The organism is Zeimonas arvi (genome assembly GCF_008039575.1).
Classification (GTDB): Bacteria; Pseudomonadota; Gammaproteobacteria; order Burkholderiales; family Burkholderiaceae_E; genus Zeimonas; species Zeimonas arvi.
Genome location: NZ_VDUY01000006.1, coordinates 108,383 through 162,019, shown reverse-complemented (window position 1 = coordinate 162,019; position 53,637 = coordinate 108,383). Strand labels below are relative to the sequence as shown.

61 protein-coding genes and 4 tRNA genes (2 of these 65 only partly in view) are annotated in these 53,637 nt (G+C 68.8%); 17 read left to right on the top strand and 48 right to left on the bottom strand.

Annotation, left to right across the window (positions count from 1 at the left end; genetic code table 11):
• The 40 genes from secY to FHP08_RS14975 form a co-directional block, all read right to left on the bottom strand.
• Positions 1-324, bottom strand: partial view of a preprotein translocase subunit SecY gene (gene secY, locus FHP08_RS15170; RefSeq protein WP_147705333.1) — the beginning only. It extends 1,005 nt beyond the left edge of the window; the window shows 324 of its 1,329 coding nt (coding positions 1-324); it begins with the start codon at positions 322-324; the stop codon falls past the left edge of the window.
• Positions 325-337: 13 nt separating this feature from the next.
• Positions 338-769 (bottom strand): 50S ribosomal protein L15, encoded by a 432-nt coding sequence (gene rplO / locus FHP08_RS15165; protein ID WP_147705332.1) that lies wholly within the window; start codon positions 767-769, stop codon positions 338-340.
• 29 nt (positions 770-798) lie between these two features.
• Positions 799-978, bottom strand: a complete 180-nt coding sequence (gene rpmD, locus FHP08_RS15160; protein ID WP_147705331.1) for a 50S ribosomal protein L30 — start codon at positions 976-978, stop codon at positions 799-801.
• A 44-nt stretch (positions 979-1,022) separates the two neighbouring features.
• Positions 1,023-1,541, bottom strand: a complete 519-nt coding sequence (rpsE, locus tag FHP08_RS15155; RefSeq protein ID WP_147705330.1) for a 30S ribosomal protein S5 — start codon at positions 1,539-1,541, stop codon at positions 1,023-1,025.
• 13 nt (positions 1,542-1,554) lie between these two features.
• Positions 1,555-1,920 carry a 50S ribosomal protein L18 gene (gene rplR, locus FHP08_RS15150; RefSeq protein ID WP_147705329.1) on the bottom strand — a complete coding sequence of 122 codons (366 nt, stop codon included), beginning with the start codon at positions 1,918-1,920 and terminating at the stop codon, positions 1,555-1,557.
• A 30-nt stretch (positions 1,921-1,950) separates the two neighbouring features.
• A complete protein-coding gene (gene rplF / locus FHP08_RS15145) occupies positions 1,951-2,484 on the bottom strand; it encodes a 50S ribosomal protein L6 (RefSeq protein WP_147705328.1) in 534 nt (177 codons plus the stop codon).
• Between the two features lie 16 nt (positions 2,485-2,500).
• Positions 2,501-2,896: a 30S ribosomal protein S8 gene (gene rpsH, locus FHP08_RS15140; protein WP_147705327.1), complete on the bottom strand. Its 396-nt coding sequence runs from the start codon at positions 2,894-2,896 to the stop codon at positions 2,501-2,503.
• Positions 2,897-2,939: 43 nt separating this feature from the next.
• Positions 2,940-3,245: a 30S ribosomal protein S14 gene (rpsN, locus tag FHP08_RS15135; RefSeq protein ID WP_147705326.1), complete on the bottom strand. Its 306-nt coding sequence runs from the start codon at positions 3,243-3,245 to the stop codon at positions 2,940-2,942.
• Between the two features lie 30 nt (positions 3,246-3,275).
• Positions 3,276-3,815 carry a 50S ribosomal protein L5 gene (gene rplE, locus FHP08_RS15130; RefSeq protein WP_147705325.1) on the bottom strand — a complete coding sequence of 180 codons (540 nt, stop codon included), beginning with the start codon at positions 3,813-3,815 and terminating at the stop codon, positions 3,276-3,278.
• Between the two features lie 146 nt (positions 3,816-3,961).
• Positions 3,962-4,282 carry a 50S ribosomal protein L24 gene (gene rplX / locus FHP08_RS15125; protein ID WP_147705324.1) on the bottom strand — a complete coding sequence of 107 codons (321 nt, stop codon included), beginning with the start codon at positions 4,280-4,282 and terminating at the stop codon, positions 3,962-3,964.
• Positions 4,282-4,650 carry a 50S ribosomal protein L14 gene (gene rplN, locus FHP08_RS15120; protein ID WP_147705323.1) on the bottom strand — a complete coding sequence of 123 codons (369 nt, stop codon included), beginning with the start codon at positions 4,648-4,650 and terminating at the stop codon, positions 4,282-4,284. Before rplN ends, rplX begins: the two co-directional genes overlap by 1 nt.
• 294 nt (positions 4,651-4,944) lie before the next feature.
• Positions 4,945-5,238 carry a 30S ribosomal protein S17 gene (gene rpsQ / locus FHP08_RS15115; protein WP_147705322.1) on the bottom strand — a complete coding sequence of 98 codons (294 nt, stop codon included), beginning with the start codon at positions 5,236-5,238 and terminating at the stop codon, positions 4,945-4,947.
• Positions 5,235-5,429, bottom strand: coding sequence for a 50S ribosomal protein L29 (gene rpmC, locus FHP08_RS15110; RefSeq protein WP_147705321.1), 195 nt, complete (start codon positions 5,427-5,429; stop codon positions 5,235-5,237). Before rpmC ends, rpsQ begins: the two co-directional genes overlap by 4 nt.
• Before the next feature lie 28 nt (positions 5,430-5,457).
• The gene (rplP, locus tag FHP08_RS15105; RefSeq protein WP_147705320.1) at positions 5,458-5,874 is read right to left on the bottom strand and encodes a 50S ribosomal protein L16; all 417 of its coding nucleotides are present in this window, start codon (positions 5,872-5,874) and stop codon (positions 5,458-5,460) included.
• A 33-nt stretch (positions 5,875-5,907) separates the two neighbouring features.
• Entirely contained in the window at positions 5,908-6,813 is a 906-nt protein-coding gene (gene rpsC, locus FHP08_RS15100; protein ID WP_147705319.1) for a 30S ribosomal protein S3, read from the bottom strand.
• 19 nt (positions 6,814-6,832) lie between these two features.
• A complete protein-coding gene (gene rplV, locus FHP08_RS15095; protein ID WP_147705318.1) occupies positions 6,833-7,165 on the bottom strand; it encodes a 50S ribosomal protein L22 in 333 nt (110 codons plus the stop codon).
• 12 nt (positions 7,166-7,177) lie between these two features.
• Positions 7,178-7,456: a 30S ribosomal protein S19 gene (gene rpsS, locus FHP08_RS15090; RefSeq protein ID WP_147705317.1), complete on the bottom strand. Its 279-nt coding sequence runs from the start codon at positions 7,454-7,456 to the stop codon at positions 7,178-7,180.
• Positions 7,457-7,477: 21 nt separating this feature from the next.
• The gene (rplB, locus tag FHP08_RS15085) at positions 7,478-8,296 is read right to left on the bottom strand and encodes a 50S ribosomal protein L2 (protein WP_147705316.1); all 819 of its coding nucleotides are present in this window, start codon (positions 8,294-8,296) and stop codon (positions 7,478-7,480) included.
• Positions 8,297-8,593, bottom strand: coding sequence for a 50S ribosomal protein L23 (gene rplW, locus FHP08_RS15080; RefSeq protein WP_147705315.1), 297 nt, complete (start codon positions 8,591-8,593; stop codon positions 8,297-8,299).
• The gene (gene rplD / locus FHP08_RS15075; protein WP_147705314.1) at positions 8,590-9,222 is read right to left on the bottom strand and encodes a 50S ribosomal protein L4; all 633 of its coding nucleotides are present in this window, start codon (positions 9,220-9,222) and stop codon (positions 8,590-8,592) included. Before rplD ends, rplW begins: the two co-directional genes overlap by 4 nt.
• 12 nt (positions 9,223-9,234) lie before the next feature.
• Positions 9,235-9,906 carry a 50S ribosomal protein L3 gene (rplC, locus tag FHP08_RS15070; RefSeq protein ID WP_147705313.1) on the bottom strand — a complete coding sequence of 224 codons (672 nt, stop codon included), beginning with the start codon at positions 9,904-9,906 and terminating at the stop codon, positions 9,235-9,237.
• A 176-nt stretch (positions 9,907-10,082) separates the two neighbouring features.
• Positions 10,083-10,415: a 30S ribosomal protein S10 gene (gene rpsJ / locus FHP08_RS15065; protein WP_147705312.1), complete on the bottom strand. Its 333-nt coding sequence runs from the start codon at positions 10,413-10,415 to the stop codon at positions 10,083-10,085.
• 89 nt (positions 10,416-10,504) lie between these two features.
• Positions 10,505-11,695, bottom strand: a complete 1,191-nt coding sequence (gene tuf, locus FHP08_RS15060) for an elongation factor Tu (RefSeq protein ID WP_147705300.1) — start codon at positions 11,693-11,695, stop codon at positions 10,505-10,507.
• A gap of 56 nt (positions 11,696-11,751) precedes the next feature.
• The gene (gene fusA / locus FHP08_RS15055; RefSeq protein ID WP_147705311.1) at positions 11,752-13,857 is read right to left on the bottom strand and encodes an elongation factor G; all 2,106 of its coding nucleotides are present in this window, start codon (positions 13,855-13,857) and stop codon (positions 11,752-11,754) included.
• Between the two features lie 26 nt (positions 13,858-13,883).
• Positions 13,884-14,354: a 30S ribosomal protein S7 gene (gene rpsG / locus FHP08_RS15050; protein WP_147705310.1), complete on the bottom strand. Its 471-nt coding sequence runs from the start codon at positions 14,352-14,354 to the stop codon at positions 13,884-13,886.
• Positions 14,355-14,567: 213 nt separating this feature from the next.
• Entirely contained in the window at positions 14,568-14,945 is a 378-nt protein-coding gene (gene rpsL, locus FHP08_RS15045; RefSeq protein WP_147705309.1) for a 30S ribosomal protein S12, read from the bottom strand.
• A gap of 276 nt (positions 14,946-15,221) precedes the next feature.
• Positions 15,222-19,451, bottom strand: a complete 4,230-nt coding sequence (gene rpoC / locus FHP08_RS15040; RefSeq protein ID WP_147705308.1) for a DNA-directed RNA polymerase subunit beta' — start codon at positions 19,449-19,451, stop codon at positions 15,222-15,224.
• A 34-nt stretch (positions 19,452-19,485) separates the two neighbouring features.
• Positions 19,486-23,607 (bottom strand): DNA-directed RNA polymerase subunit beta, encoded by a 4,122-nt coding sequence (rpoB, locus tag FHP08_RS15035; protein ID WP_147705307.1) that lies wholly within the window; start codon positions 23,605-23,607, stop codon positions 19,486-19,488.
• Between the two features lie 194 nt (positions 23,608-23,801).
• A complete protein-coding gene (rplL, locus tag FHP08_RS15030) occupies positions 23,802-24,185 on the bottom strand; it encodes a 50S ribosomal protein L7/L12 (RefSeq protein ID WP_147705306.1) in 384 nt (127 codons plus the stop codon).
• Positions 24,186-24,254: 69 nt separating this feature from the next.
• Positions 24,255-24,785 carry a 50S ribosomal protein L10 gene (rplJ, locus tag FHP08_RS15025; protein ID WP_147705305.1) on the bottom strand — a complete coding sequence of 177 codons (531 nt, stop codon included), beginning with the start codon at positions 24,783-24,785 and terminating at the stop codon, positions 24,255-24,257.
• A gap of 361 nt (positions 24,786-25,146) precedes the next feature.
• On the bottom strand, positions 25,147-25,857 hold the full coding sequence (rplA, locus tag FHP08_RS15020) for a 50S ribosomal protein L1 (RefSeq protein WP_147705304.1): 711 nt from the start codon (positions 25,855-25,857) through the stop codon (positions 25,147-25,149).
• The gene (gene rplK, locus FHP08_RS15015) at positions 25,858-26,289 is read right to left on the bottom strand and encodes a 50S ribosomal protein L11 (protein ID WP_147705303.1); all 432 of its coding nucleotides are present in this window, start codon (positions 26,287-26,289) and stop codon (positions 25,858-25,860) included.
• A gap of 146 nt (positions 26,290-26,435) precedes the next feature.
• Positions 26,436-26,969: a transcription termination/antitermination protein NusG gene (gene nusG / locus FHP08_RS15010; protein ID WP_147705302.1), complete on the bottom strand. Its 534-nt coding sequence runs from the start codon at positions 26,967-26,969 to the stop codon at positions 26,436-26,438.
• Positions 26,970-27,353, bottom strand: coding sequence for a preprotein translocase subunit SecE (gene secE / locus FHP08_RS15005; protein ID WP_147705301.1), 384 nt, complete (start codon positions 27,351-27,353; stop codon positions 26,970-26,972).
• A gap of 15 nt (positions 27,354-27,368) precedes the next feature.
• A tRNA-Trp gene (locus tag FHP08_RS15000) sits at positions 27,369-27,444 on the bottom strand.
• 16 nt (positions 27,445-27,460) lie between these two features.
• Positions 27,461-28,651, bottom strand: coding sequence for an elongation factor Tu (gene tuf, locus FHP08_RS14995; protein WP_147705300.1), 1,191 nt, complete (start codon positions 28,649-28,651; stop codon positions 27,461-27,463).
• Between the two features lie 85 nt (positions 28,652-28,736).
• Positions 28,737-28,811 (bottom strand) — tRNA-Thr (locus tag FHP08_RS14990).
• 45 nt (positions 28,812-28,856) lie between these two features.
• Positions 28,857-28,930, bottom strand: a tRNA-Gly gene (locus tag FHP08_RS14985).
• 118 nt (positions 28,931-29,048) lie between these two features.
• A tRNA-Tyr gene (locus tag FHP08_RS14980) sits at positions 29,049-29,134 on the bottom strand.
• Between the two features lie 80 nt (positions 29,135-29,214).
• Positions 29,215-30,363, bottom strand: coding sequence for a mandelate racemase/muconate lactonizing enzyme family protein (locus tag FHP08_RS14975; RefSeq protein WP_147705299.1), 1,149 nt, complete (start codon positions 30,361-30,363; stop codon positions 29,215-29,217).
• A 125-nt stretch (positions 30,364-30,488) separates the two neighbouring features.
• Between FHP08_RS14975 and paaA the strand changes: the two genes are divergently transcribed.
• The 7 genes from paaA to FHP08_RS14940 are packed head-to-tail and all read left to right on the top strand — an operon-like array spanning position 30,489 to position 35,923.
• On the top strand, positions 30,489-31,505 hold the full coding sequence (paaA, locus tag FHP08_RS14970; protein WP_147705298.1) for a 1,2-phenylacetyl-CoA epoxidase subunit PaaA: 1,017 nt from the start codon (positions 30,489-30,491) through the stop codon (positions 31,503-31,505).
• A 32-nt stretch (positions 31,506-31,537) separates the two neighbouring features.
• Positions 31,538-31,831, top strand: coding sequence for a 1,2-phenylacetyl-CoA epoxidase subunit PaaB (paaB, locus tag FHP08_RS14965; RefSeq protein ID WP_147705297.1), 294 nt, complete (start codon positions 31,538-31,540; stop codon positions 31,829-31,831).
• 14 nt (positions 31,832-31,845) lie between these two features.
• A complete protein-coding gene (paaC, locus tag FHP08_RS14960; protein WP_147705296.1) occupies positions 31,846-32,634 on the top strand; it encodes a 1,2-phenylacetyl-CoA epoxidase subunit PaaC in 789 nt (262 codons plus the stop codon).
• A 5-nt stretch (positions 32,635-32,639) separates the two neighbouring features.
• On the top strand, positions 32,640-33,128 hold the full coding sequence (paaD, locus tag FHP08_RS14955; protein WP_147705408.1) for a 1,2-phenylacetyl-CoA epoxidase subunit PaaD: 489 nt from the start codon (positions 32,640-32,642) through the stop codon (positions 33,126-33,128).
• A gap of 58 nt (positions 33,129-33,186) precedes the next feature.
• Complete coding sequence (gene paaE, locus FHP08_RS14950; protein WP_147705295.1) at positions 33,187-34,272, top strand: 1,2-phenylacetyl-CoA epoxidase subunit PaaE; 1,086 nt, start codon at positions 33,187-33,189, stop codon at positions 34,270-34,272.
• 26 nt (positions 34,273-34,298) lie between these two features.
• Positions 34,299-34,967 carry a TetR/AcrR family transcriptional regulator gene (locus FHP08_RS14945; RefSeq protein ID WP_147705294.1) on the top strand — a complete coding sequence of 223 codons (669 nt, stop codon included), beginning with the start codon at positions 34,299-34,301 and terminating at the stop codon, positions 34,965-34,967.
• A complete protein-coding gene (locus tag FHP08_RS14940; protein WP_147705293.1) occupies positions 34,964-35,923 on the top strand; it encodes an MBL fold metallo-hydrolase in 960 nt (319 codons plus the stop codon). Before FHP08_RS14945 ends, FHP08_RS14940 begins: the two co-directional genes overlap by 4 nt.
• Positions 35,924-35,929: 6 nt before the next feature.
• Here FHP08_RS14940 and FHP08_RS14935 read toward each other — a convergent pair whose 3' ends face one another.
• The gene (locus FHP08_RS14935; RefSeq protein ID WP_147705292.1) at positions 35,930-36,886 is read right to left on the bottom strand and encodes a LysR substrate-binding domain-containing protein; all 957 of its coding nucleotides are present in this window, start codon (positions 36,884-36,886) and stop codon (positions 35,930-35,932) included.
• Positions 36,887-37,029: 143 nt separating this feature from the next.
• Here FHP08_RS14935 and FHP08_RS14930 point away from each other — a divergent pair, with 143 nt between their 5' ends.
• Positions 37,030-38,541, top strand: coding sequence for an NADP-dependent isocitrate dehydrogenase (locus FHP08_RS14930; RefSeq protein ID WP_147705291.1), 1,512 nt, complete (start codon positions 37,030-37,032; stop codon positions 38,539-38,541).
• Positions 38,542-38,616: 75 nt separating this feature from the next.
• Here the strand turns inward: FHP08_RS14930 and FHP08_RS14925 are convergent, their stop codons facing one another.
• The gene (locus FHP08_RS14925) at positions 38,617-39,552 is read right to left on the bottom strand and encodes a LysR family transcriptional regulator (RefSeq protein ID WP_147705290.1); all 936 of its coding nucleotides are present in this window, start codon (positions 39,550-39,552) and stop codon (positions 38,617-38,619) included.
• Positions 39,553-39,720: 168 nt separating this feature from the next.
• Between FHP08_RS14925 and FHP08_RS14920 the strand changes: the two genes are divergently transcribed.
• Together FHP08_RS14920 and FHP08_RS14915 are read left to right on the top strand one after the other, a co-directional pair.
• Entirely contained in the window at positions 39,721-40,098 is a 378-nt protein-coding gene (locus FHP08_RS14920; RefSeq protein WP_147705289.1) for a cupin domain-containing protein, read from the top strand.
• 67 nt (positions 40,099-40,165) lie between these two features.
• Positions 40,166-40,507 (top strand): DHCW motif cupin fold protein, encoded by a 342-nt coding sequence (locus tag FHP08_RS14915; RefSeq protein WP_147705288.1) that lies wholly within the window; start codon positions 40,166-40,168, stop codon positions 40,505-40,507.
• Positions 40,508-40,547: 40 nt separating this feature from the next.
• Here the strand turns inward: FHP08_RS14915 and FHP08_RS14910 are convergent, their stop codons facing one another.
• Positions 40,548-41,066 carry an Lrp/AsnC family transcriptional regulator gene (locus FHP08_RS14910; RefSeq protein WP_147705287.1) on the bottom strand — a complete coding sequence of 173 codons (519 nt, stop codon included), beginning with the start codon at positions 41,064-41,066 and terminating at the stop codon, positions 40,548-40,550.
• Between the two features lie 199 nt (positions 41,067-41,265).
• On the opposite strand from FHP08_RS14910, the gene hppD reads away from it, so the two are divergent.
• Positions 41,266-42,363 (top strand): 4-hydroxyphenylpyruvate dioxygenase, encoded by a 1,098-nt coding sequence (gene hppD / locus FHP08_RS14905; protein ID WP_147705286.1) that lies wholly within the window; start codon positions 41,266-41,268, stop codon positions 42,361-42,363.
• Between the two features lie 112 nt (positions 42,364-42,475).
• On the opposite strand, the gene FHP08_RS14900 is transcribed toward hppD, so the two are convergent.
• Positions 42,476-42,730 (bottom strand): glycine zipper 2TM domain-containing protein, encoded by a 255-nt coding sequence (locus FHP08_RS14900; protein ID WP_147705285.1) that lies wholly within the window; start codon positions 42,728-42,730, stop codon positions 42,476-42,478.
• Positions 42,731-42,732: 2 nt separating this feature from the next.
• Positions 42,733-42,897 (bottom strand): DUF1328 domain-containing protein, encoded by a 165-nt coding sequence (locus tag FHP08_RS14895; protein ID WP_147705284.1) that lies wholly within the window; start codon positions 42,895-42,897, stop codon positions 42,733-42,735.
• A gap of 262 nt (positions 42,898-43,159) precedes the next feature.
• Between FHP08_RS14895 and FHP08_RS14890 the strand changes: the two genes are divergently transcribed.
• Positions 43,160-43,471, top strand: coding sequence for a BON domain-containing protein (locus FHP08_RS14890; protein WP_147705283.1), 312 nt, complete (start codon positions 43,160-43,162; stop codon positions 43,469-43,471).
• Positions 43,472-43,515: 44 nt separating this feature from the next.
• On the opposite strand, the gene FHP08_RS14885 is transcribed toward FHP08_RS14890, so the two are convergent.
• Positions 43,516-46,293, bottom strand: coding sequence for a hybrid sensor histidine kinase/response regulator (locus FHP08_RS14885; RefSeq protein WP_147705282.1), 2,778 nt, complete (start codon positions 46,291-46,293; stop codon positions 43,516-43,518).
• A gap of 159 nt (positions 46,294-46,452) precedes the next feature.
• Between FHP08_RS14885 and FHP08_RS14880 the strand changes: the two genes are divergently transcribed.
• The 3 genes from FHP08_RS14880 to FHP08_RS14870 are packed head-to-tail and all read left to right on the top strand — an operon-like array spanning position 46,453 to position 49,516.
• Positions 46,453-46,884: a response regulator gene (locus FHP08_RS14880; RefSeq protein ID WP_187272321.1), complete on the top strand. Its 432-nt coding sequence runs from the start codon at positions 46,453-46,455 to the stop codon at positions 46,882-46,884.
• Between the two features lie 16 nt (positions 46,885-46,900).
• A complete protein-coding gene (locus FHP08_RS14875; protein WP_187272320.1) occupies positions 46,901-47,950 on the top strand; it encodes a response regulator in 1,050 nt (349 codons plus the stop codon).
• Positions 47,951-47,992: 42 nt separating this feature from the next.
• On the top strand, positions 47,993-49,516 hold the full coding sequence (locus FHP08_RS14870; RefSeq protein ID WP_147705279.1) for a sigma-54-dependent transcriptional regulator: 1,524 nt from the start codon (positions 47,993-47,995) through the stop codon (positions 49,514-49,516).
• Positions 49,517-49,552: 36 nt separating this feature from the next.
• Here the strand turns inward: FHP08_RS14870 and rpoN are convergent, their stop codons facing one another.
• The gene (rpoN, locus tag FHP08_RS14865) at positions 49,553-50,866 is read right to left on the bottom strand and encodes an RNA polymerase factor sigma-54 (protein WP_407704041.1); all 1,314 of its coding nucleotides are present in this window, start codon (positions 50,864-50,866) and stop codon (positions 49,553-49,555) included.
• A 373-nt stretch (positions 50,867-51,239) separates the two neighbouring features.
• On the opposite strand from rpoN, the gene FHP08_RS14860 reads away from it, so the two are divergent.
• Together FHP08_RS14860 and FHP08_RS14855 are read left to right on the top strand one after the other, a co-directional pair.
• Entirely contained in the window at positions 51,240-51,977 is a 738-nt protein-coding gene (locus tag FHP08_RS14860) for a sulfite exporter TauE/SafE family protein (protein WP_187272319.1), read from the top strand.
• Between the two features lie 76 nt (positions 51,978-52,053).
• Entirely contained in the window at positions 52,054-52,650 is a 597-nt protein-coding gene (locus tag FHP08_RS14855; protein ID WP_147705276.1) for a Uma2 family endonuclease, read from the top strand.
• A gap of 43 nt (positions 52,651-52,693) precedes the next feature.
• Here FHP08_RS14855 and FHP08_RS14850 read toward each other — a convergent pair whose 3' ends face one another.
• Positions 52,694-53,637: the 3' portion of an O-acetylhomoserine aminocarboxypropyltransferase/cysteine synthase family protein gene (locus FHP08_RS14850; protein WP_147705275.1), read on the bottom strand. Its footprint extends 382 nt past the window's final position; the window shows 944 of its 1,326 coding nt (coding positions 383-1,326); its start codon lies off the right edge, out of view — the gene reads right to left on this strand; it ends in the stop codon at positions 52,694-52,696.

The following is a 53,637-nucleotide window of genomic DNA, read 5'->3' as shown; positions in this document are numbered from 1 at the left end:
CTCGCCTTCCTTCTTCTTGGCTTCCAGGAAGGGCACGACCACCGTCAGCAGCTGCATGATGATCGACGCCGAGATGTACGGCATGATCCCCAGCGCGAAGACGGTGAAGCGCGACAAGGCGCCGCCCGAGAACAGGTTGAACATCCCGAGGATGCCGCCCTGTTGCCCGCGGAACAGCTCCGCCAGCTGGTCCGGGTCGATGCCCGGCACGGGGACGTGCGCGCCCAGCCGGTACACGACCAGAGCGAGCAGCAGGAACACCAGGCGACGCTTCAGGTCGCCGTACTTGCCGCCCTTGACCAGCGCTGCAGAAGAAGTGGCCACTTCCTGACCGTCCTCAGGCGACCGAGCCGCCCGCGGCTTCGATCGCGGCCTTCGCGCCCTTCGTCGCGCCAACGCCCTTCAGCGACACCTTGCGCGACAGCTCGCCCGACAGGAAGACCTTCGCGCCGCGCGCGAGCTGCGGCACCACGCCGGCGGCCTTCAGGGTCAGCAGGTCGATCTCCTCGCCCTCGAGACGCTGCAGGTCGGACAGGCGAACCTGGGCCGTGTCGTCGGCGGTCATCGACTTGAAGCCGCGCTTGGGCAGCCGGCGCTGGAGCGGCATCTGGCCGCCCTCGAAACCGACCTTGTGGAAACCGCCCGAGCGGGACTTCTGGCCCTTGTGACCACGGCCGGCCGTCTTGCCCAGGCCGGAACCGATGCCGCGGCCGACGCGCTTGGCGGCGTGCTTGCTGCCCTCGGCGGGCTTCAATTCGTTCAGCTTCATGGAACCTCCGGTGTCCCGATTCGCGCGGCTCAGCCGACGCGCACCAGGTACGACACCTTGTTGATCATTCCGCGCACCGCCGGCGTGTCTTCCAGCTCGCGGGTCTGGTTCAGCTTCTTCAGGCCCAGGCCCAGCACGGTCGCCTTGTGCGTACCGCGGGTGCCGATGGGACTGCGAACCAGCGTGACCTTGATCGTCTTGTTGCTCATCGTTCTCTCCGTGCGCCTGCCGGAGGCAGGCGCCTCGCGGCCGTTCAACCGAGGATTTCCTCGATCGACTTGCCGCGCTTGGCGGCGATCTCGGCCGGCGTGTTCAGGTTCTGCAGCGCGTCGAGCGTGGCCCGGACCATGTTGTACGGGTTCGACGAACCATGGCTCTTGGCCACGACGTTGCTCACGCCCATGACCTCGAAGATCGCGCGCATCGGGCCGCCGGCGATGATGCCGGTGCCTTCCGGGGCAGGCTTGAGCATGACCGTCGAGGCGCCGTGACGGCCCATGACCTGGTGATGCAGCGTGCTGCCGCGCAGCGAGATCTTCACCATCTTGCGGCGAGCTTCGTCCATCGCCTTCTGCACCGCCACCGGCACCTCGCGCGACTTCCCCTTGCCCATCCCGATGCGGCCGTCGCCGTCGCCGACGACGGTGAGCGCGGCGAAACCGAGGATCCGGCCGCCCTTGACGACCTTGGTGACCCGGTTGACCGCGATCATCTTCTCGCGCAGACCGTCGTCGCGCTCCTCGCCGCCAACCTTAGCTTGAACTTTAGCCATGTCGTAGCCCTTGTCAGAACTTCAGGCCGGCTTCACGCGCGGCCTCGGCCAGCGCCTTGACGCGGCCGTGATAGCGGTAGCCCGAGCGATCGAACGCAACGCTGTCGATACCCGCCGCGAGCGCCTTCTCGGCAATCCGCTTGCCGATCACGGCCGCGGCCGAGGCGTTGCCGCCCTTGCCTTGTTGCCCGGCCAGCTGCGAGCGGATCTCCTGCTCCACCGTGGAGGCGGAGACGAGCACCTTGTCGCCCGCCGCATCGGTGATGCTGGCGTAGATGTGCGTATTCGTGCGATGCACCGTCAGCCGGTTGACCCGCAGTTCGCGGATCTTGAGCCGCGTCTGACGGGCACGGCGCAGGCGAGATTGGTTCTTGTCCATCGTGGATTCCTGAGAAGCAGCGCGCAGCGCTTACTTCTTCTTGACTTCCTTCAACACCACGCGCTCGTCGGCATAGCGCACACCCTTGCCCTTGTAGGGTTCGGGTTCGCGGAACGCGCGGATCTCGGCGGCCACCTGACCGACGCGCTGCTTGTCGGCGCCCTTGATCAGGATCTCGGTCTGCGTCGGCGTTTCGGCCTTCACGCCTTCCGGCAGCTTGTAGACCACCGGGTGCGAGAAGCCGAGCGACAGGTTCAGGCTCGCGCCCTGGGCCTGCGCACGGTAGCCGGTGCCGACCAGCTGGAGCTTGCGCTCGAAACCCTTGGACACGCCCTGGACCATGTTGGCCACCAGCGCGCGGAAGGTTCCGCTCATTGCGTTCGCCTCGCGGGACTCGTCCAGCGCCTTGATCCGCAGGAGGGCGCCGTCGCGCTCGATGCCGATCAGCGGGTTCAGCTGCTGGCTCAGCGTGCCGTTCGACCCCTTGACGGTGATCGCGCCGGCCGAGACGTCGACGTCGACCCCGGCGGGGACGGTGATCGGGCTCTTGCCTACTCGGGACATGTGCGTTCCTCCCCGATCAGGCCACGAAGCCGATGACTTCGCCGCCCAGGCCGGTGGCGCGCGCATGACGGTCGGTCATGACGCCCTTCGACGTGGTGACGATCGCCACGCCCAGCCCGTTCATCACCTGCGGAATCGCGTCGCGGCCGCGATAGACCCGAAGGCCCGGACGCGACACGCGGTCGAGCCGCTCGATGACCGGACGCCCGGCGTAGTACTTCAACTGCACTTCCAGCGTGCGCAGGGCGCCGTCGCCCTTGACGCTGAAGTCTTCGATATAGCCTTCGTCCTTCAGAAGCCTGGCAATCGCCACCTTCAGCTTGGACGTCGGCATGGACACCGATTGCTTTTCGACGCGCTGCGCGTTGCGGATGCGCGTGAACATGTCGGCGATCGGATCGCTCATGCTCATGATGTGGTTCCTCTTTCCAGCTCGCTCGTTGCCGGCCAGCCGATTACCAGCTTGCCTTCGTCAGACCCGGCACTTCGCCGCGCATTGCGATGTCGCGCAGCTTGTTGCGCGCGAGACCGAACTTGCGGTAAGTGCCACGCGGACGACCCGTGATCTCGCAGCGATTGCGAAGACGCGACGGACTGGCGTTGCGGGGCAGAGCCTGCAGTTTCAGACGCGCCTGGTAGCGGTCTTCTTCGGACAGGGACTGGTCGTTGATGATCGCCTCGAGCGCCCGGCGCTTGGCGGCGAACTTCTTCACCATTGCCTGGCGTTTCAGTTCGCGGTTGATCAGAGCGAGTTTGGCCACTTTCGTTGCTTCCTCAAATGCGCCCGGATTTCAGGTGCGGAACGGGAACTTGAACGCCGCGAGGAGCGCACGCGCCTCGTCGTCGGTCTTCGCCGTCGTCGTGATGCTGATGTTCAGGCCGCGCAGGGCGTCGACCTTGTCGTACTCGATCTCGGGGAAAATGATCTGTTCCTTCACCCCGAGGTTGTAGTTGCCACGGCCGTCGAAGGCCTTGCCCGAGATCCCGCGGAAGTCGCGCACGCGCGGCAGCGCGATCGTGACCAGGCGGTCCAGGAACTCGAACATCCGCTCGCCGCGCAGCGTGACCATGCAGCCGATCGGATAGCCTGCGCGGATCTTGAACCCGGCGATGGCCTTCTTGGCCTTGGTCACGACGACCTTCTGGCCGGCGATCTTGGTGAGGTCACCCACGGCGTTGTCGAGCACTTTCTTGTCGGCCACCGCCTCGGACACACCCATGTTCAGGGTGATCTTGGTGATGCGGGGCACCTCCATGACCGACTTGTAGCCGAACTGCTCGACCAGGCCGGGGACGACCTTCTCGCGATAATGCTGTTGCAGACGAGCCATCTGATCTTCCTTTCGAACCCTCGTCGGCGCCTCGCGCCACGGCCGGGTCTTTCATTCGTTTGCGTGGCGCCCCTCGGGGCGGCGCCTACCGGCACCATTCAGGCGGTGCCGACTCGCCGCCTTCAGGCGGCTCCCACCCGCCGTCTTCAGGCGGCCCCCACCATCTCGCCGTTCGACTTGAACACGCGCACCTTGCGCCCGTCCTCGAGGACCTTGATTCCCACGCGATCGCCCTTCCCGGTGGCCGGGTTGTAGAGCATCACGTTGGACTGGTCGATCGGCAGGGTCTTGTCGACGATGCCGCCGACCTCGCCCTTCATCGGATTGGGGCGAACATGCTTCTTGACCATGTTCACGCCTTCGACCACCAGGTGCGAGTCATCGGTGCGCTCGAGCACGGTGCCCCGCTTGCCCTTGTCGCGACCGGCGATGACGACGACCTCGTCGCCCTTGCGAATCTTCTGCATCAGAGCACCTCCGGAGCGAGCGACACGATCTTCATGAAGCGCTCGGTACGCAGTTCGCGAGTGACCGGCCCGAAGATGCGGGTGCCGATCGGCTCGAGCTTGGCATTGAGCAGCACGGCGGCATTGCCGTCGAACTTGATCAGCGAGCCATCCTGGCGGCGAACACCCTTGGCGGTGCGCACGACGACCGCGTTGTAGATCTCGCCCTTCTTGACGCGACCACGCGGCTGCGCGTCCTTGACCGAGACCTTGATGATGTCGCCGATGCCGGCATAGCGCCGCTTGGAGCCGCCGAGCACCTTGATACACATGACTGAACGCGCGCCGGTGTTGTCGGCGACGTCCAGCGTCGATTGCATCTGAATCATGATTTCCGTCCCAACTTGATCCGTTGTTCCAGTCGCACCGCCCGCGCCGGATTGGCAGGGCCCGCGCGACGGGTCAGACGGTCAGTCTTGGTCCCGTGGTTTGGGTGAACCGGCCAGCCCGCCCGCAGCCTTGCGACTTTCCTCGAGTTCGCCCGGACTTTCGCCTGGGAGATGCTGCCTGGATTCGCGCTGCAGTGGCCGTACTGACCAGAGCCGAAAATTATTGCACGTATTCGGCAATCGCGCAAGCGCTCATGCCGAGAATCTTCCGGAGCGCGCCGGGCGCGCCCCGGATCAGACCGCGGCGGCCGCCTGCACCAGGCGGGCCACCACCCAGGACTTGGTCCGCGAGATCGGGCGGCTTTCCACGATCTCGACGGTGTCGCCCTCGTTGTACGGCTGCTCGGCATGCGCGTGATAGCGCGTGCTGCGAACCATGTACTTGCCGTACACCGGGTGCTTCACCTTGCGCTCGACCAGGACCGTGACGGTCTTCTGCATCTTGTTGCTGACGACGCGCCCGACCAGGGTGCGGGTCAGGCCGGCCTTGGCGGTGCCTTCGCCGGCGGTGGCTTGGATGTCGCTCATTTGGCCGACGCCCTCTCGTTCATGACCGTGCGAACCCGCGCGATGTCGCGCCGCGTCTTGCGAAGCTGGCTCGTGTTGGTCAGTTGCTGGGTGGCGACCTGCATGCGCAGCGAAAAGTGCGCTTTCAGCAGGTCGCCGAGTTCCTTTTGCAGCGCGTCGGTGTCTTTGACGCGCAGTTCACTGGCTTTCATTTCTCTGCCTCTTCGACGGTCAGGCGCCTCAGGCGCCGGCCATGCGGGTGACGAAGGTCGTCGCGATCGGCAGCTTGGCGGCCGCCAGCGCGAACGCTTCGCGGGCCAGCTGCTCGTTCACGCCGTCCATCTCGTACAGCACCTTGCCCGGCTGGATCTCCGCGACGTAGTACTCGACGTTGCCCTTGCCGTTGCCCATGCGGACTTCGGCCGGCTTCTTGGAGATCGGTTTGTCGGGGAAGATCCGGATCCAGACGCGGCCGCCACGCTTGATGTGACGGGTCATCGCGCGGCGGGCCGCCTCGATCTGGCGGGCGGTCAGCCGGCCGCGGCCGGTGGCCTTCAGGCCGAACTCGCCGAACGCGACCGAAGCGCCTCGCGTTGCGAGGCCCTTGTTGCGGCCCTTCTGTTCCTTACGGTATTTGCGTCGAGCGGGTTGCAGCATCGCTCACTCCTTGTACGGGGGCACGGGGCCCACTCAGTCGCCTTTCTTTTCGCCGTCGGCCGGCGCACCGCCAGCCGCCACCTTGCGCACGCGCTTGACCGCCGCCTTCGCGGCGTCAGCCTGCTCGCCAGCCGCGGCCGGGGCACCTTCTCCCTCGGCGCGCCGACGCGGGCCGCGGGCACCCGGAGCGCCCGCGCCGCCGGGCCGGCCGCCGGGGCCACCAGGGCGGCCGCCGGGTCCGCGACGGCCGCGGCGGTCTTCGCGCTCGCCGGCCGGGGCTTCCTTGTCGGCAGCCTGCGGCGCCTCGTTGCGCCCGAGGTTGTCGCCCTTGTAGACCCAGACCTTGACGCCGATGATCCCGTAGGTCGTCAGCGCCTCGGAGAAGCCATAGTCGATGTCGGCGCGCAGCGTGTGGAGCGGCACGCGCCCCTCGCGGTACCACTCGACCCGCGCGATCTCCGCACCGTTCAGGCGGCCCGAGCTCATGATCTTGATGCCCTGGGCACCGAGTCGCATCGCGTTCTGCATCGCGCGCTTCATGGCGCGGCGGAACATGATCCGCTTCTCGAGCTGCTGGGTGATCGAATCGGCGATCAGCTGCGCGTCGATCTCGGGCTTGCGGATTTCCTCGATGTTGACGTGCACAGGCACGCCCATCAGTCGCTGCAGATCGCCCTTCAGGACCTCGATGTCCTCGCCCTTCTTCCCGATGACCACGCCCGGCCGCGCCGAGTAGATCGTGATGCGGGCGTTCTTGGCGGGGCGCTCGATCAGCACGCGGCCGACCGAGGCGCTGCGCAGCTTCTTGCGCAGGTACTCACGGACGCGGATGTCGTCGTTCAGCAGCTGCGAATACTGGGCGCCGCTGGCGAACCAGCGCGAGGACCAGTTTCGGCTGACCGCCAGGCGGAACCCGGTCGGGTGAATCTTCTGTCCCATGTCGTTCCTTCCGAGTCCGTTACTTGTCGCCGACCGTCACGTAGATGTGGCAGGTCTGCTTCTCGATCTTGCAGCCGCGGCCCTTGGCGCGCGCCTGGAATCGCTTCAGCGACATGCCCTTCTCGACGTGGATCGTCTTGACCTTGAGCTCGTCGATGTCGGCGCCGTCGTTGTGCTCGGCGTTGGCGATCGCCGACTCGAGCACCTTCTTGACGATCTTCGACGCCTTCTTCGGGGAGAACGTCAGGATGTTGAGCGCCTGTTCGACCGGCTTGCCGCGGACGAGATCGGCCACCAGCCGACCCTTCTGGGCCGACAGCCGGACGCCGCGCAGGATTGCTTGCGTTTCCATGTGGCTATTCCCTTATCGCTTCCCGGCCTTCTTGTCGGCCGCGTGGCCCTTGAAGGTGCGGGTGAGGGCAAACTCGCCGAGCTTGTGGCCGACCATGTTCTCGTTGACGAACACCGGCACATGCTGCTTGCCGTTGTGCACCGCGATCGTCAGGCCGATGAACTCGGGAACGATCGTCGAGCGACGGGACCAGGTCTTGATCGGCTTGCGATCCTTGGTGGCCATCGCCGTGTCGACTTTCTTCATCAGGTGGGCGTCGACGAACGGCCCTTTTTTGACTGAACGTGCCATAACTTACTCGTCACTCACCTGTTATTTGCGACCACGGCGCTGCACGATCATCGAATCGGTGCGCTTGGTGCTTCGCGTCTTCATGCCCTTGGTCTGCTGACCCCAGGGCGAACGCGGGTGGCCACCGCCATTCGAGCGGCCGCCGTGCGGGTGATCGACCGGGTTCATCGCGATGCCGCGGACCGTCGGACGGATGCCGCGCCAGCGATTCGCGCCGGCCTTGCCGATCGTGCGCAGGCTGTGCTCCTCGTTGCCGACTTCGCCGATCGTCGCGCGGCACTCGATGTGCACGCGGCGGATCTCGCCGGAGCGCAGGCGCACCTGGGCGTAGGTGCCTTCGCGGGCCAGCAGGCGCGCGGAGGTACCCGCCGAGCGGGCGAGCTGCGCGCCCTTGCCGGGCAGCATCTCGATGCAGTGGATGGTCGAGCCGACCGGAATGTTCCGGATCGGCAGCGTGTTGCCTGCCCGGATCGGGGCCTCGGCGCCGCTCATCAGGGCGGTGCCAGGGGTCACGCCGCGCGGCGCCAGGATGTAGCGACGCTCGCCGTCCGCGTACAGCAGCAGGGCCAGGTGCGCGCTGCGGTTCGGGTCGTACTCGATGCGCTCGACCTTGGCCGGAACGCCGTCCTTGTTGCGACGGAAGTCCACGATCCGGTAGTGCGCCTTGTGGCCGCCACCGCGGTGACGCGTGGTGATGTGACCCAGGTTGTTGCGCCCGGACCCGCGCTTCATCGACTCGGTCAGGCCGTCGACCGGCCGGCCCTTCCACAGGCCCGGGGTCACGATCTTGACCATCGACCGGCGGCCCGGCGAGGTCGGTTTGGTCTTGACGATCGTCATTTAGATCGCCTCCGCAAAGTTGATTTCCTGGCCGGGCATCAGGCTCACGTAGGCCTTGCGGACGTTGCGCCGCCGGCCGTTGAAGCGACCGAAGCGCTTCTGCTTGCCTTTCTGGTTCAGGACCTGAACCGATTCCACCTTGACCTTGAACAGCAGCTCGACCGCTGCCTTGATCTCGTCCTTGGTCGCGTCCTGCAGCACGCGGAACGCCACCTGCTCGTTCTTCTCGGCGACCATCGTGGCCTTCTCGGAGACGATCGGCGCGACGAGCACGGTCATCAAACGCTCCTGATTCATCCCAGCATCTCCTGCACCATGGCCAGCGCCGGGCGGGTGATCAGCACCTTGCTGAAGTGCACCAGCGACACCGGATCGGCGTGTTTCGGCTCGACCACCAGCACGTGCGCCAGGTTGCGCGACGCGAGCCAGAGGTTCTCGTCGAGGCTGTCGGTGATGACGAGCACCGACTCACCCTTGCCGCCCAGGCCCATGGCCTGGAGCTTGCCCGCGAGCAGCTTGGTCTTGGGCGCCTCGAGGGCGATCGACTCGATGACCGCCACGCGGTCTTCGCGCGCGAGCTGCGAGAGGATGGAGCAGACGCCGGCGCGATACATCTTGCGGTTCAGCTTCTGCGTGAAGTTCTCGTCGGGCGAGTTCGGGAAGATCTTGCCGCCGCCGCGCCACAGCGGGCTGGAGGTCATGCCGGCGCGCGCGCGGCCGGTACCCTTCTGGCGGAAAGGCTTCTTCGTGGAGTGGCGGACCGCGCTGCGATCCTTCTGCGCACGGTTGCCGCCCCGGGCATTCGCCTGGAAGGCGACGACCACCTGGTGGACGAGCGGCTCGTTGAAGTCGCGTCCGAAGATGGTGTCCGGCGCCTCGACCTTGGCCGAAGCCTGGCCTTGGGCGTCGAGCAGTTTCAGTTCCATTCGCTGCGCTCCTTACGCCTTGGCGGCCACGCGCTTGCCGGTGGCGGCCTTGCGCACCGTGGGCGTGACGACGACATCGCCGTTGCGCGAGCCGGGGACCGCGCCCTTGACGAGCAGCAGGCCACGCTCGGCATCGACACGCGCGATTTCGAGATTCTGGACGGTGCACGAGACGTCACCGAGGTGACCCGACATCCGCTTGCCCGGGAAGACCCGACCCGGATCCTGCGCCATGCCGATCGAGCCCGGCACGTTGTGCGAACGCGAGTTGCCGTGCGAGGCGCGACCCGAATTGAAGTTGTGACGCTTGATCGTGCCGGCGAAACCCTTGCCGATCGAGGTGCCGTGCACGTCGACTTTCTGCCCGGGCTCGAACATGGACACGGCCACCACGGCGCCCGCCTGCAGGGACTCGAGCTCGGCAGCCTCGACGCGGAACTCGCGCACGATGCTGCCGGCCTCGACACCCGCCTTGGCGAAGTGCCCAGCCCGGGGCTTGGTCACGCGTGTGGCACGGCGCTCGCCGTAGGTCACCTGAACGGCGCTGTAACCGTCGTTCTCGACGGTCTTGATCTGGGTGACGCGGTTGTTCGACACGTCGAGCACCGTCACGGGAATGGAATCGCCATCGTCCGTGAAGATGCGCATCATGCCGACCTTGCGTCCCACAAGGCCAAGGCTCATTGTTTGCTCCGATCCCGGCTGCGATTGGCCGGGTGACTGCGTCCGTTGCCGGACCGAAATTGTCCGCGCAGTCGACCCACGATGGGGCGCAGCGCGGAAAAACGAAAATTATAACCCGCGTCGACGGGTCGAGGCAAGCATTGCCGGGCCGACCCGTTGGTGCGAGCGGGGAACCGTCAGCCGCGCCAGCCCTCGGCCTGCTGCACGTAGATCTTCACGTCGACGCCCGCCGGCAGGTCGAGGCGCGTCAGCGCGTCGATCGTCTTGTCGGTGGGGTCGACGATGTCCATCAGCCGCTGGTGCGTGCGGATCTCGAACTGGTCGCGCGAGGTCTTGTTCACGTGCGGCGAGCGAAGGACGTCGAAACGCTGGATGCGGGTCGGCAGCGGGACCGGGCCGCGAACCACTGCGCCGGTGCGCTTGGCGGTCTCGACGATCTCGGCGGCCGACTGGTCGATCAGGCGATAGTCGAAGGCCTTCAGGCGGATGCGGATCTTCTGGTTCTGCATGATTGGATTCCCAAAGAACGTTGCGGCGCAAGCCGCTTGCTAAAGAGCGACGGGGGAAGGGCAGTCGCCCTCCCCCCCTTCTCTGTCTTTTACTCGATCACCTTGGCGACGACGCCGGCGCCGACGGTGCGACCGCCCTCGCGGATCGCGAAGCGCAGGCCCTGCTCCATCGCGATCGGAGCGATCAGCGTCACCACCATCTTCACGTTGTCGCCCGGCATCACCATCTCCACACCCTCGGGCAGCTGCACCGAGCCCGTCACGTCGGTCGTGCGGAAGTAAAACTGCGGACGGTAGTTGTTGAAGAACGGCGTGTGACGACCGCCCTCCTCCTTGCTCAGCACGTACACCTCGCACTCGAACTTCGTGTGCGGCGTGATCGATCCCGGCTTGGCCAGCACCTGGCCTCGCTCCACGTCCTCGCGCTTCGTGCCGCGCAGCAGCACCCCCACGTTGTCGCCCGCCTGACCCTGGTCCAGCAGCTTGCGGAACATCTCCACGCCCGTGCAGATCGTCTTCACCGTCGGCTTGATCCCGACGATCTCGATCTCCTCACCGACCTTGATCACCCCGCGCTCCACCCGGCCCGTCACCACCGTGCCACGGCCCGAAATCGAGAACACGTCCTCGATCGGCAGCAGGAACGCCCCGTCCACCGCACGCTCGGGCGTCGGAATGTACGTGTCCAGCGCCTCGGCCAGCGCCAGGATCGCCTGCTCCCCAATCTCGCCCTTGTCGCCTTCCAGCGCCTTCAGCGCCGAACCCTTGATGATCGGAACGTCGTCGCCCGGAAAATCGTACTTCGACAGCAGCTCCCGAACCTCCATCTCCACCAGCTCGAGCAGCTCCGCATCGTCCACCATGTCGCACTTGTTCATGAACACGATGATGTACGGCACCCCCACCTGCCGCGCCAGCAGAATGTGCTCGCGCGTCTGCGGCATCGGACCGTCGGCCGCCGACACCACCAGAATCGCCCCGTCCATCTGCGCCGCGCCCGTGATCATGTTCTTCACGTAGTCCGCGTGACCCGGGCAGTCCACGTGCGCATAGTGACGCTTCGCCGTCTCGTACTCCACGTGCGCCGTGTTGATCGTGATCCCGCGCGCCTTCTCTTCCGGCGCCGCGTCGATCTGGTCGTAGCCCTTCGCCTCGCCCCCAAACTTCGTCGACAGCACCGTCGTGATCGCCGCCGTCAGCGTCGTCTTGCCATGGTCAACGTGACCGATCGTCCCCACGTTCACGTGCGGCTTCGTACGCTCGAACTTTCCCTTAGCCATCTGAAACTCCGATTCTCAGCGAATGTCTTGAATCTACCGTTGCGCCGCGCAGCGCCTTACTTGCCGCGCGCCGAAATGATCGCCTCGGCGACGTTCTTCGGCGCCTCGGCGTATTGCTTGAACTCCATCGTGTACGTCGCGCGACCCTGGGTCAGCGAGCGCAGCGTGGTGGCGTAGCCGAACATCTCCGACAGCGGCACCTCGGCGCGAATCGCCTTGCCGCCGCCGACCATGTCTTCCATGCCCTGGACCATGCCCCGGCGCGACGACAGGTCGCCCATGACCGTGCCGGCGTAGTCCTCGGGCGTCTCGACCTCGACCGACATCATCGGCTCGAGCAGCACCGGGCTGGCGCGTCGCATGCCTTCCTTGAAGGCGATCGAGCCGGCCTGCTTGAACGCGTTCTCGTTCGAGTCCACGTCGTGGTAGGAGCCGAAGAACAGGGTGGCCTTGACGTTCACGACCGGGTAGCCGGCCAGCACGCCCGACGGGAGCGTTTCCTCGATGCCCTTCTGGACCGCGGGGATGAACTCGCGCGGCACCACGCCGCCCTTGATCGCGTCGACGAACTCGAAGTTCGGGCCGCCGGGCTCGAGCGGCTCGAGCTTGAGCACGACGTGGCCGTACTGGCCGCGACCGCCCGACTGCTTGATGAACTTGCCCTCGACCTCTTCGCAGGTCTTGCGAATGGTCTCGCGGTACGCGACCTGGGGCTTGCCCACCGAGGCCTCGACGCCGAACTCGCGCTTCATGCGGTCGACGATGATCTCGAGGTGCAGTTCGCCCATGCCCGAGATGATGGTCTGGCCCGACTCCTCGTCGGTGCGCACGCGGAATGACGGGTCTTCCTGGGCCAGGCGACCCAGCGCGATGCCCATCTTTTCCTGGTCGGCCTTGGTCTTGGGCTCGACCGCCTGCGAGATCACCGGCTCGGGGAACTCCATGCGCTCGAGGATGATCGGCGACTCCACATCCGACAGCGTCTCGCCGGTGGTGACGTCCTTCAGGCCGACGGCCGCGGCGATGTCGCCCGCGCGGACTTCCTTGATCTCTTCGCGGTTGTTGGCGTGCATCTGCAGCAGGCGGCCGATGCGCTCCTTCTTGCCCTTGATCGAGTTCAGGACGGTATCGCCCGAGTTCAGCACGCCCGAGTAGACTCGGATGAAGGTCAGCTGGCCGACGAAGGGGTCGGTCATCAGCTTGAACGCCAGCGCCGAGAACTTCTCGCCGTCGTCGGCCTCGCGGACGATCTCGACGTCGTTCAGGTCGTGGCCCGCGACCGGAGGGATGTCGACCGGGGAAGGCAGGAACTCGATGACCGCGTCGAGCATGCGCTGCACGCCCTTGTTCTTGAACGCCGTGCCGCACAGCATCGGCTGGATCTCGCCGGCGATCGTGCGCTTGCGCAGGCCCTGCTTGATCAGGTCCTCGGGAAGATCGCCTTCCTCGAGGTACTTGTTCATCAGTTCCTCGTCGGCCTCGGCGGCAGCCTCGACCATGTTCTCGCGCCACTTGTTGCAGGTCTCGACGAGCTCGGCCGGAATGTCGGCGTAGTCGAACTTCATGCCCTGCGAGGCCTCGTCCCAGAGGATGGCCTTCATCTTGAGCAGGTCCACGACGCCCCTGAAGCCCTCCTCGGCGCCGATCGGCACGACGATGGGCACCGGATTCGCCTTCAGGCGAAGCCGCATCTGGTCGTAGACCTTGAAGAAGTTGGCGCCCATCCGGTCCATCTTGTTGACGAACGCGAGGCGCGGCACGCCGTACTTGTTCGCCTGGCGCCAGACGGTCTCGGACTGCGGCTGCACGCCGCCCACGGCGCAATACACCATGCACGCGCCGTCGAGCACGCGCATGGAACGCTCGACCTCGATCGTGAAGTCGACGTGCCCCGGGGTGTCGATGATGTTGATCCGGTGCTCGGGCAGCGAGAGGTCCATGCCCTTCCAGAAGCAGGTGACGGCGGCCGACGTGATCGTGATGCCGCGCTCCTGCTCCTGCTCCATCCAGTCGGTGGTCGCTGCGCCGTCGTGCACCTCGCCGAGCTTGTGGTTCACACCCGTGTAGAACAGGATGCGCTCGGTGGTGGTCGTCTTGCCGGCGTCGATATGAGCGGAAATGCCGATGTTGCGGTACCGCTCGATGGGAGTCTTGCGAGCCATGATTACTTCTCTTGGATGTTGTGGCGTCAGAAGCGGAAGTGCGAGAACGCCTTGTTCGCCTCGGCCATGCGATGGACCTCGTCGCGCTTCTTGACCGCGCCGCCGCGGTTCTCGGCCGCTTCCATCAGCTCGTTGGCCAGGCGCAGGCCCATCGACTTCTCGCCACGCTTCTTGGCAGCCTCGCGCAGCCAGCGCATCGCCAGAGCCAGCCGGCGCACGGGACGCACCTCGACCGGCACCTGGTAGTTCGCGCCGCCCACGCGACGACTCTTGACCTCGACCATCGGGCGCGTGTTCTGCAGGGCCTGCCCGAAGACTTCGAGGGGGTCCTTGCCGGACTTGCTGCGGATCTGCTCGAAGGCGCCGTACAGCATGCGCTCGGCAACGGCCTTCTTGCCGTCGAGCATCATGACGTTGACGAACTTCGAGACCTCGACGCTGCCGTACAGCGGGTCGGGCAGGATCTCACGCTTGGGAACTTCGCGACGACGTGGCATTGGAATCACCTCTCTGATTCAGCTCGCCGGCAACGCACACCACGCGCCTCGCCGGCGTGGCCGCCCGACTCGTTCCGCCGACTGGCGAACCCGGGAGCGACCGCTTACTGGACGCCCGGCGCCACGGCCGATGGCCGCTGCGCAGTGCGCCCCGGAAAAGCAAGAGCGCGAGCCCCGGAAAACCGGCTCGCGCCCTCGCCCTGGAAGAAAAGATCAGGCCTTCTTCGGGCGCTTGGCGCCGTACTTGGAGCGGGCCTGCTTGCGGTCCTTGACCCCCTGGAGGTCGAGCGAGCCGCGAACGATGTGGTAACGGACACCCGGCAGGTCCTTGACGCGACCGCCGCGAATCAGCACGACCGAGTGCTCCTGCAGGTTGTGCCCTTCACCACCGATGTACGAAATGACCTCGAAGCCGTTGGTCAGGCGCACCTTGGCGACCTTCCGGAGCGCCGAGTTCGGCTTCTTCGGGGTCGTGGTGTAGACGCGGGTGCAGACGCCGCGACGCTGCGGGCAGTCCTGCAGCGCCGGGCTCTTGCTCTTGACGACTTCCGACTCGCGACCCTGACGCACGAGCTGGTTGATGGTAGGCATCTGCGTTGATCCTTGTGTTGCCTGTTTCGCCCCTGGGGCGGCGGCGATCGATTGCGCCGCTGGCCCTCCCGGCGTTACGCACGCCGGGAGTCGTACATTTCCGGCGCCCTGCGCCGGGAACTCCTGGTGTTCCCGCCACCCCAACCGGGGGCCGGAAACGAAAAACTTCCTCCGGACTTACCGGAAAGCCCGCCAGTATAGACTGGACGGGACATTCCGGCAAGCACCCGGAGGCATCCGATGCGGCGCGCCGAACGGGGCCGGCGCGCCCCCGGATCAGGACTCGTCGGACGCCGCCGAGTCCTCGCCGGCCGACTCGTCCTCGGTGACCGGGGCGAACAGCGCCTCGGCCGCCGCCAGCGCCGCCTGCTCCTGCGCCTCGGACTGCTCCTTGGCGCGACGCGCGCGGTGGAAGGCCAGGCCGGTGCCCGCCGGGATCAGCCGGCCGACGATGACGTTCTCCTTCAGGCCGCGGAGCTCGTCGCGCTTGCCCATGATCGCCGCCTCGGTCAGCACCCGGGTGGTCTCCTGGAAGGAGGCCGCCGAGATGAACGAGTCGGTCGACAGCGAGGCCTTGGTGATGCCGAGCAGCAGGTTGGCGTAGACGGCCGGACGCTTGTCCTTCGCGACGGCGCGGTCGTTCTCGTCGAGCATCTCCGAGCGCTCGACCTGCTCGCCGGTGATGAACGGCGTGTCGCCCGGGTCGGTGATCTGGACGCGGCGCAGCATCTGGCGAACGATCACCTCGATGTGCTTGTCGTTGATCTTCACGCCCTGCAGGCGGTAGACGTCCTGGACCTCGTCGACGATGTAGCGCGCCAGCGCCTCGATGCCGAGCAGGCGCAGGATGTCGTGCGGATCGGCCGGGCCGTCGACGATCATCTCGCCCTTGTTCACCACCTGGCCGTCGTGGACCAGCACGTTCTTGTCCTTCGGGATCAGGAACTCGTGGGCGTTGCCGTCCAGGTCGGTGATGACCAGGCGCTGCTTGCCCTTGGTGTCCTTGCCGAACGACACGGTGCCGGTGACCTCGGCCAGCATGCCGGCGTCCTTCGGCGAGCGCGCCTCGAACAGCTCGGCCACGCGCGGCAGGCCGCCGGTGATGTCGCGGGTCTTCTGCGACTCGAGCGGGATCCGGGCGAGGATCTCGCCGCGGCTCACTTCCTGGCCGTCGCGCACGGTGATCAGCGCGCCGACCGGGAAGCCGATCGTGACCGCGTGGTCGGTGCCCGCGATCTTGACCTCCTCGCCGCTCTCGTCGATCAGCTTGACCTGCGGGCGGACCGACTTGGTCGTGCCGCGCCGCTTGGCGTCGATGACCACCAGCGTGGACAGGCCGGTGACCTCGTCGATCTGCTTGGCGACGGTGGCGCCTTCCTCCACGTTCTCGAAGCGGATCGTGCCGGCGTACTCGGTGATGATCGGCCGGGTCATCGGGTCCCAGGTGGCGAGCTGGGTGCCCGCCTTGATCGCCTTGCCGTCGCCGGCCAGCAGCGTGGCGCCGTAGGGCACCTTGTGGCGCTCGCGCTCGCGGCCGCTGTCGTCGGCGATGACGACCTCGCCCGAGCGGGTGATGACGATCTGCTCGCCCTTGCCGTTCGTGACATAGCGCATCGTGCCGGTGAAGCGCACCGTGCCGTTGGACTTGGCCTCGACCGAGCTGGCCACCGCCGCGCGCGACGCCGCGCCGCCGATGTGGAAGGTCCGCATCGTGAGCTGGGTGCCCGGCTCGCCGATCGACTGGGCGGCGATCACGCCGACCGCCTCGCCCGAGTTGACCAGCGCGCCGCGACCCAGGTCGCGGCCGTAGCACTTGGCGCACAGGCCGTAGCGGGTCTCGCAGGTGAGCGGGGTGCGCACGCGCACCTCGTCGATGCCCAGCGTCTCGATCTTCTCGACCGCGTCCTCGTCGAGCAGGGTGCCCGCCTCGTAGACGGTTTCCTGCGTCTCGGGGTCGACGACGTCGGACGCCGCCACGCGGCCGAGGATCCGGTCGCGCAGCGCCTCGATGACCTCGCCGCCCTCGATCAGCGCCTTCATCGCGACGCCGTTCGAAGTGCCGCAATCGTCCTCGGTGACCACCAGGTCCTGGGTCACGTCGACCAGACGGCGGGTCAGGTAGCCCGAGTTGGCGGTCTTCAGCGCGGTGTCGGCCAGGCCCTTGCGCGCGCCGTGGGTCGAGATGAAGTACTGGAGAACGTTCAGGCCTTCGCGGAAGTTCGCGGTGATCGGCGTCTCGATGATCGAGCCGTCCGGCTTGGCCATCAGGCCACGCATGCCGGCCAGCTGGCGGATCTGGGCCGCGGAGCCGCGGGCGCCCGAGTCGGCCATCATGTAGATCGAGTTGAACGACTCCTGCTTGACCGCGTTGCCCTTGCGATCGACGGTGTCCTCGGTGGCCAGCTGCTCCATCATCGCCTTGCCGACCATGTCGCCGGCGCGACCCCAGATGTCGACCACCTTGTTGTAGCGCTCGCCCTGGGTCACCAGGCCCGAGGTGTACTGCTGCTCGATCTCCTTGACCTCGTGCTCGGCGGCCGACAGGATCTCGACCTTCTGCGCCGGGACGCGCATGTCGTCCATGGCGATCGAGATGCCGGCGCGGGTGGCCAGCCGGAAGCCGTTCTGCATCAGCTGGTCGGCGAAGATCACCGTGTCGCGCAGGCCGCAACGGCGGAACGACGCGTTGATCAGACGCGAGATCTCCTTCTTCTTCAGCGCACGGTTCATCAGCGCGAAGGGCAGGCCCTTGGGCAGGATCTCGGAGAGCAGCGCGCGGCCGACCGTGGTCTCGGGCCGGATCGGGTTGGCCGTGAGCTCGCCGGTCTCGCGGTCCTTGGCGTACTCGACCAGGCGCACGGTGATCCTGGTGCCCAGCTCGACCTGGCCGTTGTCGTAGGCGCGCTGCACCTCGGAAACGTTGGCGAAGTACATGCCCTCGCCCTTGCCGTTCACTTTTTCGCGGGTCGTGTAGTACAGGCCCAGCACGATGTCCTGCGACGGCACGATCGACGGCTCGCCATTGGACGGGAACAGCACGTTGTTCGACGCGAGCATCAGCGCGCGCGCCTCGAGCTGCGCCTCGAGCGACAGCGGCACGTGGACGGCCATCTGGTCGCCGTCGAAGTCGGCGTTGAAGGCCGCGCAGACCAGCGGGTGCAGCTGGATCGCCTTGCCCTCGATCAGCACCGGCTCGAAGGCCTGGATGCCGAGGCGGTGCAGCGTCGGCGCGCGGTTCAGCAGCACCGGGTGCTCGCGGATCACCTCCTCGAGGATGTCCCAGACGATGGGTTCCTGGCTCTCGACGTACTTCTTGGCCTGCTTGATGGTCGTGGCCACGCCCATCGTTTCCAGCTTGTGGAAGATGAAGGGCTTGAACAGCTCGAGCGCCATCAGCTTGGGCAGGCCGCACTGGTGCAGCTTGAGCTGCGGGCCGACCACGATGACCGAGCGGCCCGAGTAGTCGACGCGCTTGCCGAGCAGGTTCTGGCGGAAGCGCCCGCCCTTGCCCTTGATCATGTCGGCCAGCGACTTCAGCGCGCGCTTGTTCGCGCCGGTCATGGCCTTGCCGCGACGGCCGTTGTCGAGCAGCGAGTCGACGGCCTCCTGGAGCATCCGCTTCTCGTTGCGGACGATGATCTCCGGCGCCTTCAGCTCGAGCAGCCGCTTCAGGCGGTTGTTCCGGTTGATGACGCGGCGGTACAGGTCGTTCAGGTCGGAGGTCGCGAAGCGGCCGCCGTCGAGCGGCACCAGCGGGCGCAGCTCGGGCGGCAGCACCGGCAGCACCTCCATGACCATCCAGTCGGGCTTGATGCCCGAGCGCTGGAAGCCCTCGAGGACCTTGAGCCGCTTGGCGATCTTCTTGATCTTGGCCTCGGAGCCGGTGGCCTCGAGGTCGCGGCGCAGGGTCTCGATCTCGCGGTCGATGTCGATCGTGCGCAGCAGCTCGCGCACGCCTTCCGCGCCCATCATCGCGCGGAACTCGTCACCGTACTCGTCGACCTTCGCGTTGTAGTCGTCCTCGGTCATGATCTGGCCGCGCTTGAGCGGGGTCATGCCGGGCTCGATCACCACGAAGGCTTCGAAGTAGAGCACGCGCTCGATGTCGCGAAGCGTCATGTCGAGCACCATGCCCAGGCGCGACGGCAGCGACTTGAGGAACCAGATGTGGGCGACCGGGCTGGCCAGCTCGATGTGGCCCATGCGCTCGCGGCGCACCTTGGCCAGCGTGACCTCGACGCCGCACTTCTCGCAGATCACGCCACGGTGCTTGAGGCGCTTGTACTTGCCGCAGAGGCACTCGTAGTCCTTGATCGGACCGAAGATCTTGGCGCAGAAGAGGCCGTCACGCTCGGGCTTGAACGTGCGGTAGTTGATCGTCTCGGGCTTCTTCACTTCCCCGTACGACCACGAACGGATCTTCTCGGGCGAGGCCAGTCCGATGCGGATCGCATCGAAGTGTTCCTCTTCCTGGACCTGTTTGAAGAGATCAAGCAACGCTTTCATTTGCTGCTCCTGAATCCTGTATCGGGCGGTGGCCTCAGTTGCGCTCGAGATCCATGTCGATGCCGAGCGAGCGGATTTCCTTGACCAGCACGTTGAACGACTCCGGCATGCCGGCGTCGATCGCGTGCTCGCCCTTGACGATGTTCTCGTACAGCTTGGTGCGGCCGTTCACGTCGTCGGACTTGACGGTGAGCATCTCCTGAAGCATGTACGAGGCGCCGTAGGCCTCCAGCGCCCAGACCTCCATCTCGCCGAAGCGCTGGCCGCCGAACTGCGCCTTGCCGCCCAGCGGCTGCTGGGTGACCAGCGAGTACGGGCCGGTCGAGCGGGCGTGCATCTTGTCGTCGACCAGGTGGTGCAGCTTCAGCATGTGCATGTAGCCGACCGTGACCGGGCGGTCGAAGGCGTCGCCGGTGCGGCCGTCGTACAGGCGGACCTGGGTCTTGCTCGGCGTGAAGCCGATCAGCTTCGTGCGCTCGTCGTCGTCCGGGTAGGCGATGTCGAGCATGTGGCGGATCTCGTCTTCGGAGGCGCCGTCGAACACCGGCGTGGCGAACGGCACGCCCTTGCGCAGGTTGTCGGCCAGCTCGACGATCTCGTCGTCGCCCATGCCCGCCAGGTCTTCCTTCTGGCCGCTGGTGTTGTAGATCTGCTCGAGCAGCTTGCGCAGCTCGGCGACCCTGGCCTGCTTGCGCAGCATGGCGTCGATCCGGTGGCCGATGCCCTTTGCGGCCCAGCCCAGATGGGTCTCGAGGATCTGGCCCACGTTCATCCGCGAGGGCACGCCCAGCGGGTTCAGCACGATGTCCACGGGCGTGCCGTCGGCCATGCAGGGCATGTCCTCGACCGGCACGATGCGCGAGACCACGCCCTTGTTGCCGTGGCGGCCGGCCATCTTGTCGCCCGGCTGCAGGCGGCGCTTGACGGCCAGGTAGACCTTGACCATCTTCAGCACGCCCGGGGGCAGCTCGTCGCCCTGCGTGAGCTTCTTGCGCTTTTCCTCGTAGGCCAGGTCGAACTGGTGGCGCTTCTGCTCGATGGATTCCTTGATCGCCTCGAGCTGGGTGGCCACGACCTCGTCGGCCGGGCGGATCTCGAACCAGTGGTAGCGGTCGAGGTCGGCCAGGTACTCGGCGGTGACGGCGGCGCCCTTGGCGAGCTTCTTGGGGCCGCCGTTGACGACCTTGCCGACCAGCAGGCGCTCGATCCGCGAGAACGCGTCGTTCTCGACGATGCGCAGCTGGTCGTTCAGGTCGAGGCGGTAGCGCTTGAGCTCGTCGTCGATGATCGACTGGGCGCGCTTGTCGCGCTGGATGCCTTCGCGGGTGAACACCTGCACGTCGATGACGGTGCCGGTCATGCCCGAGGGCACGCGCAGCGAGGTGTCCTTCACGTCGGACGCCTTCTCGCCGAAGATCGCGCGCAGCAGCTTCTCCTCGGGGGTCAGCTGGGTCTCGCCCTTGGGCGTGACCTTGCCGACCAGCGTGTCGCCGGCCTGCACCTCGGCGCCGATGTAGACGATGCCCGAGTCGTCGAGCCGGCCCAGCTGCTGCTCGGACAGGTTCGAGATGTCGCGGGTGATCTCTTCCGGACCCAGCTTGGTGTCGCGCGCCAGCACCGACAGCTCCTCGATGTGGATCGAGGTGTAGCGGTCGTCGGACACGACCTTCTCCGAGATCAGGATCGAGTCCTCGAAGTTGTAGCCGTTCCAGGGCATGAACGCGACCAGCATGTTCTGGCCCAGCGCCAGCTCGCCCAGGTCGGTCGAGGCGCCGTCGGCGATGACGTCGCCCGCCGAGATCTGGTCGCCCTTCTTGACGACCGGACGCTGGTTGATGTTCGTGTTCTGGTTGCTGCGCGTGTACTTGATCAGGTTGTAGATGTCGACGCCGACCTCGCCCGCCGCGGCCTCGGAGTCGTTCACCCGGACCACGATGCGGTTGGCGTCGACGTAGTCGACCAGGCCGCCGCGCAGCGCGGTGACCACGGTGCCGGAGTCGACCGCGCAGGTGCGCTCGATGCCGGTGCCGACCACCGGCTTCTCGGGCCGCAGGCAGGGCACGGCCTGGCGCTGCATGTTCGAGCCCATCAGCGCGCGGTTGGCGTCGTCGTGCTCGAGGAAGGGGATCAGCGAGGCCGCCACCGACACGATCTGCGACGGCGCCACGTCCATGTACTCGACGTGCTCGGGCGAGGTCAGCTCGGATTCGCCGGCCTTGCGCACCGAGACCAGGTCGCCGGTCAGGCGGCCCTCGAGGTCGACCGTGGCGTTGGCCTGCGCGATCACGTAGCGGCCCTCCTCGATCGCCGACAGGTAGTCGATGTGGTCGGTGACCTTGCCGTCGACGACCTTGCGATACGGGGTCTCGAGGAAGCCGTACTCGTTGAGCCGCGCGTACAGGGCCAGCGAGTTGATCAGGCCGATGTTCGGGCCTTCCGGCGTCTCGATCGGGCAGACGCGGCCGTAGTGCGTGGGATGGACATCGCGAACCTCGAAGCCCGCACGCTCGCGGGTCAGGCCGCCCGGGCCCAGCGCCGAGACGCGCCGCTTGTGCGTGATCTCGGACAGCGGGTTCGTCTGGTCCATGAACTGCGACAGCTGCGACGAACCGAAGAACTCGCGGATGGCGGCGCTGATCGGCTTGCTGTTGATCAGGTCGTGCGGCATCAGGTTCTCGGTCTCGGCCTGGCCGAGACGCTCCTTGACCGCGCGCTCGACGCGCACCAGGCCGGCGCGGAACTGGTTCTCCGCGAGCTCGCCCACGCAGCGCACGCGGCGGTTGCCCAGGTGGTCGATGTCGTCGATCTCGCCGCGGCCGTTGCGCAGCTCGACCAGGATCTTGATGACCGCGAGGATGTCCTCGTTGGTCAGCGTCATCGGGCCGGTCAGCTCGTCGCGGCCGACGCGGCGGTTGAACTTCATCCGGCCGACCTTCGACAGGTCGTAGGCGTCCTCGCTGTAGAACAGGCGATTGAAGAGCGCCTCGACCGCGTCCTCGGTCGGCGGTTCGCCGGGGCGCATCATCCGGTAGATCGCGATGCGCGCGGCGGTCTGGTCGACCGTCTCGTCGGTGCGCAGCGTCTGCGAGATGTACGGGCCCTGGTCGAGGTCGTTCGTGTAGAGCGTGCGGATCTCGCGCACGTTGGCGTCGCGCAGCTTGCCGAGCAGCTCTTCGGTCAGCTCGTCGTTGGCCTTGGCAACGATCTCGCCGGTCTCGGCGTCGACCACGTTGTGGGCCAGCGTGCGGCCGAGCAGGTAGTCCTCGGGCACCGAGATGTATTTCATCCCGGCCGCTTCCATGTCGCGGATGTGCTTGGCGTTGATCCGCTTGTCCTTCGCGACGATGACCTTGCCGTCCTTGTCGGCGATGTCGAATCGGGCGATCTCGCCGCGCAGCCGCTCGGGCACCAGCTCGAGCTGGGCGCCCTCGGACATCAGCCGGAAGCCGTCGAACACGAAGAAGTGCGCGAGGATCTGCTCGGGGGTCAGGCCGATGGCCTTGAGCAGGATCGTGACGGGCATCTTCCGGCGGCGGTCGACGCGGAAGAAGAGGATGTCCTTCGGGTCGAACTCGAAGTCAAGCCAGGAGCCGCGGTAGGGGATGATGCGCGCCGAGAACAGCAGCTTGCCCGAGCTGTGGGTCTTGCCGCGGTCATGCTCGAAGAACACGCCCGGCGAGCGGTGCAGCTGCGAGACGATGACGCGCTCGGTGCCGTTCACGATGAAGGAGCCGTTGCCGGTCATGAGCGGAATCTCGCCCATGTAGACCTCCTGCTCCTTCACCTCCTTGACCGTGGGCTTGGCCGCCTCGCGGTCCATGATGACCAGGCGCACGCGGGCGCGCAGCGGCGCGCAGAAGCTCAGGCCGCGCTGCTGGCACTCCTTCACGTCGAAGGGAGCGGCGCCGAGCTGGTAGTTGACGAACTCGAGGCGCGCGAACTCGTTGTGCGAGACGATCGGGAAGATCGAGCGGAAGGCCGCCTGCAGGCCCTCCTCGACCCGCTGCTCCGGAATCTTGTCGGCCTGCAGGAAGCGATCGTAGGACTCGATCTGCGTCGTCAGCAGGAACGGCACGTCGAGAACGACGGGCCGCTTGGCGAAGCTCTTGCGGATGCGCTTTTTCTCGGTGAACGAGTAGGTGGAAGCGGTGGCCATGGACACTCCGTGTCTTGTTCAGACAAGTGGGGCAGGGATTCCTGCGCAGAACGTGGGATGCCGGCTCGCTGGGAACCGGCATGCCGCGTGCCGCGCGCAGACGCGAAAACCCGGAGCCGCCCGCCCCGTCGGGCGGGCGGCGTCCGGGCGCCGCGAAAGCAGTGCTTGCAAGCTGTGCGCTGCTCGAGCTCGGATTACTTGAGCTCGACCTTCGCGCCGGCGTCCTCGAGCTGCTTCTTCAGCGCCTCGGCGTCGGCCTTGCTGATGCCTTCCTTGACGGGCTTCGGCGCACCGTCGACCAGGTCCTTGGCTTCCTTCAGACCCAGGCCGGTGGCGGCACGAACGACCTTGATCACCTCGACCTTCTTCTCGCCGGCGGCGCCGAGGATCACGGTGAACTCGGTCTGCTCTTCGGCAGCCGGGGCGGCGGCACCGCCGGCGGCCGGGGCCGCGACGGCGACGGCGGCGGCAGCAGCCGACACGCCGAACTTGTCTTCCATCAGCTTGATCAGCTCCGACAGCTCGAGCACCGACATGCCGGCGACTGCGTCGAGGATCTCTTCCTTGTTCAGGGCCATTTTGTTTACTCCGTACGAATCAATGGGTTGCGATGAATCTGGAAATCGGGTTGCCTGGCGCGCGAAGCGTCAGGCGCCCGCCTGCTCTTTCTGGTCGCGGACGGCCGCCATGGTGCGGACGAACCTTCCGGGGACTTCGTTGAGCGTGCGGACGAAGGTCGCGATCGGCGCCTGCATCGTGCCGAGCAGCTTCGCCAGCAACTCTTCCCGGCTGGGCATGGTCGCGAGAGCCTTCACACCGTTCGCGTCGAGAACGGCATTGGGCATCGCTCCGGCCTTCAGCACGAGCTTGTCGTTGTCCTTGGCGAAGGCGTTCAGCACCTTGGCAGCCGCCACCGGATCGCTCGACAGGCCGTAGATCAGCGGGCCGACCAGCTGGTCGGACAGCTTCTCGAACGGCGTGCCGGTGACCGCGCGGCGGGCCAGCGTGTTTTTCAGGACACGCAGGTAGACACCTTGCTCCCGCGCCTGCTTGCGCAGGGCGGTGATCGCTCCGACTTCCAGACCACGGTACTCGGCGACAATGATCGACTGGGCCTTCGCCACTTCGGCGGAGACTTCGGCGACGACTGCCGCTTTCTCTTCTCGATTGAGAGCCACGGTCTTGCTCCAGTATGGGTGCCCTTGCCCCGCCCCGCCGCGCGCGGCGGCTCGAACGGGATCAGGCGCAGGCGCCCGTTTCTACACGGCGACCGAGTGTGAGTTCCTTCGCAACCCGATACGGATACCGGGTCATCCTGAAAACTCTCGCTTCGGGACCGCCATCTGCGCAGGGGCGTTCGCGGCGCCGGCCGACGAGGCCGACCGGTTTCGCGAGGCGCATTAAGGTGCCGGATGCGGACATCGGGCGTCCCCCTGCGGTCTTTGACAACCCGCCCGGGCGACCGGAAAGCGCTGCGGGCGTCCCCGCCTCGCCTTCCGGGCCGCACGAACGGCCCAAAGTACGTTGAATGCTTCCGCGTCAGGCCGCCGTCGCGGCCGCGGTGAATGCTGCGGGATCGACCTTGACGCCGACGCCCATCGTGCTCGACAGGGCCACCTTGCGCAGGTAGATGCCTTTCGCGCTCGCCGGTCGGGCCCGGTTGAGGGCTTCGACCAGGGCACGAACGTTGGTGCCGAGCTGCTCGACGTCGAAGGACGCGCGGCCGATCGTGGCGTGGATGATCCCCGCCTTGTCGGTGCGGTACTGCACCTGGCCGGCCTTGGCGTTCCTGACCGCGGTGGCCACGTCGGGCGTGACGGTGCCGACCTTCGGGTTCGGCATCAGGCCGCGCGGGCCGAGGATCTGGCCCAGCGTGCCGACGATGCGCATCGCGTCGGGCGAGGCGATCACCACGTCGAAGTTCAGGTTGCCGGCCTTGACCTGTTCGGCCAGGTCTTCCATGCCGACGATATCGGCGCCGGCGGCCTTGGCGGCCTCGACCTTGTCGCCCTGCGTGAAGACGGCCACGCGGACCGACTTGCCGGTGCCGGCGGGCAGCACGACCGAGCCGCGAACGACCTGGTCGGATTTCTTGGGATCCACGCCCAGCTGGACGGCGACGTCGATCGACTCGTCGAACTTGGCGACCGCGCATTCCTTGACCAGCGCCAGCGCGTCGGCCAGCGGGTAGGGCTTCTGGCGATCGATCTTGGCGCGGATCGCCTGCGTGCGCTTGGAAAGCTTGGCCATTTACAGACCCTCCACCGTGATGCCGATGCTGCGCGCCGAGCCGGCGATGGTGCGAACCGCCGCGTCCATGTCGGCTGCGGTGAGGTCCGGCATCTTGGTCTTGGCGATCTCCTCGGCCTGGGCGCGAGTGATCGAGCCGACCTTGTCGGTGTGGGGCTTCGGCGAACCCTTCTCGATCTTTGCCGCCTTCTTGATCAGCACGGTGGCCGGCGGCGTCTTCATGATGAAGGTGAAGCTCTTGTCCGCGAACGCGGTGATCACCACCGGGATCGGGAGACCGGGCTCCAGGCCCTGGGTCTTGGCGTTGAACGCCTTGCAGAACTCCATGATGTTCAGGCCGCGCTGGCCGAGGGCCGGGCCGATCGGCGGCGCGGGGTTGGCCTTGCCTGCAGGAACCTGCAGCTTCACAAAGCCGACGATCTTCTTCGCCATGTTGGGCTACTCCGATTGACGAGTGATAACGCCCGGTCGGGCCGAAACCCTACTGGAGCTCCTCAAGCGCCGGATCGCTCCGGCTGGCGCGCCCCGCGGGGCGGCGCGCCCTGAAACATCGCGCCCGGCAGGCCCGGGCCGCAGGATCAGACCTTCTCGACCTGACCGAACTCGAGCTCGACCGGCGTGGCGCGACCGAAGATCGTGACCGACACGCGCAACCGGCTCTTCTCGTAGTTGACTTCCTCGACGTTGCCGTTGAAGTCGGTGAACGGGCCTTCCTTGACGCGGACCATCTCGCCGACCTCGAACAGGGTCTTGGGCCGCGGCTTTTCCACACCCTCCTGCATCTGGGTGAGGATCTTCTCGACCTCGCGATCGGAAATCGGCGTGGGCCGGTTGCCGGCGCCGCCGACGAAGCCGGTGACCTTGTTCGTGTTCTTGACCAGGTGCCAGGTATCGTCGTCCATTTCCATCTCGACGAGCACGTAACCCGGGAAGAACCGCCGTTCGGTGGTCTTGCGCTGGCCGCCCTTGATCTCCACGACCTCTTCGGTCGGGACCAGGATCTGCCCGAACTTGTCCGCCATGCCGGCGCGGTCGATCCGCTCCTTCAGGGCGCGCGCCACGCTCTTCTCCATGCCGGAGTAGGCGTGCACGACATACCAACGCTTCGACATTTATCCCTTCCAGCCCAGGACCAGGTCGTACAGGACCCACTCGAGCCCCTTGTCGACCAGCCACAGGAAAATGGCCATCACGACGACGAACGCGAAGACGGTCAGCGTGACCTGGGTGGTTTCCTTGCGAGTGGGCCAGACCACGCGGCGGGCCTCGCCCGACGCGTCTTTCGCAAAGGCGAAGAAGCGCTGGCCCGGGCCGGAAGTCCACGCGATCAGCCCGCCGACGATCAGGCCGGCGAGGACCGCGCCCACGCGGACGATCGCCGGCTGCTGCGCGAGCAGGTAGAAGCCGACGACGCCCGCCACGACGGCGGCGATGGCGACGACGACCTTGGCCCGGTCAGCGCCGGACGTTACGGTTTCAACAGCCTGGTTCGACATGCTTGCAGCGGAGGATGGCAGGGGCAGAGGGAATCGAACCCCCAACCTTCGGTTTTGGAGACCGACGCTCTGCCAGTTGAGCTATACCCCTGTGTCCTTCGCCTTGCTTACTCGATCACCTTGGCGACGACGCCGGCGCCGACGGTGCGACCGCCCTCGCGGATCGCGAAGCGCAGGCCCTGCTCCATCGCGATCGGAGCGATCAGCGTCACCACCATCTTCACGTTGTCGCCCGGCATCACCATCTCCACACCCTCGGGCAGCTGCACCGAGCCCGTCACGTCGGTCGTGCGGAAGTAAAACTGCGGACGGTAGTTGTTGAAGAACGGCGTGTGACGACCGCCCTCCTCCTTGCTCAGCACGTACACCTCGCACTCGAACTTCGTGTGCGGCGTGATCGATCCCGGCTTGGCCAGCACCTGGCCTCGCTCCACGTCCTCGCGCTTCGTGCCGCGCAGCAGCACCCCCACGTTGTCGCCCGCCTGACCCTGGTCCAGCAGCTTGCGGAACATCTCCACGCCCGTGCAGATCGTCTTCACCGTCGGCTTGATCCCGACGATCTCGATCTCCTCACCGACCTTGATCACCCCGCGCTCCACCCGGCCCGTCACCACCGTGCCACGGCCCGAAATCGAGAACACGTCCTCGATCGGCAGCAGGAACGCCCCGTCCACCGCACGCTCGGGCGTCGGAATGTACGTGTCCAGCGCCTCGGCCAGCGCCAGGATCGCCTGCTCCCCAATCTCGCCCTTGTCGCCTTCCAGCGCCTTCAGCGCCGAACCCTTGATGATCGGAACGTCGTCGCCCGGAAAATCGTACTTCGACAGCAGCTCCCGAACCTCCATCTCCACCAGCTCGAGCAGCTCCGCATCGTCCACCATGTCGCACTTGTTCATGAACACGATGATGTACGGCACCCCCACCTGCCGCGCCAGCAGAATGTGCTCGCGCGTCTGCGGCATCGGACCGTCGGCCGCCGACACCACCAGAATCGCCCCGTCCATCTGCGCCGCGCCCGTGATCATGTTCTTCACGTAGTCCGCGTGACCCGGGCAGTCCACGTGCGCATAGTGACGCTTCGCCGTCTCGTACTCCACGTGCGCCGTGTTGATCGTGATCCCGCGCGCCTTCTCTTCCGGCGCCGCGTCGATCTGGTCGTAGCCCTTCGCCTCGCCCCCAAACTTCGTCGACAGCACCGTCGTGATCGCCGCCGTCAGCGTCGTCTTGCCATGGTCAACGTGACCGATCGTCCCCACGTTCACGTGCGGCTTCGTACGCTCGAACTTTCCCTTAGCCATGCAAGACTCCCGATGCTAGATGGTGCCAGCCTGATGACGATGCGATCGCGCCGGGCCGACAGGCTTTCCCGGCGAATCCGAATTGTGGTGCCCATGGCGCGGATCGAACGCGCGACCTCTCCCTTACCAAGGGAGTGCTCTACCACTGAGCCACATGGGCGAAACCTGCAAAAGACCAGATCTCTCGATACCGCGCGGAGCCGGATGGAGCGGGTGAAGGGAATCGAACCCTCGTCGTAAGCTTGGAAGGCTTCTGCTCTACCATTGAGCTACACCCGCCCGGGCTGCCGCACCGCACTCCCCGGAACCCGGCAACCGACCGGCCATCCGCGCCCGCCGCGCGACCGACAAGCGGCGGCGACCGAGACCCGGACGCCCGGCGAACGCCGGAGAAACCTGGTGGAGGGGGTTGGATTCGAACCAACGTAGGCGTAAGCCAACAGATTTACAGTCTGCCCCCTTTAGCCACTCGGGCACCCCTCCAGGGAACCGCTGATTATGTCCCGGTTCCGCGAAGCTGTCAATTGGCGCCGAATCGTGCGCGGCATCGGCGCGAGGCGGGCTCAGCGAATCCGGAAGCGTTCCAGGGTCTCGACGCGCAGGGCGATGCCCAGGCCCGGGCCTTGCGGCACCGGCACGGCGCCGTCGGCCATTTCGATCGGCTCGGTCACCAGCTCGCGCCGGAAGGGGTGCGAAGAGCGGTCGTACTCGAGCACCGGCGGGCGCGCGAAGACCGAGTGATGGGCCACCGGCAAGGCCGCGATCAGGTGCAGCGAGGCAGCCTGCGCCACCGCCGAGCCCCAGACATGCGGGTTGACCTCGATCCCGTTGGCCTGGGCGAGCGCGACGATATGGCGGGCGGCGGTCAGCCCGCCGCAGGAGCCCACGTCGGGTTGGGCGATGTCGACCGCGTGGCGGCCGAGCAGCTCGCGGAAGCCGTGCAGCGTGTGCTCGTTCTCGCCGCCGGCGATCGGCGTGCGCAGGCGCGCCCGCAGTTCGCAGTAGCCGTCGATGTCCTCGGGCGCCACCGGCTCCTCGTACCAGCGCAGATCGAGCTCGTCGAGCGCGTAGCCCAGCCGCAGGGCCTCGGCCCGGCCGTAGGCGTGGTTGGTGTCGGCCATCAGCGTGACGCCGCGGCCCTCGATTGCCCGGGCGACCGCCCGGATCACGGCGATGTCGTCGTCCACACCGTAGCCGAGCTTGACCTTCATCAACCGGAAGCCGGCCTCGAAGTGCGCCAGCGCCTCGTCGGCCAGGCGGGGCGCCTCGCCCTGGCCGCGAAGGCGATAGAAGCCGGTCGCGTAGGGCTGGACCCGGTCCCGGAAGGCGCCGCCCAGCAGGCGGTGCACCGGCTCGCCGTAATGCTTGCCGGCCAGGTCCCACAGGGCGATGTCGACCGCGCTGATGGCCGCGATCACCGAGCCCTTGCGGCCGTAGTCGCGGGTCTGGTGGTACATCCGGTGCCAGAGGACCTCGGTGTCGAGCGGATTGGCACCCACCACCAGCGGGCGCAGCGCATGCTCGATGACCGCGGCGGCGATCTGCGGAGGCTCGAGCCCTTGCGCGAAGGCTTCGCCCCAGCCGGTCAGGCCGCCGTCCGTCACGACTTCGACCAGAGTCGCCGAGCGGCGGCCGACCCAGCCCTGGGAGAAGGCGAAGGGCGGGTCGAGCGGGCTCTGCAGCACATGCACGCGCAGGTCGGTGATTCTCATGAGAGGTTCCCTGTTAATTGACCGACCAGTCGGTCGGGATATAAAGTCCGGGGTGGAAGAGACCCGCCCGACGGGATCCTGCGGCCTTTGCGCACCGTGCCGCCCGCCACACTGGAGAACCCCCGATGTATACCCAGGCCATCGACCTGCCCGGCCAGCCCCCCAGGGAGCGCGCGGCTTCCGGCGCGAGCGACTCGCCGGCCGATCCGGCCCGACAGCAGGCCTTCGACTCGGCGATCGAGGCCGGCCGCAAGATCGAGCCGCAGGACTGGATGCCCGAAGCGTACCGTCGCACGCTGGTCCGGCAGATCTCGCAGCACGCGCACTCCGAGGTGGTCGGCATGCTCCCCGAGGGGAACTGGATCACCCGCGCGCCCAGCCTGCGCCGCAAGGCCATCCTGCTCGCCAAGGTCCAGGACGAGGGCGGGCACGGGCTCTACCTGTACTCGGCCGCGGAAACCCTGGGCGTCTCGCGCGACGAGCTGGTCGAGGCGCTCCTCTCCGGCAAGGCCAAGTACTCGTCGATCTTCAACTACCCGGCGCTGGGCTGGGCCGACATGGGCTGCATCGGCTGGCTGGTCGACGGCGCTGCGATCATGAACCAGATCCCGCTGTGCCGCTGCTCCTACGGCCCCTACGCCCGCGCCATGATCCGGATCTGCAAGGAGGAGTCCTTCCACCAGCGCCAGGGCTACGAGCTGATGCTCGCGCTGTGCCGAGGCACGGCCGCGCAGAAGGCGATGGCCCAGGAGGCGCTGGACCGCTGGTGGTGGCCGGTGGTGATGATGTTCGGGCCGAGCGACGCCGAGTCGGTGCACTCCGCGCAGACGATGAAGTGGGGGATCAAGCGCATCTCCAACGACGACCTGCGGCAGAAGTTCATCGATGCCACCGTGCCGCAGGCCGAGCTGCTGGGGCTGGAGATTCCCGACCCGCACCTGAAGTGGAACGCCGAGCGCGGCCACTACGACCACGGGCCGATCGACTGGAGCGAGTTCTGGCGCGTGGTCGACGGCGACGGCCCCTGCAATCGCGAGCGGCTGGAGACCCGCCGGCGCGCTCACGCCAACGGCGCCTGGGTGCGCGAGGCGGCGCTGGCGCATGCGCGCAAGCGCGCGCGGCGCGCCAGGCAGGCGGCCTGACACGCGGCACCCCGGGGAAAACGGAGCAGACGATGAGCGATCCGAGCAAGGAATGGCCGCTGTGGGAAGTGTTCATCCGCAGCAAGCAGGGCCTGGAGCACAAGCACTGCGGCAGCCTGCATGCGGCCGACGCGCAGCAGGCCCTGCGGATGGCGCGCGACGTGTACACGCGGCGCCAGGAAGGCGTGTCGATCTGGGTGGTGCCGTCGGCGGCGATCACCGCCTCGGCCCCCGAGGACAAGGAAGCCTTCTTCGACCCGATGGCCGACAAGGTCTACCGGCATCCGACCTTCTACGTGCTGCCCGACGAAGTCGGCCACATGTGAGGAGCCGTGGCGCGATGATCCCCCGCGAAAGACACGTCGAGTACCTCCTGCGGCTGGCCGACAGCCCGCTGGTGCTCTCGCACCGGCTGTCCGAGTGGTGCGGTCACGGGCCGGTGCTCGAGGAGGACCTCGCGCTGGCCAACATCGCGCTCGACCTGCTCGGCCAGGCGCGCCTGCTGTACCAGCACGCGGCGGCGCTGGCCGGCGGCGACGCCAGCGAGGATCGCTACGCCTATTTCCGAGGCGTGCCCGAGTTCCGCAACTTCACGATGCTGGAACTGCCCAACAGCGGCGTGGCCTCGGCGGGCGCGGCCGACCCCGACTACGCCTTCACCATCGTGCGCAACGCGATGTACTCGGCCTGGGCGCTCGAGCTCTGGGAACGGCTGTCGCGCTCCGCCGACGCCGGGCTGGCCGCGATCGCCGCCAAGTCGCTGAAGGAGGCCCGCTACCACCTCGAGCACGCCTCGGACTGGACGATCCGCTTCGGCGACGGCACCGACGCGTCGCACGCGCGCGCCCAGCGCGCGCTCGACTCGCTGGCGCCCTACGCGAACGAGTGGTTCGCGGCGGACGCGCTCGACGACGAGGCCGCCGCCAGCGGCCTGGGCGTGGATTGCGCGGCCCTGCGCGGGCCCTGGCTCGTCCGGATGCGCGCGCTGGCCGAAGAGGCCACGCTTCGCTGGCCCGAGGACAGCGCGTTCCTGAGCACCGGCAAGCGCGGCCTGCACGGCGAGCACCTGGGCTACCTGCTGGCCGAGATGCAGTCGCTCGCCCGCGCGCATCCGGAGGCGACCTGGTGAACGCCATGGCCGACCCCGCCGCGGCCGCCCGGCTCGAGACGATCCGCGCGATCGTCGGGGCGATCCCCGACCCCGAGATCCCGGTGGTCACCCTGGCCGACCTCGGCATCCTGCGCGACGTCCTGATCGACGACGGCGCGCCGCTGGTGCTGCTGACGCCGACCTACAGCGGCTGCCCGGCCACCGAGGCGATCGCCGCCCAGGCGCGCGAGGCGCTCGACGCGGCCGGCTTCGCCGACGCTCGCGTGCGCACCGTGCTGGCGCCGGCCTGGAGCACCGACTGGATCGGCGAGGACGCGCGCCGCAAGCTGCGCGACTTCGGCATCGCGCCGCCGGCCTGCTCGGCGGCCTGCGGCGCGCGCACGCCGCCCGCCTGCCCGCGCTGCGGCAGCGGCGAGGTCGAGCAGGTCAGCCGCTGGGGCTCGACCCCGTGCAAGGCGCACTACCGTTGCCTGGCCTGCCGCGAGCCCTTCGACTACTTCAAGCCGTACTGAGGCTGCGAACCCTGCCGAAGCCTGGAACCCCACCGACCCCGAGCCCGACGAGCCGACGATGACACCGCAGTTCCATTCGCTGAAGGTGCGCGAACGACGCGCCGAGACCGCCGACAGCCTGTCGATCGCCTTCGAGGTGCCCGAGGCGCTGCACGAGGCCTACCGTTTCCGGCCGGGGCAGTTCCTCACGCTGCGGGCCACGCTGGGCGAGGAGGAACTGCGGCGCTCCTACTCGATCTGCGTGCCGCTGCAGGACTACGAGCGCAGCGGCGAGCTGCGGGTCGCGGTCCGGCGCGTGCCGGGCGGGCGCTTCTCGAACTGGCTGGCCGACGCGGTGCGGCCCGGGCAGGCGCTCGACGTGATGACGCCCGACGGACGATTCGGCGTGCCGCTGCAACCGGAACGGTGTCGCCACCACGTGGGATTCGCCGGCGGCTCGGGCATCACGCCGATGATGTCGCTGATCGGCACGATCCTCGAGGCCGAGCCGGAGAGCCGCTTCACGCTGGTCTACGGCAACCGCGGCACGCCCACGATCATGTTCGTCGAGCAGCTCGAGGACCTGAAGAACCGCTACATGGAACGGCTGCGGCTCTACCACGTGCTGTCCGAGGAGCCGCACGAAGTCGAGCTCCTGAACGGCCTGCTCGACGAGGGCAAGTGCCGCGAGTTCCTCGACACGCTGATCCCCGCCGCCTCGATCGACGAGGCCTTCGTCTGCGGGCCCGACCCGATGATGAACGCGGCCGAGGCCGCGCTGCGCGGCGCCGGCCTGGATCCCGCGCGCATCCACGTCGAGCGCTTCGGCGTGCCGCTGCCGGCCGCCGGCTCGCTGAGGGCCGCCCCGGCCGACGACGCGCCGCGCGCCGAGGTCGAGCTGGTCGTCGACGGCAAGACCCGGCGCCTGAAGGTGCCCTTCGAGGGCGAGGCGATCCTGGACGCCGGGCTCGCCGCCGGCATGAACCTGCCCTATGCCTGCAAGGGCGGCGTGTGCTGCACCTGCCGCGCGCGCGTGCTGGAAGGCGAGGTCCGCATGGAGCGCAACTACACGCTCGAGCCGCACGAGATCGCGGCCGGCTTCGTGCTCACCTGCCAGTCGCACCCGGTCAGCGGGCGCGTGGTCATCAGCTACGACGAGCGCTGAGGCGCGCGCCGCACGAACGAGCGAAGATGTCCCGACCCCGAGCCGCCGACTACGACGCGCAGCGCGACCGGATCCTGGGCCGCGCGGTCCAGGCCTTCGCCGAGATCGGCTATCCGAGCGCCTCGATGGCCGCGCTCGCCGATGCCTGCGGCACCTCGAAAGCGGGGCTCTACCACTACTACCCGAGCAAGGAAGCGATCCTGTTCGACTCGCTTGACCGCTACACCGGCAGGCTGGAGGCGATCGTCGAATCGATCCGCGCGCGCGCGCTCGCGCCGCGCGACGAAGTCCGCGCGCTGGTCCGCGCCTTCCTGGCCGAGTACCGGCATTCCCGCGCGTATCATGTGGCCTTGCTGAACGACGTGAAGTTCCTCGACGAGCCGCTGCGCGAGCGCATTCGCGCGCGCGAGCGCGATATCGTCGAAGCCTTCGCGGACGCGCTGCAGCGAGGATGGCCGGCGCGCATGGCGGCCGGCAGCAGCAAGCCGCTGACCATGGCCCTGCTCGGCATGATCAACTTCACTTTCGCCTGGCTGCGCCCCGACGGCCCGATGACGCACGAGCAGTACGCCGAACTGGTCATCGCCCTGTGGGAGCGCGGGCTGGACGGCCTGCCCGGTAGCGCCGCGAGCCCGGGCGCTGCGCGGCCCGCGGCAGGCCCGATCGACGCAACGCAACAGGAGATCTCCGGATGAGCAAGCAATTCGCCTCGAAAGGCGACCTGGCCGAGAAGAAGACCACCTTCACGAAGCTGTCGGACAACGCCTATGCGTTCACCGCGGAAGGCGACCCGAACTCGGGCGTGATCATCGGCGACGACGCGGTCATGGTGATCGACACCACGGCCACGCCGGTCATGGCGCAGCAGCTGATCGGGCACATCCGCGAGGTCACCGACAAGCCGATCAAGTACGTGGTGCTGTCGCACTACCATGCGGTGCGCGTGCTCGGCGCCTCGGCCTACTTCGCCGAGGGCGCGACCGAGATCATCGCCTCGCGCGGCACCTGGGAGCTGATCGTGGAGCGCGGCGAGGCCGACATGAAGTCGGAGATCGAGCGCTTCCCGCGGCTCTTCCAGGCGGTGGAGTCGATCCCCGGCCTGACCTGGCCCACCATGGTCTTCGAGCGCGAGCTGACGCTGCACCTGGGCAAGCTCGAGGTGAAGCTGATGCACATCGGCCCCGGCCATACCAAGGGCGACACCATCGCCTGGATCCCGTCGCAGAAGATCTGCTTCTCGGGCGACCTGGTCGAGTACAACGCGGGCGTGTACACCGGCGACGCCCAGCTCGAGGAGTGGCCCGCCACGCTCGAGGCGCTGCGCGCGATGAAACCCGAGAAGCTGGTGCCCGGTCGCGGCCCGGCGCTCGAGAGCAACGCCGACGCCAACAAGGCGATCGACTACACCAGGAAGTGGGTCACCGACCTCTTCTCCACCGCGAAGGCCGGGGTGGCCGCAGGCAAACCGCTGAAGGACATCTTCGCGGACACGCGCAAGGTGATGGATCCGGTGTTCGGCAAGGTGTTCATCTACGAGCACTGCCTGCCTTTCGACGTGACGCGCGCGGTCGACGAGGCGCAGGGCATCAAGCACCCGCGGATCTGGACCGCGGAGCGCGACATCGAGATGTGGAAGTCGCTGCAGGACTGACGAGGCTCATGCGCGCGCCCCGCGCGGGGCGCGAAGCTCGCGCGCCGCGCTCAGGTGCTCGATGAAGCGCCGCGCCGCGATCGTCAGCGGCCGGTCGCGCCGCCACACCACCGACCAGCGCCGGCGCAGCGGGAAGCCGCTCACCTTCAGGATCTCGAGGCCCTCGGCCGTCGTTGCCGCGGCGCGGCCGACCGGCGGGCGCACCGCGACCATCGACAGCAAGGCGATGCCCAGGCCGGCGGCGACCGCGTGCTTGATCGCTTCGTTGCTGCCCAGGCTCATCGCGACCTTGGGCTCGAATCCGAGCTCGGCGAAGTGCCGCTCCGCGGCCATCCGGGTGCCGCTGCCGGGCTCGCGCATCAGCCAGCGCTCGCCCGCCAGCGAGGACAGCCGCAGGCGCCTGCCCGCCAGCCGATGCCCGGCCGGCGCGATCACCACGAGGGGATTGTCCAGGAAGGGCTGCCGATCGAGCGGCAGGTCTTCGGGTGGCATCATCATCACGGCCATGTCGTCGATCCCGCGCTGAAGCCGCGCGACCACGCCGTCCCGGTTCTCGACCGCGAACTCGATCTCCACCCCGGGATGGGCCGCGGCGAAAGGCCCGATCAGGTCCGGCACGAAGTACTCCGCCGTGGTGACCGCGGCGATCCTGAGGCTGCCCCGCACCAGCCCGTTCAGCTCCGCCAGCCGGGACTCGAACCGGCGCCAGCAGTCGTTCAGCTCGCCGGCCGTTTGCTGGAGCGCCTCGCCCGCCTGGGTGAGGCGGATGCCCCGACCCGCGCTCTCGAACAGCGGCTCGCCGACCGCGGCGGCCAGCTCGCGAAGCTGCACGCTGACGGTCGGCTGGGTGAGGTGGAGCTCCCGCGCCGCGCCGGTGACCGAGAGCAGGCGCGCGGTCGCCTCGAAGGCGCGCAGCTGCTGGGGGGTGACGCGAGACAGGCGGCGCGAGCGGTTTGAATGCATAGATATTTCTCTATGTATCGGATGAAAACAAAGTATTTTCCAATGGAGGGGCCGCTGTCTACAGTTCATGCATTCCAACCCGATGCGACACCCGAACCATGAAACGCGACGCGCTCCCCGCCCTCGACCCCCTTCAATCCGGCATGCCAGCCGTGCCGATCGCCGTGGCCTGGGGCGACGGCATCGGCCCCGAGATCATGGACGCCACGCTGCGCATCCTCGCGGCCGCCGGCGCGGACATCGCGCCGCAGCGCATCGACCTCGGCGAGGCGGTCTACCTGGCCGGCCACAGCGCGGGGATCGCGCCCGAGGCCTGGGACGTGCTGCGGGCGACCCGCGTGCTGCTGAAAGCGCCGGTCACGACCCCGTCGGGCGGCGGCTACAAGAGCCTGAACGTGACGTTGCGCAAGACGCTCGGGCTGTACGCCAACCTGAGGCCCTGCACCGCCTACGCGCCCTGGGTGCCCACGAATCACCCGGGGATGGACGTGGTGATCGTGCGCGAGAACGAAGAGGACCTGTACGCCGGCATCGAGCACCGCCAGACGGCCGAGGTCTACCAGTGCCTGAAGCTGGTCAGCCGGCCGGGCTGCGAGCGGGTCATCCGGCATGCCTTCGAGTACGCGCGTGCGAACGGCCGGCGCAAGGTCACCTGCATGGTGAAGGACAACATCATGAAGCTGACCGATGGCCTGTTCTACCGGGTCTTCGAGGAGATCGGCGCCGGCTACCCGGAGATCGACAAGGACAGGCTGATCGTCGACATCGGCGCGGCGCGCCTGGCGACCCGCCCCGAGCGCTTCGACGTGATCGTGACGCCCAACCTGTACGGCGACATCCTCAGCGACATCGCGGCCGAGGTCGCCGGCAGCGTGGGCCTGGCCGGCAGCGCGAACATCGGCACCGGCGCTGCGATGTTCGAGGCGATCCACGGCAGCGCGCCCGACATCGCCGGCCGCGACCTTGCGAACCCGAGCGGACTGCTGCAGGCGGCGGTGATGATGCTGGTGCACATCGGCCAGCCGCAGGTGGCGTCCAGGATCCGCAACGCCTGGCTGCGCACGCTCGAAGACGGCCTGCACACCGCCGACATGGCAGGCCCGGCGACCGTGCGCACACTGGGCACCGCGGCCTTCGCGCAGGCGGTGATCGAGCGGCTGGGCCAGCGCCCCGGTCAATTGCCCGTCTCCGAGCCCGGCGCGGGCGGCGGAGGCGGCCGTCGCGGCGCCGCGCAGTCCCAGTCCCAGTCCCAGCCCCAGGCCCAGGCCAGGCAGGACCCGCCGGGCGCCGCGCCAGCCGCGACGCCGCGGCCGACCAAGCGGCTGCTCGGCGTGGACGTCTTCGTCGACGCGCCCGGCATCGCGCCGGACGCGCTGGCGGCAGCGCTGGCCCCGGCCGCCGCCGAGTCGCCGATGGCGCTCACGATGATCACCAACCGCGGCGTCAAGGTCTGGCCCAATGGCGCCCCGGAGACGTTCTGCACCGACCACTGGCGCTGCCGCTTCCAGGCGGGGGAATCTCCCGAGGGCGTGGGTCACGTCGAGATCATCGACCTGCTGGCGCGGCTGGTCGCCGCCGGCATCGATCCGATCAAGACGGAGTACCTGTGCAGCTTCGACGGAGAGCCTGGATTCTCGCTCGGCCAGGGGCAGTGACGGCTCGGGGTGGCACGGCGCCGCCCAGATGCGCGCCGGCCCTCTCCAGGGCGAGCCCGCGGACAGCGCGGTCGTCTACGTCGGCTTTCGCTGCGCGCGCGGCCGCCGAGATCCGGCATCGTCGCCGCGCCCCAGCTCGTCCAGCGCGTCGAGCAGCACCCTGACCCTCGCGGGCACCAGTCGGTTGGCAGGCATCACTGCGTGGATGGGCATCGGGACGGGCCGGTTCCCGGCGAGCACCTCGACCAGCCTGCCCGCCGCGATCTCGTCGGCGGCCATGTAGTCCGGCACCTGCGCCAGGCCCAGTCCCAGGACGGCGGCCTGCACCATCGACTCGCCGTCGTTGAAGCGCACGCCCTGCGCCGTGTGGATCGCGATCGGCCGCCCGGCCTCGGTGAACTGGCGCGGGCGCTCTCGGCCTCGCCCGGGCAGCCGGAACAGGATCTGCCGATGGGCGGCCAGCTCGTCGAGGGACTTCGGCCCGCCCCGTTCCGCCAGGTAACCCGGCGAGGCGACCAGGATCAGCTGCTGCTGCCCGAAGCGCTTCGCCACCAGGGTGGAATCGTCGAGTTCGCCCACGCGGATCGCCAGGTCGAGGCGTTCGCGGACCAGGTCAGCATAGGCGTCGGACAGGCGCGCGTCGAGCGACAGGCGCGGGTACTTCCGGACCAGCCGCGCCAGTAGCGGGAGGATCACCTTGCGACCGTAGGTGATCGGCATGTCGATGCGCAGCGTGCCGGAGGGCTCGGCCCGCGTGCCGGCCGCCTCGGTCCGGAGTTCGTCGAGCTCCGCGAGCACCCGCTGGCAACGTTCGAAGAGGCGCTCGCCGTCTTCGGTCAGCGTGACCTGCCGGGTGGTGCGATGGAACAGTCTCAGCCCCAGCGAGGCCTCCAGCCTGCCGACCGCCTTGGCCAGCGTCGACGGCGCGGTGCCCAGCTCGCGGGCGGCGGCGGCGAAGCCGCCGTGCTTGGCGGTTTCCGAGAAGGCGAGCAGCGGTTGCAGGGCAAGCATCCGGAGACCTCAGTCAATTGACGAATGTTTGTCGTCAATCTTATTCCATCGCCGCCCATTCCCGGCCACCCGAGTCCGCGGAATACTGTTCCTGCCCGAGGCGCCGCGGGCAGCGGATTCCCGAACGAACGAAGGCCGCCGCTCCGGCAGGCCACGAAGGAGATAGCCATGTACGTTCTCGAACAGCAGCGCCCCGCCCCGGCGCCGATCCCTGGCCTCGCCCATGCCACCTGGGCCGGCCGCGACGAGGGCCTCTCCCAGCTTTCCGTCTGGCGACAGACGCTGGCGCCCGGCGCCGCGACGCCGCCCCACCGGCACGACTGCGACGAGGTCGTGCTGTGCCAGTCCGGCGGAGGCGAGCTGCACGTCGACGGCGAGGTCCATCGCTTCGGCCTCGGCACCACGCTGGTGCTGCCCAAGGGGCGGACTCACCAGATCTTCGCGACCGGCGCCGCCCCGCTGGAGATCCTCGGCATCTTCGGAAGTTCGCCGGTCGGCACCTTCCTGCCCGACGGCGAGGCGCTCGACCTGCCCTGGCGCAGCTGAGGCGACCCGCGGCCTGCGTCGCCGACCCGTGTAGGCTTCGTTCTCCGTCGAGACCGAGGCCTGCACGATGAAGCTGCGCGAGATTCCCTTCGGAACCACCGACTGGTCGACGATCGCGCCGACCGAGCACCCTGGCGATACCGGGGTCGCGCGCTGGCGCACGCAGCACTTCGGCCCGGCCGACGACCGGATCCGGGTGCGGATGGTCGAGTACGCGCCGGGCTACAGCGCCGATCACTGGTGCAGCAAGGGACATGTCCTGCTCTGCCTGGCGGGCGAGCTCGAGACCCTGCTGCAGGACGGCCGCCGCTTCGTGCTGAAGCCCGGAATGAGCTACCAGGTGGCCGACGGCGCCGAGCCGCATCGGTCCTCGACAGCGGTCGGCGCCACCCTGTTCATCGTCGACTGAGGCCACGCTCGTCACCGGCCCGCATCGGGCAGGCTCCGGTTCAGAGGTGATCCAGCGGCAGGGCGGTGGTGTCCTTGATCCGCTGCAGCGCGAAGCTCGAGCGCACGTCCATCACGCCCGGATGGCGCAGCAGCGTGTCCATCACGAAACGCGAGAAGTGCGCCAGGTCGCGCACGTAGACGCGCATCAGGTAATCGGAGTCGCCGGTCGTTGCGCAGCACTCGACCACCTCGGGCCAACGCTCGACGCTGTCGCGGAAGTCGTCGGCGGCGAAGCGGCCCCGCGTGGTGGCGCGCTTCTCGAGCTTCACGTTCACGTAGGCCATCAGCCCGAGCCCGACCCTGGTCGGGTCGAGCAGCGCGGCGTACTGCCGGATCACGCCGCTCTCCTCGAGCCTTCGCACCCGGCGCAGGCAGGGCGATGGCGACAGCGCGACCCGGTCTGCGAGCTCCTGGTTGCTGAGCCGGCCGTCGCGCTGCAGCTCGGCGAGGATGCGCAGGTCGGTGCGGTCGAGGGCAAGCAACGAGGCGGCCGACGACAGGTCGCGAATCGATGACATGAAATTGCTTCCTCTACCGGTCGTTCATGCGGATTATTGCTCGACAAGCTCCCTGGCGGGCATCTTTTGGCAGTTTCTGTCCCGACCGCCTGCCTAGAATCTTCGGTTTCGGCAGGCACTCCGGCGCGGCTTTCCGCGCACGCCCGCGCCATCCCGGCGCATCATTCACAACGAGCCTGTCCGACTCACGGAGGAAGCCATGACGCAGACCCAGGGCTGGGACAACCCCATGGGCACCGACGGATTCGAATTCATCGAGTACGCGGCGCCGGACCCCGCCGCGCTCGGAGCGGTGTTCGAGAAGATGGGCTTCACCGCGATCGCGCGGCACCGCCACAAGAACGTCACGCTGTACCGCCAGGGCGGCATCAACTTCATCATCAACGCCGAGCCCGACAGCTTCGCGCAGCGCTTCGCGCGGCTGCACGGCCCGTCGATCTGCGCGATCGCCTTCCGGGTGCAGGATGCCGCCAAGGCCTACCGGCGGGCGCTGGAGCTCGGCGCCTGGGGCTTCGACAACCGCAGCGGGCCGATGGAGCTGAACATCCCGGCGATCAAGGGCATCGGCGACAGCCTGATCTACCTGGTCGACCGCTGGCGCGGCAAGAACGGCGCGGCGCCCGGCAGCGTGGGCGACATCGACATCTACGACGTGGACTTCGAGCCGATCCCGGGCGCGCCGCTCGAGCCGGCCGGCCACGGCCTCACTTACATCGACCACCTCACGCACAACGTGCACCGGGGCCGGATGAAGGAGTGGGCAGAGTTCTACGAGCGCTTGTTCGAGTTCCGCGAGATCCGCTACTTCGACATCGAGGGCCAGGTCACCGGCGTGAAGTCCAAGGCGATGACCAGCCCCTGCGGCAAGATCCGGATCCCGATCAACGAGGAAGGCACCGAGAAGCCGGGCCAGATCCAGGAGTACCTGGACATGTACCGCGGCGAGGGCATCCAGCACATCGCCCTGGGCTCGACGGACCTCTACCGGACGGTGGACGCGCTGCGCGCCTCGGGCGTCAAGCTGCTCGACACGATCGACACCTACTACGAGCTGGTCGACAAACGGATGCCCGGCCACGGCGAGGACGTCGCCGAGCTGAAGAAGCGCAAGATCCTGATCGACGGCGCGCCGGGCGACCTGCTGCTGCAGATCTTCTCCGGGAACCAGCTCGGGCCGATCTTCTTCGAGTTCATCCAGCGCAAGGGGAACCAGGGCTTCGGCGAAGGCAACTTCAAGGCGCTGTTCGAGTCGATCGAGCTCGACCAGATGCGCCGGGGCGTGCTGCAGACGAACTGAGCCGGCACGAAAAACGCCCCGGCTGCCCGAAGGCAGCGGGGCAAGGGGGAGACGCAGGACGAAAGAGGAGCGAAGCGTGCGCGGTGCGGCCGCCCGCCGCGCCGCGCATGGGTCAATCGTTGCGCTTGCCGACCTCGCGGCCGATCACGCCGCCCACCGCCGCGCCGCCGACGGTGCCGAGGACGCCCCCGCCGACCGAGTTGCCGACCACGCCGCCGACGACGGCGCCCGCCGCCGTTCCCTTGTCGGCGCTGGACATGTTGTCCCAGGTGGCGCAGCCGCCGGCCATCAGTGCGATCGAGGCCGCGCCGGCCAGCGCGAGCGCACGAAGACCCTTCGGGCGAAGTTCAGTGTTGCGCGCATTCATGTTCATTTCCCCCTCACGAGGCCGACCACGAGGCTGACCACCGCGACAATCAGGAACAGGAAGAAGAGCACCTGCGCGATGCTCGCCGCGCCCGCTGCGATGCCGCCGAATCCGAACAGGGCGGCCACCAGGGCGATGATGAAGAAAACGACTGCGTAGTGAAGCATTGCTGTCCTCCTTGAGGGTGACGCCCTGGTTGCTGCAAGCCACGTGCCCGGCCCAAGGCCGGCCGGCGGGCGCCCGCCCTCGGCAAGACTTACCGGAGACGGGTCGCACGGCGACGGCTCGCGCCGCAACTTTTTCCGGCTTGCGGCCCGCCTGCTGCCGGGCACGAGGATTGCGGCGGGTTACCGGCGAGAGGCCGCGAACGCGGACCGGCTCGAATCCTGGAAACCCTGGGGCAATGTCCCCGCCAAGGAGGAAGAAGGAATGATCTCGACGAAACTCAAGGTGCTGACCGTCGGCGCCCTCATCGTGGCCGCTGCGGGCTGCTCGGTGATGCGCGGCCAGCAGACCACCGGCGCCTACCTCGACGACACGAACATCACGGCGAGCATCAAGAGCGCCTATGCCGCGGACCAGACCGTTGCGGCCACCGCGATCAGCGTGGAGACGCTGAACGGCACGGTCCAGCTGAGCGGCTTCGCGAAGTCGCAGGCCGAGAAGGATCGGGCGGCGGCGATTGCCCGCCAGACCAAGGGCGTGGTCGCAGTGAAGAACGACATCGTCGTCCGTCCCTGACGGAACCCGGTCTCGCCGGACCGGGACGCGGGGTACCGGTCCGGCTATGACGCGGGGCGCCGCCCGGGTGCCTCGCCGATCAGCCGCAACAGCCGCTCGAGCCTGACGGGCTTGGGCACCAGGTCGACGAAGCCGCGAGACGCGATCCGGGACCGGTCCGCCGCCCCGGCATGCGCGGTGATCGCGACCACCGGCAAGGGCTCGCCCGCATCGCCGCGCTGCGCCTCGAGCGCGCGCAGGTCATCGAGGAACTCGTAGCCGTCCCGCCCGGGCATCTCGATGTCGCACAGCACGATCGCCGGCCATTCCGTCTTCGGACGAGCAGCCAGCCAGGCCAGCGCCGCGTCGACGCTGTCGAACTCGATGACCGTGCAGCCTTCGTCCTGAAGCAGGCCCGCGACCGCCTCGCGCGCGTCGGCGTGGTCGTCGACGATCATGAGCTTGCGCTCTGGCGCCGGGCCGTCGAACGCGGCCAGCGGGAGCACGGCCGACGGCCGCGGCACGCTGCCGTCGAGGCGGGGCAGCGACACGGTGAAGCTTGCGCCGTGCCCCTCGCCTTCGCTGTGCGCCGAAACCTGCCCGCCGTGCAGCTCGACGATGTGCCGCACCAGGGCGAGCCCGAGCCCGAGCCCGCCATACCGGCGCCTGCTCGTCGTGTCGCCCTGTCTGAAGGGCTCGAACAGGCGACCAAGCATCGCCGGCTCGATGCCCTGCCCGTCGTCGGTCACCTCGATCACCTGCCTAGCGCCTTCGCGCCGCAGGCTCACCGCGATCCGGCCCGCGGCCGGCGTGAACTTCAGCGCATTGCCCAGCAGGTTGCCGACCACCTGCTGCAGCCGCAGCGAATCGCCAAGCACGAAGCTGCCGCGCGGCGCCGACGCTTCGAGCGTGACCCGCCGATCCCTCGCGACCTGCCGCTGCGACTCGCAGACCACGTCGACGATCTCGCCCAGGTCGACCGGCTCGCGATCGATCTGCAGCTTGCCTTGCTCGACGCGAGCCAGGTCCAGCAGGTCGTCGATCAGCAGGTTCTGCGACTCCGCATTGCGGCGGATCACGGCCAGCGCCCGCTGCAGGCTCTCGCCGCGGTCGCCGCGCCGCTCGACGACGCCCAGCCAGCCGAGGATCGCGTGAAGCGGGGTCCTGAGCTCGTGCGACACGATCGCGAGGAACCGGTCCTTGGACCGGTTGGCGGCCTCGGCCTCGAGCCTGGCGCGACGCTCCTCCTCCGCGGCCTCAGCGGTGGCCACCGCCGCCGCCGCCAGCAGCATCAGTTGCCGGACGATGGCCAGGTCCTCGGGACTGAAGTGCCGGCCCGCCTCGTGCGCCAGGTAGAGGTAGCCGCGCGGCGCGTCGTTCGCGACCCGGATCGGCACGGCCAGGACCTCTGGGCCGCCGCCGGGGCCCGGCCCAGGCCCGTCGCTCCAGGGCAGCAGGACCAGGCCGGGCAGTTCGGGCCTGGGCCACTTCTCGGCCGCAGCGACCAGTTCGGCCCGGCGCGCCTGCGTGAGCGGCCGGGCGACCTTCAGGCTGGGCGCCCCGCCCCCGGGCGCGCCCGGCACGAGCACCGCGCAGTCGCAATCGACCAGGCGCCGGGCCTGCTCGGCGAGATGGTCGAGCCGGGCGCCGGAATCGGGCAGGCCCCCGATGACGACACCCGCCTCGGCAAGCGCGCGCAAGCGCTCGTTGGCCGCCACCAGCTCCGCGGTGCGCTCGGCCACGCGCTGGTCGAGCGCCTCGTTGGCGCGCCGCAGCGCCTGGGTCATCGACAGCGCCAGCGCATGGGCGCGATCGCGCGTGGTGGCCATCGACCAGACCACGCCGAACAGCAGGAGGCTGATCAGCACGCCACCGGCCAGGTATTCCCACGGGCGGCGCCGCTCGAGGACGCTCGCCGCCCCGGCGCTCGGAAAGGCCTCCAGCTGCCAGCGCCGGCCTGCGAACTCGATCGGCACCCGCACCGGCGTCATGCCGGTCGTATGGGCGAAGTGCTCCGAAGCGTCCGCGAACAGCAGGCGGTCGGTGCCGTCCGGCGCGGCGTCGAGCAGACGCACCGCCAGGATGGCTTCGGCGCCCCGGTCGAGGCTGGCCATCAGGTCGCCCGGTCGGAACGGCGCGTAGACCCAGCCCAGCAACGCCCGTGAACGCGACTGCGTGCTGTCGATCGGCGCGCCGTGGCGATAGAGCGGCACGTAGAGCAGCACCGCCGCCCGAGGCGCATCGCCCGCGTCCTGCACCAGCGTGACCGGTCCGGTCAGCACCGCCTTGCCGCTGTCGCGCGAGGCCTGCATCGCTTCCCGGCGAACCGCATTGGAGGACATGTCGTAGCCGAGCGCGCGCAGGTTGATCGCGTCGAGAGGCTCGATGTAGACGATCGCGCTCTCGGCCTGCCGATCGGCCGCGGGCCACACCTTGAAGTCGGCGAATCCCTCGTCGCGCACCGAGCGTTCGAGGGCGCCCACCTGCTCCGGCGCGAGCCGCACCGCGAATGCGACGCCCTGGATGCCCGGATAGTCGGAATCCAGGGCCAGCGCGCTCACGTAGGCGCGCCACTGCCCGCGCGAGGGGTTGTCGGTGGCCGCGAACAGCGAGGCGCCCCCGCGCAGGGCGATCTCGTAGGCCACCAGCCGCTGCCGGATCTGCGCGGCGAGGGCGCCGGTTCGCTCGAGGATCAGTGCGTCGCGCCGCGCGGCCAGGCGCTGCGTCTCGGTGGTCCAGACCGCGGCGGTGACGACCAGGCCGAGCCCGAGCGCGAGCACGGCGATGGCCTTGCCCATGCGGCTGCTCGAGGCGATCCCGGAAATGCCGGTCGGATCCGTCAATGGGTGGCTCGAGTGGGTGGTTCGAGATGGGCGGTGGGCTTGCCGCGGGCCAGGACTGCCCGCGAGAGGGACCGATCGATTCTAACGCTCGCCTCCCCTGGCGCTCGCCGCCCGTGTCGCGGTTTGCGGGCCCGGTGCGAAGGCCGCAGAATGGCCGCCATGACCATCGACACCGCCGCCGCGCTGGTCCTCGTCGTCGACGACAGCGCCGACGCCGCGGAGAGCCTCGCGCTGGTGCTCGAGCTCGAGGGTTTCCGGACTCTGACCGCCCACGACGGCCGCTCGGCGCTCGATCGCATCGGACAGGAACGTCCCGACGCGGTGCTGCTCGACCTCGGCCTGCCCGACCTCGACGGCGTCGAAGTCGGCCGGCGGATCCGGGCGCTCGCCGATGGCGACGGCATCCTGATCGTCGCGCTCAGCGGGCATGGCGGGCAGGACGACCTCGCCGCAACCCGGGCGGCGGGCTTCGACGCGCACCTGGTCAAGCCGGTGGACCCGGGACGGATCGTGGCGCTGCTCGGCGCGCCCCGCGGGCCGGCAGCGGACCCGGGCACGCCGATTGCTGCCACCTGGAGCAAGACTCGCTGACCGGAAGCTTCGCCCCATGTCCTCGACCGCTCGCTCGGCCGTCGTCCTATACGACTCGCAGTTGCGCATCACGGGAATGAACCGCGCGGCGAGCCGCCTGCTCGGCGGACCGGAATGGATCGGGCGCCCGCTGCCCGATTGCCTCGCCGCGGCGGGGGCGCAGGCGGCCAATTCGCAGGCCGGGCGGCTGCCCGACCTGGCCGAGCATGCACGGGCCGGCATGAGCTTCATGCTCGGCATCGGGACCCGGGCGTGGCGGGCCGAGGTTTCGTCGCTGGATACGGGCCCGGCCTCGGAGCCTGGCGCCCCGCTCACGGCGCCCGGCGCGCTGGTGCTGCGCGAGGCGGGTGACGTCGACGACTACCGGGACCTGGCGCTGGAGACGCTCGATCCGCGCTCGGCGATCGCGCACGATCTGCGCACGCCGCTGAACGCGATGGCAGGCTGGCTGCATCTGCTGTCGTCGCCGCAGCCGCGCCCCCCCGAGGCCACCGCACGCGCGATCGAGGGACTGCGTCGTGCCGTCGAGCAGCAGCGAAAGCTGATCGAGGAGCGGCTGGACCGGCCCGCGCCCGCCGCGGCGGGCGATGCACCGGCCGCCAGGCCGGACGGCGCGAAGGCCAGGCCGGGCGGCGCGAAGGGAGGCGACGCGGACGGCGCGCCGGAGACTGGCCTGCGCGGCTGCTTCGTGCTCGCGGTGGACGACCACGCCGAACTGCTCGACATGCTCTCCGAGGTGCTCGCCGCCGACGGCGCGTCGGTCGTGACCACCGAGTCCGTCGACCAGGCGCTCGCGATCTATCCGCGCTGGGCCGCCGGCGGCGGAGAGCGCCTGCTCGTGTCGGACCTGGCGATGCCCGGGCGCGACGGCTTCTCGCTGATTCGCGAGATCCGGGCGCTCGAACGCGCGCAGGGGCTGCCGCGCCTGCCGGCGGTCGCCCTCTCGGCCCACGGGATGGCCGACGTTCGCCGGCGCGCGATCCTTAACGGCTTCGACCTCTTCGTCGACAAGCCCATCGATCCGCCGGCGATGCTCGAGCGCCTGCGCCGCCTGCTCGATCGCTGATCCGGCTCTGCTATGCTGGATCGCCACCGCGGACCCTGACACGTGCCTCACGCGCTGATCGTCGAAGACGACACCGATTCGGCCGGGATGCTGGCCGAGATCGTCGCGGCCGAAGGCTTCTCGACCGCCACCGCCGGCTCGCTGCTCGATGCCCGGCGACAGCTCGCGTTCCGCACGCCCGACATCGTCCTGCTCGACCTCACGCTGCCCGACGGCAACGGGATCGAGCTGTTCGACGCCGTCGACCGGCGCGACAGCGAAGTGGTGCTGATCACCGGGCAGGCCAGCGTCGAGACCTCGGTCCAGGCGCTGCGGCTGGGCGCGGCCGACTACCTGATCAAGCCGTTGAACGTCGACCGCCTGCGGGCGGTGCTGGCGCGCGCGGGCGCCGCCGGCGAGATGCGCGGGCAGCTCGGCGCCCAGCAGGACCTGGTCGAGACGGAAGGCCGTTTCGGACGGCTGTGGGGCCGCTCCGCGCCGATGCGCGAGGTCCATCGGAGAATCGCCCGGGTGGCGCCGACCGCGGTCACCGCGCTGATCACCGGCGAGAGCGGCACCGGCAAGGAACTCGTCGCGAACACGATCCACGATCTCTCGCGCCGCGCGAAAGGGCCCTTCCTCGCGGTGAACTGCGGAGCGATCTCGCCGCAGCTGATCGAGAGCGAGCTGTTCGGCCACGAGAAGGGGAGCTTCACCGGCGCGGTGCGTCAGCATCGCGGCTTCTTCGAACGCGCCGACGGCGGCACGCTGTTCCTCGACGAGGTCACCGAGATGCCCCTGGAGCTTCAGGTGAAGCTGCTGCGGGTACTCGAGACGGGCAGCTTCACGCCGGTCGGCGCCGATGAACCGGTGTCCGCCGACGCGCGCATCATCGCGGCCACCAACCGTTCGCCGCTCGAGGCGGTGGCCGAGGGCAGGCTTCGCGAGGACCTGTACTACCGGCTCGCGGTCTTCCCGATCGAGCTGCCGCCGCTGCGCGACCGGCGCGAAGACATCCCGCTGATCGCCAGGCACTTCCTGCAGGCGCTGAATGCGCGCGAGGGCGCCGCGAAGCGCTTCACCGACAGCGCGCTGCAACGACTCCAGCAGGCGCCCTGGCCGGGCAACGTTCGCGAGTTGCGCAACGCGGTGCACCGGGGATTCATCCTCGCCGAGGGCAGCACGATCGATGCCGCGGACCTTCCGCTCGATCCGCCCCAGCCCGCGCCCGATGCCCGTGCGCCGGGCGAGGCGACAACGGCGGGGGTGGCCTCAGCGCCGGCGATGACGGAAGCACCGGCGACGGCGAAAGCACTTGCGATGACGGAAACACCGGCGGTGGCCGGGACATCGGGCCTCGGCGCGCCGACGGCGGCGGTGCCGGCGCCCGCCGGCGAACTGCGCCTGCCGGTCGGCATCTCGATCGCCGAGGCCGAGCGGCGGCTGATCCTGGCCACCCTCGCGCAATGCGACGGCCACCGGGAACGCGCCGCCGAGATCCTCGGCATCAGCGCCAAGACGCTCTACAACCGCATGAAGAAATACCAGAGCGCGCCCGAAGGCGGGGCCGATCAGGGCCGCGGCTGACGGGGTCCGCCGAGCCCCGCGGCCCGACGGTCTCGCTCAGGCGGCCGCCAGCGCGTTCAGGCGCCGCGCCTCGAGCGGAGGGATGCCGATCGCGTCCCGGTACTTGGTCACCGTGCGCCGCGCCAGCTTCACCCCTCGCTGCGCGAGCTCGCGGGCCAGGCGGATGTCGGACAGCGGGCGCCGCGGATCCTCGGCCGCCACGATGTCGCGGATCAGCACCTGCACCGACTTCGGCGACATGCGGAAGCCGTCGTCGGTGGCCAGCCGGCTGCCGAAGAAGTGCTTGAACTCGACCGGCCCGCGCGGCGTGGCCATGTACTTGCCGGCCGTGACCCGCGAGATCGTGGACTCGTGCAGACCGGTGCGCGCGGCGACGTCGCGCAGGAACAGCGGCCGGATCGCGATGTCGCCGTGCTCGAACCAGCCCTGCTGCGCCGCGACGATCGCCTCGGCCACGCGGACGATCGTGTCGGCGCGCTGGCGCAGGCTGCGGATCAGCCAGCGCGCCTCGTTCAGGCGCGCGCCCATCGGCGTGTTCGACCAGCCGCGCGCGCCGCGGACCGCGGCCGCGCAGGCCCGGTCGATCCTGAGCTGCGGGCTCGCGTCCGGATTGGCGCTCACGACCCAGCGGCCCGCCCGTTGCCGGACGATCACCTCGGGCACGAGGTAGCGCGCCTCATCGGCAGCAAAGGCCTGCGCGGGGCGCGGCGCGAGGCTGCGCAGCAGCGCCCGCGCGGCGCCCAGCTCCGCCTCGTCGCAGCCCAGCCGGCGCGTCAGGGCAGCCACGTCGTTGGCGGCCAGCAGCTCGAGGCATTCTTCGGCGATGCGCAGCGCAAGCGCGCGGGCGGGCTCGTCCTGCGCAAGACGGCGCAGCTGCAAGGCCAGGCATTCGGCGACCGAACGGGCGCCGACTCCGGCGGGGTCGAGGCTCTGCACGAAGCGAAGCGCGAGGCCGAAGGCCTGCTCGAAGGCCGCCGGCGCGAGCAGCGGAAGGGCGGTATCCCCTTCGGCGTGGCGCGGCGCGCGCGCCAGCGCGGCCAGGATCTCGGCGGGATCGTCGCGCAGGTAGCCGTCCTCGTCGAGGGCCTCGACCACGACCCTGGCCATCGCGGCATCGTGCGCGGACAGCGCGCTGACCGCGACCTGCTGGAGCAGGTGCTCGTGCAAGGACACCGCCGCCGGCGTCGACGCTTCGCCGTCGTCGTCCGGGACCGCGCCGCCGGACCGCGCTTCCGACCACGGGCCGACCGGCCGCTCGTCGCAGGTCTCTTCCGGCCGCTCCAGCAGCGGATTGTCCGCGAGCAGCGCGGCGACCTCCTGCTCGAGTTCGAGCGCCGACATCTGCAGCATCTTCAGCCCGTGCTGCATCCGGGCCGACATGGCGGCGCCCTGGCTGGCCTGCAAATGGATGGCTGCGTTCGGCATTCGATCTCCCCGATTGGTGTGACGACCGAGGAGAAAGCAAGCGCCGGGCCAGTCGGGACCGGCAGGCGCCGCGCCTTGCGGGATCAGGCACTTGCGCGCCCTGCCGGGCGCCAGGCCTTCCGCGAGCCGGGGCGCGCCCGATCGACAGCCGGAAAAAGTTCCCGGTTTCGGCAGGATTTACCGGTCGCCGCGCGCAGTTCCGGACCGGCCCGGCGGCCCTGCGCGGGTAACATGCCCGCCGGCGACGGGGGCGCGCGGCCCGCCGCCGCGGGACGCTGCGCCGCGCGAGGACACCCACTTGCCCTCGATCGAATTCCTCGCGACGCTGGCGGTGATCGCCGCCGGCTACACGGTGCTCGGCGTCACCGGCTTCGGCTCGGCCCTGCTGATCGTGCCCGTGCTCGCCCACTGGCTCCCGCTGGCCGAGGTCGTGCCGGCGATCTTGCTGCTCGACGTGTTCGCCTGCGTGCTGCTCGGTGCGCTGTCGTTTCGCAGCGTGGCCTGGCGCGAGCTCGCGGCGCTCGTGCCCGGGATGCTCGCGGGCGCGGCGTTCGGCGTGATCCTGCCGTCGCACGTGCCCGCGTCGCTGCTGCTCGGCGTGCTCGGGACGCTGATCCTGCTGTTCGCGCTGCGCGGCCTACTGCTCGCGCGGCTGCCGGTGCTGGCCACGCGCCGGCTCGCGGCGCCTGCCGGGCTGGCAGCGGGCATGATCGAGACCCTGTTCGGGGTGGCCGGCCCGGTCGTCGTGATGTACCTGGGCGGCCGGCTCGGCGATCCGGTCGTGATGCGGCCGACGATCGCGGTGGCCATCGTGGCGGCCTCGACCACCGCGCTGGTGGCGATCGGAACCCATTCCCCGATGCCCTCCGGCGACTGGATCGCGCTGCTCGGCGCGGGCGCGGCCATTGTCCCGGTCGCGCTGTGGGCCGGAGGCCGCATTGCCCGGCGGCTGCGCCCGGCGGCGGTGGTCCGGCTCATCCACCTGCTGCTGCTCGCGAGCGGCGGCAGCCTGCTCGCGCGGGCGCTGGCGATGTAGGCCTTCTGGCCTACGACATCACTGTCGGCCTTCTGGTCGATGGCGCCGCGCGCTAGACTCGAGCAGTCTTCGATCGATGCAGACCCATCCGATGAACCGCCCAGAGCTTCCCAGGCGCCGCAGGCTCACCGTGCGCGACTACGAGCGCATGGGCGAGGCGGGCATCTTCCCGCCCGAGGCGCGGGTCGAGCTGCTCGATGGAGACCTGATCGAAATGCCGCCGATGGGCCAGCCGCATGCCGGCATCCTGCTCCAACTGACCCGCCTGTTGGTCCTGCGCGCCGAGGGCCACGCGCGGGTCGCCACGCAGCTGCCGCTGTCGCTGCCGCCCTGGTCGATGCCCGAGCCGGACTTCGTGCTGTTGCGGCTGCGCGCCGACGACTACCGCCGCGAGCGCGCCAGTGCGCAGGACGTGCTGGTCGCCATCGAGGTCGCCGACAGCTCGCTGCGCTATGACCTGATCCGCAAGGCCCGGGTCTATGCCGCCAACGGCCTGCCCGAGTACTGGGTCATCGAAGCCACCGCGCGGCGCCTGCACCGTTTCGTCGACCCGCGGCCGGCCGATGGGCTCTGGGGCCGCACCGAGATCCTCGAGGCCCCGTTCACCGTGTCGCCGAATGCGCCGCCGCAACTGGCGCTGGCCTCGGACGAGATCTGGCCGCCGGCAGACTGATCGCCGCGCCGGCGAAGAACCCGCCGCGTGCGCGGGCCCGCGCTCAAGCCTGCTGCGACTTCGCCAGCGCCTGGCCGATGTCCCACAGCAGGTCGTCGATCGACTCCAACCCCACCGACAACCGGATCATGTCCGGCGTGACGCCGGCCGCGCGCTGCTCGGCGTCCGAAAGCTGGCGATGCGTGGTCGAGGCCGGGTGGATGACCAGCGTGCGCGCATCGCCCACGTTGGCCAGGTGGCTCATGAAGGTGGCCGCCTCGATGAACTTCTCGCCGGCGCGCTGGGCGGCCGCGGCATCGTCGCCGCCGGTCCTGCCGGCAGGCGGCTTCACGCCGAAGGACAGGATGCCGCCTGCGCCGCGCGGCATGTAGCGCCGAGCGAGCGCATGGTAGGCGCTGTCCTTCAGGCCGGGGTAGTTCACCCACGACACCAGCGGATGCGCCGCCAGGAACTCGGCGACCCGCTGCGCATTGGCCACGTGCCGGTCCATCCGCACCGGCAGCGTCTCGATGCCCTGCAGCAGCAGCCAGGCCGACAGCGGCGCGAGCGTGGGGCCGAGGGTGCGGGCGATCTCCATGCGCGCCTTCATCGTGAAGCCGAAGTCGCCGAAGGTCTCGTAGAAGCGCACGCCGTGGTAGCCCTTCGAAGGCTCGACCATCTCGGGGAACTTGCCGTTGTCCCACGGAAACTTCCCGCTCTCGACGACCACGCCGCCCATGGTGGTCCCGTGGCCGCCCAGGTACTTGGTGGCCGAGTGCACGACGATGTCGGCGCCGTGATCGAGCGGGCGGCACAGGTAGGGCGAGGCCAGCGTGTTGTCGACGACCAGCGGCACGCCGTGCTCGCGGGCGATGGCGCCGACGGCGGCGATGTCGAGCACGTTCAGGCGCGGGTTGGCGATGGTCTCGGCGAACACTGCCTTGGTGTTCGGCCTCATCGCGCGCCGGAAGTTCTCGGGGTCGTCGGGCTCGACGAAGCTGCACTCGA

Excerpts from the sequence above, each read along its gene's own strand:
- rplO (WP_147705332.1), bottom strand. The coding sequence starts at position 769 with ATGAAGCTGAACGAATTGAAGCCCGCCGAGGGCAGCAAGCACGCCGCC.
- rpmD (WP_147705331.1), bottom strand. The coding sequence starts at position 978 with ATGAGCAACAAGACGATCAAGGTCACGCTGGTTCGCAGTCCCATCGGC.
- rpsE (WP_147705330.1), bottom strand. The coding sequence starts at position 1,541 with ATGGCTAAAGTTCAAGCTAAGGTTGGCGGCGAGGAGCGCGACGACGGT.
- rplR (WP_147705329.1), bottom strand. The coding sequence starts at position 1,920 with ATGGACAAGAACCAATCTCGCCTGCGCCGTGCCCGTCAGACGCGGCTC.
- rplF (WP_147705328.1), bottom strand. The coding sequence starts at position 2,484 with ATGTCCCGAGTAGGCAAGAGCCCGATCACCGTCCCCGCCGGGGTCGAC.
- rpsH (WP_147705327.1), bottom strand. The coding sequence starts at position 2,896 with ATGAGCATGAGCGATCCGATCGCCGACATGTTCACGCGCATCCGCAAC.
- rplE (WP_147705325.1), bottom strand. The coding sequence starts at position 3,815 with ATGGCTCGTCTGCAACAGCATTATCGCGAGAAGGTCGTCCCCGGCCTG.
- rplX (WP_147705324.1), bottom strand. The coding sequence starts at position 4,282 with ATGCAGAAGATTCGCAAGGGCGACGAGGTCGTCGTCATCGCCGGTCGC.
- rplN (WP_147705323.1), bottom strand. The coding sequence starts at position 4,650 with ATGATTCAGATGCAATCGACGCTGGACGTCGCCGACAACACCGGCGCG.
- rpsQ (WP_147705322.1), bottom strand. The coding sequence starts at position 5,238 with ATGAGCGACATCCAAGCCACCGCCGGCGAAGGCACCGCCAAGGCCGGC.
- rpmC (WP_147705321.1), bottom strand. The coding sequence starts at position 5,429 with ATGAAAGCCAGTGAACTGCGCGTCAAAGACACCGACGCGCTGCAAAAG.
- rplP (WP_147705320.1), bottom strand. The coding sequence starts at position 5,874 with ATGCTGCAACCCGCTCGACGCAAATACCGTAAGGAACAGAAGGGCCGC.
- rpsC (WP_147705319.1), bottom strand. The coding sequence starts at position 6,813 with ATGGGACAGAAGATTCACCCGACCGGGTTCCGCCTGGCGGTCAGCCGA.
- rplV (WP_147705318.1), bottom strand. The coding sequence starts at position 7,165 with ATGGAAACGCAAGCAATCCTGCGCGGCGTCCGGCTGTCGGCCCAGAAG.
- rpsS (WP_147705317.1), bottom strand. The coding sequence starts at position 7,456 with ATGGCACGTTCAGTCAAAAAAGGGCCGTTCGTCGACGCCCACCTGATG.
- rplB (WP_147705316.1), bottom strand. The coding sequence starts at position 8,296 with ATGACGATCGTCAAGACCAAACCGACCTCGCCGGGCCGCCGGTCGATG.
- rplW (WP_147705315.1), bottom strand. The coding sequence starts at position 8,593 with ATGAATCAGGAGCGTTTGATGACCGTGCTCGTCGCGCCGATCGTCTCC.
- rplD (WP_147705314.1), bottom strand. The coding sequence starts at position 9,222 with ATGGAACTGAAACTGCTCGACGCCCAAGGCCAGGCTTCGGCCAAGGTC.
- rplC (WP_147705313.1), bottom strand. The coding sequence starts at position 9,906 with ATGAGCCTTGGCCTTGTGGGACGCAAGGTCGGCATGATGCGCATCTTC.
- rpsJ (WP_147705312.1), bottom strand. The coding sequence starts at position 10,415 with ATGCAGAACCAGAAGATCCGCATCCGCCTGAAGGCCTTCGACTATCGC.
- tuf (WP_147705300.1), bottom strand. The coding sequence starts at position 11,695 with ATGGCTAAGGGAAAGTTCGAGCGTACGAAGCCGCACGTGAACGTGGGG.
- fusA (WP_147705311.1), bottom strand. The coding sequence starts at position 13,857 with ATGGCTCGCAAGACTCCCATCGAGCGGTACCGCAACATCGGCATTTCC.
- rpsG (WP_147705310.1), bottom strand. The coding sequence starts at position 14,354 with ATGCCACGTCGTCGCGAAGTTCCCAAGCGTGAGATCCTGCCCGACCCG.
- rpsL (WP_147705309.1), bottom strand. The coding sequence starts at position 14,945 with ATGCCTACCATCAACCAGCTCGTGCGTCAGGGTCGCGAGTCGGAAGTC.
- rpoC (WP_147705308.1), bottom strand. The coding sequence starts at position 19,451 with ATGAAAGCGTTGCTTGATCTCTTCAAACAGGTCCAGGAAGAGGAACAC.
- rpoB (WP_147705307.1), bottom strand. The coding sequence starts at position 23,607 with ATGGCCACCGCTTCCACCTACTCGTTCACCGAGAAAAAGCGCATCCGC.
- rplL (WP_147705306.1), bottom strand. The coding sequence starts at position 24,185 with ATGGCCCTGAACAAGGAAGAGATCCTCGACGCAGTCGCCGGCATGTCG.
- rplA (WP_147705304.1), bottom strand. The coding sequence starts at position 25,857 with ATGGCCAAGCTTTCCAAGCGCACGCAGGCGATCCGCGCCAAGATCGAT.
- rplK (WP_147705303.1), bottom strand. The coding sequence starts at position 26,289 with ATGGCGAAGAAGATCGTCGGCTTTGTGAAGCTGCAGGTTCCTGCAGGC.
- nusG (WP_147705302.1), bottom strand. The coding sequence starts at position 26,969 with ATGTCGAAGCGTTGGTATGTCGTGCACGCCTACTCCGGCATGGAGAAG.
- secE (WP_147705301.1), bottom strand. The coding sequence starts at position 27,353 with ATGTCGAACCAGGCTGTTGAAACCGTAACGTCCGGCGCTGACCGGGCC.
- tuf (WP_147705300.1), bottom strand. The coding sequence starts at position 28,651 with ATGGCTAAGGGAAAGTTCGAGCGTACGAAGCCGCACGTGAACGTGGGG.
- FHP08_RS14975 (WP_147705299.1), bottom strand. The coding sequence starts at position 30,363 with ATGAGAATCACCGACCTGCGCGTGCATGTGCTGCAGAGCCCGCTCGAC.
- paaA (WP_147705298.1), top strand. The coding sequence starts at position 30,489 with ATGTATACCCAGGCCATCGACCTGCCCGGCCAGCCCCCCAGGGAGCGC.
- paaB (WP_147705297.1), top strand. The coding sequence starts at position 31,538 with ATGAGCGATCCGAGCAAGGAATGGCCGCTGTGGGAAGTGTTCATCCGC.
- paaC (WP_147705296.1), top strand. The coding sequence starts at position 31,846 with ATGATCCCCCGCGAAAGACACGTCGAGTACCTCCTGCGGCTGGCCGAC.
- paaD (WP_147705408.1), top strand. The coding sequence starts at position 32,640 with ATGGCCGACCCCGCCGCGGCCGCCCGGCTCGAGACGATCCGCGCGATC.
- paaE (WP_147705295.1), top strand. The coding sequence starts at position 33,187 with ATGACACCGCAGTTCCATTCGCTGAAGGTGCGCGAACGACGCGCCGAG.
- FHP08_RS14945 (WP_147705294.1), top strand. The coding sequence starts at position 34,299 with ATGTCCCGACCCCGAGCCGCCGACTACGACGCGCAGCGCGACCGGATC.
- FHP08_RS14940 (WP_147705293.1), top strand. The coding sequence starts at position 34,964 with ATGAGCAAGCAATTCGCCTCGAAAGGCGACCTGGCCGAGAAGAAGACC.
- FHP08_RS14935 (WP_147705292.1), bottom strand. The coding sequence starts at position 36,886 with ATGCATTCAAACCGCTCGCGCCGCCTGTCTCGCGTCACCCCCCAGCAG.
- FHP08_RS14930 (WP_147705291.1), top strand. The coding sequence starts at position 37,030 with ATGCCAGCCGTGCCGATCGCCGTGGCCTGGGGCGACGGCATCGGCCCC.
- FHP08_RS14925 (WP_147705290.1), bottom strand. The coding sequence starts at position 39,552 with ATGCTTGCCCTGCAACCGCTGCTCGCCTTCTCGGAAACCGCCAAGCAC.
- FHP08_RS14920 (WP_147705289.1), top strand. The coding sequence starts at position 39,721 with ATGTACGTTCTCGAACAGCAGCGCCCCGCCCCGGCGCCGATCCCTGGC.
- FHP08_RS14915 (WP_147705288.1), top strand. The coding sequence starts at position 40,166 with ATGAAGCTGCGCGAGATTCCCTTCGGAACCACCGACTGGTCGACGATC.
- FHP08_RS14910 (WP_147705287.1), bottom strand. The coding sequence starts at position 41,066 with ATGTCATCGATTCGCGACCTGTCGTCGGCCGCCTCGTTGCTTGCCCTC.
- hppD (WP_147705286.1), top strand. The coding sequence starts at position 41,266 with ATGACGCAGACCCAGGGCTGGGACAACCCCATGGGCACCGACGGATTC.
- FHP08_RS14900 (WP_147705285.1), bottom strand. The coding sequence starts at position 42,730 with ATGAATGCGCGCAACACTGAACTTCGCCCGAAGGGTCTTCGTGCGCTC.
- FHP08_RS14895 (WP_147705284.1), bottom strand. The coding sequence starts at position 42,897 with ATGCTTCACTACGCAGTCGTTTTCTTCATCATCGCCCTGGTGGCCGCC.
- FHP08_RS14890 (WP_147705283.1), top strand. The coding sequence starts at position 43,160 with ATGATCTCGACGAAACTCAAGGTGCTGACCGTCGGCGCCCTCATCGTG.
- FHP08_RS14880 (WP_187272321.1), top strand. The coding sequence starts at position 46,453 with ATGACCATCGACACCGCCGCCGCGCTGGTCCTCGTCGTCGACGACAGC.
- FHP08_RS14875 (WP_187272320.1), top strand. The coding sequence starts at position 46,901 with ATGTCCTCGACCGCTCGCTCGGCCGTCGTCCTATACGACTCGCAGTTG.
- rpoN (WP_407704041.1), bottom strand. The coding sequence starts at position 50,866 with ATGCTGCAGATGTCGGCGCTCGAACTCGAGCAGGAGGTCGCCGCGCTG.
- FHP08_RS14855 (WP_147705276.1), top strand. The coding sequence starts at position 52,054 with ATGCAGACCCATCCGATGAACCGCCCAGAGCTTCCCAGGCGCCGCAGG.